Annotated in this window: 40 protein-coding genes, 1 tRNA gene and 7 pseudogenes (1 of these 48 cut by a window edge); 16 read left to right on the plus strand and 32 right to left on the minus strand. The window is 70.8% G+C overall.

Going from position 1 to position 45,035, the window contains the following annotated elements:
• Positions 1–883 carry the 5' portion of a 2-hydroxyacid dehydrogenase gene (locus PGN25_01380; GenBank protein MEH3116300.1) on the minus strand. Its footprint begins 104 nt before the window's first position, so the window shows 883 of its 987 coding nt (coding positions 1–883); the start codon lies at positions 881–883; the stop codon falls past the left edge of the window.
• A 424-nt stretch (positions 884–1,307) separates the two neighbouring features.
• Here PGN25_01380 and leuC point away from each other — a divergent pair, with 424 nt between their 5' ends.
• The 3 genes from leuC (at position 1,308) to PGN25_01395 (ending at position 3,621) form a co-directional block, all read left to right on the plus strand.
• A complete protein-coding gene (leuC, locus tag PGN25_01385; GenBank protein ID MEH3116301.1) occupies positions 1,308–2,717 on the plus strand; it encodes a 3-isopropylmalate dehydratase large subunit in 1,410 nt (469 codons plus the stop codon).
• Between the two features lie 151 nt (positions 2,718–2,868).
• Positions 2,869–2,953: transfer RNA gene (locus PGN25_01390), tRNA-Leu, on the plus strand.
• A gap of 542 nt (positions 2,954–3,495) precedes the next feature.
• The gene (locus PGN25_01395; protein MEH3116302.1) at positions 3,496–3,621 is read left to right on the plus strand and encodes a hypothetical protein; all 126 of its coding nucleotides are present in this window, start codon (positions 3,496–3,498) and stop codon (positions 3,619–3,621) included.
• A gap of 159 nt (positions 3,622–3,780) precedes the next feature.
• Here PGN25_01395 and PGN25_01400 read toward each other — a convergent pair whose 3' ends face one another.
• A complete protein-coding gene (locus PGN25_01400; protein ID MEH3116303.1) occupies positions 3,781–4,014 on the minus strand; it encodes a hypothetical protein in 234 nt (77 codons plus the stop codon).
• Between the two features lie 288 nt (positions 4,015–4,302).
• Between PGN25_01400 and PGN25_01405 the strand changes: the two genes are divergently transcribed.
• The gene (locus PGN25_01405; GenBank protein ID MEH3116304.1) at positions 4,303–4,608 is read left to right on the plus strand and encodes a hypothetical protein; all 306 of its coding nucleotides are present in this window, start codon (positions 4,303–4,305) and stop codon (positions 4,606–4,608) included.
• Here the strand turns inward: PGN25_01405 and PGN25_01410 are convergent.
• Positions 4,565–5,863: a glycosyltransferase family 61 protein gene (locus PGN25_01410; GenBank protein ID MEH3116305.1), complete on the minus strand. Its 1,299-nt coding sequence runs from the start codon at positions 5,861–5,863 to the stop codon at positions 4,565–4,567. The genes PGN25_01405 and PGN25_01410 overlap by 44 nt on opposite strands.
• A gap of 467 nt (positions 5,864–6,330) precedes the next feature.
• On the opposite strand from PGN25_01410, the gene PGN25_01415 reads away from it, so the two are divergent.
• A complete protein-coding gene (locus tag PGN25_01415) occupies positions 6,331–7,320 on the plus strand; it encodes a hypothetical protein (protein ID MEH3116306.1) in 990 nt (329 codons plus the stop codon).
• A gap of 119 nt (positions 7,321–7,439) precedes the next feature.
• Here the strand turns inward: PGN25_01415 and PGN25_01420 are convergent, their stop codons facing one another.
• Positions 7,440–8,177 carry an SOS response-associated peptidase gene (locus PGN25_01420; GenBank protein ID MEH3116307.1) on the minus strand — a complete coding sequence of 246 codons (738 nt, stop codon included), beginning with the start codon at positions 8,175–8,177 and terminating at the stop codon, positions 7,440–7,442.
• A gap of 127 nt (positions 8,178–8,304) precedes the next feature.
• Here PGN25_01420 and PGN25_01425 point away from each other — a divergent pair, with 127 nt between their 5' ends.
• The 4 genes from PGN25_01425 to PGN25_01440 all read left to right on the plus strand — a co-directional run bounded on the left by PGN25_01425 (position 8,305) and on the right by PGN25_01440 (position 11,759).
• Complete coding sequence (locus tag PGN25_01425; GenBank protein MEH3116308.1) at positions 8,305–8,802, plus strand: DUF4065 domain-containing protein; 498 nt, start codon at positions 8,305–8,307, stop codon at positions 8,800–8,802.
• Positions 8,780–9,253: a hypothetical protein gene (locus PGN25_01430; GenBank protein ID MEH3116309.1), complete on the plus strand. Its 474-nt coding sequence runs from the start codon at positions 8,780–8,782 to the stop codon at positions 9,251–9,253. The genes PGN25_01425 and PGN25_01430 overlap by 23 nt, the downstream gene beginning before the upstream one ends.
• A gap of 119 nt (positions 9,254–9,372) precedes the next feature.
• Positions 9,373–10,605 carry a GNAT family N-acetyltransferase gene (locus tag PGN25_01435; protein MEH3116310.1) on the plus strand — a complete coding sequence of 411 codons (1,233 nt, stop codon included), beginning with the start codon at positions 9,373–9,375 and terminating at the stop codon, positions 10,603–10,605.
• Positions 10,602–11,759 carry a M20 family metallopeptidase gene (locus PGN25_01440; protein ID MEH3116311.1) on the plus strand — a complete coding sequence of 386 codons (1,158 nt, stop codon included), beginning with the start codon at positions 10,602–10,604 and terminating at the stop codon, positions 11,757–11,759. Before PGN25_01435 ends, PGN25_01440 begins: the two co-directional genes overlap by 4 nt.
• A gap of 53 nt (positions 11,760–11,812) precedes the next feature.
• Here PGN25_01440 and PGN25_01445 read toward each other — a convergent pair whose 3' ends face one another.
• Positions 11,813–12,058 (minus strand): hypothetical protein, encoded by a 246-nt coding sequence (locus PGN25_01445; GenBank protein ID MEH3116312.1) that lies wholly within the window; start codon positions 12,056–12,058, stop codon positions 11,813–11,815.
• 28 nt (positions 12,059–12,086) lie between these two features.
• Between PGN25_01445 and ada the strand changes: the two genes are divergently transcribed.
• Complete coding sequence (ada, locus tag PGN25_01450) at positions 12,087–13,172, plus strand: bifunctional DNA-binding transcriptional regulator/O6-methylguanine-DNA methyltransferase Ada (GenBank protein ID MEH3116313.1); 1,086 nt, start codon at positions 12,087–12,089, stop codon at positions 13,170–13,172.
• 28 nt (positions 13,173–13,200) lie between these two features.
• Here ada and PGN25_01455 read toward each other — a convergent pair whose 3' ends face one another.
• Entirely contained in the window at positions 13,201–13,371 is a 171-nt protein-coding gene (locus PGN25_01455; protein ID MEH3116314.1) for a hypothetical protein, read from the minus strand.
• A gap of 127 nt (positions 13,372–13,498) precedes the next feature.
• Between PGN25_01455 and PGN25_01460 the strand changes: the two genes are divergently transcribed.
• The gene (locus PGN25_01460; protein ID MEH3116315.1) at positions 13,499–13,927 is read left to right on the plus strand and encodes an HIT family protein; all 429 of its coding nucleotides are present in this window, start codon (positions 13,499–13,501) and stop codon (positions 13,925–13,927) included.
• Positions 13,928–13,942: 15 nt separating this feature from the next.
• Here the strand turns inward: PGN25_01460 and PGN25_01465 are convergent, their stop codons facing one another.
• From PGN25_01465 to PGN25_01530, 14 genes are all read right to left on the minus strand, one after another.
• On the minus strand, positions 13,943–14,317 hold the full coding sequence (locus PGN25_01465) for a PilZ domain-containing protein (protein MEH3116316.1): 375 nt from the start codon (positions 14,315–14,317) through the stop codon (positions 13,943–13,945).
• A 77-nt stretch (positions 14,318–14,394) separates the two neighbouring features.
• Positions 14,395–14,643, minus strand: a complete 249-nt coding sequence (locus tag PGN25_01470; protein ID MEH3116317.1) for a hypothetical protein — start codon at positions 14,641–14,643, stop codon at positions 14,395–14,397.
• A 486-nt stretch (positions 14,644–15,129) separates the two neighbouring features.
• Positions 15,130–16,308, minus strand: a complete 1,179-nt coding sequence (gene nagA, locus PGN25_01475; protein MEH3116318.1) for an N-acetylglucosamine-6-phosphate deacetylase — start codon at positions 16,306–16,308, stop codon at positions 15,130–15,132.
• Positions 16,309–16,402: 94 nt separating this feature from the next.
• Complete coding sequence (locus PGN25_01480; protein MEH3116319.1) at positions 16,403–17,413, minus strand: SIS domain-containing protein; 1,011 nt, start codon at positions 17,411–17,413, stop codon at positions 16,403–16,405.
• Positions 17,414–17,418: 5 nt separating this feature from the next.
• Positions 17,419–18,303 carry an N-acetylmuramic acid 6-phosphate etherase gene (locus PGN25_01485; protein ID MEH3116320.1) on the minus strand — a complete coding sequence of 295 codons (885 nt, stop codon included), beginning with the start codon at positions 18,301–18,303 and terminating at the stop codon, positions 17,419–17,421.
• A 348-nt stretch (positions 18,304–18,651) separates the two neighbouring features.
• Positions 18,652–19,368 (minus strand): SURF1 family protein, encoded by a 717-nt coding sequence (locus PGN25_01490; GenBank protein MEH3116321.1) that lies wholly within the window; start codon positions 19,366–19,368, stop codon positions 18,652–18,654.
• Positions 19,369–19,432: 64 nt separating this feature from the next.
• Positions 19,433–19,831 (minus strand): cytochrome o ubiquinol oxidase subunit IV, encoded by a 399-nt coding sequence (cyoD, locus tag PGN25_01495; protein MEH3116322.1) that lies wholly within the window; start codon positions 19,829–19,831, stop codon positions 19,433–19,435.
• On the minus strand, positions 19,828–20,436 hold the full coding sequence (gene cyoC, locus PGN25_01500) for a cytochrome o ubiquinol oxidase subunit III (protein ID MEH3116323.1): 609 nt from the start codon (positions 20,434–20,436) through the stop codon (positions 19,828–19,830). Before cyoC ends, cyoD begins: the two co-directional genes overlap by 4 nt.
• Before the next feature lie 47 nt (positions 20,437–20,483).
• Positions 20,484–22,487 carry a cytochrome o ubiquinol oxidase subunit I gene (cyoB, locus tag PGN25_01505; protein ID MEH3116324.1) on the minus strand — a complete coding sequence of 668 codons (2,004 nt, stop codon included), beginning with the start codon at positions 22,485–22,487 and terminating at the stop codon, positions 20,484–20,486.
• A gap of 38 nt (positions 22,488–22,525) precedes the next feature.
• Positions 22,526–23,665: a ubiquinol oxidase subunit II gene (cyoA, locus tag PGN25_01510; GenBank protein MEH3116325.1), complete on the minus strand. Its 1,140-nt coding sequence runs from the start codon at positions 23,663–23,665 to the stop codon at positions 22,526–22,528.
• A gap of 117 nt (positions 23,666–23,782) precedes the next feature.
• A complete protein-coding gene (locus PGN25_01515) occupies positions 23,783–25,117 on the minus strand; it encodes an MFS transporter (protein ID MEH3116326.1) in 1,335 nt (444 codons plus the stop codon).
• Between the two features lie 300 nt (positions 25,118–25,417).
• The gene (locus tag PGN25_01520; GenBank protein MEH3116327.1) at positions 25,418–28,492 is read right to left on the minus strand and encodes an efflux RND transporter permease subunit; all 3,075 of its coding nucleotides are present in this window, start codon (positions 28,490–28,492) and stop codon (positions 25,418–25,420) included.
• A 21-nt stretch (positions 28,493–28,513) separates the two neighbouring features.
• The gene (locus PGN25_01525) at positions 28,514–29,641 is read right to left on the minus strand and encodes an efflux RND transporter periplasmic adaptor subunit (GenBank protein MEH3116328.1); all 1,128 of its coding nucleotides are present in this window, start codon (positions 29,639–29,641) and stop codon (positions 28,514–28,516) included.
• Positions 29,638–30,819 carry an efflux RND transporter periplasmic adaptor subunit gene (locus PGN25_01530; protein MEH3116329.1) on the minus strand — a complete coding sequence of 394 codons (1,182 nt, stop codon included), beginning with the start codon at positions 30,817–30,819 and terminating at the stop codon, positions 29,638–29,640. The genes PGN25_01525 and PGN25_01530 overlap by 4 nt, the downstream gene beginning before the upstream one ends.
• A 127-nt stretch (positions 30,820–30,946) precedes the next feature.
• Here PGN25_01530 and PGN25_01535 point away from each other — a divergent pair, with 127 nt between their 5' ends.
• A complete protein-coding gene (locus PGN25_01535; GenBank protein ID MEH3116330.1) occupies positions 30,947–31,507 on the plus strand; it encodes a TetR/AcrR family transcriptional regulator in 561 nt (186 codons plus the stop codon).
• 496 nt (positions 31,508–32,003) lie between these two features.
• Entirely contained in the window at positions 32,004–32,207 is a 204-nt protein-coding gene (locus PGN25_01540) for a hypothetical protein (protein ID MEH3116331.1), read from the plus strand.
• Between the two features lie 68 nt (positions 32,208–32,275).
• On the opposite strand, the gene PGN25_01545 is transcribed toward PGN25_01540, so the two are convergent.
• From PGN25_01545 to PGN25_01560, 4 genes and pseudogenes are all read right to left on the minus strand, one after another.
• Positions 32,276–32,506: a hypothetical protein gene (locus tag PGN25_01545; protein ID MEH3116332.1), complete on the minus strand. Its 231-nt coding sequence runs from the start codon at positions 32,504–32,506 to the stop codon at positions 32,276–32,278.
• A gap of 199 nt (positions 32,507–32,705) precedes the next feature.
• Positions 32,706–32,898 (minus strand): annotated as a pseudogene (locus PGN25_01550) (amino acid ABC transporter ATP-binding protein).
• Positions 32,898–33,134: pseudogene (locus PGN25_01555) on the minus strand (ABC transporter permease subunit). Before PGN25_01555 ends, PGN25_01550 begins: the two co-directional pseudogenes overlap by 1 nt.
• 31 nt (positions 33,135–33,165) lie before the next feature.
• Positions 33,166–33,552 (minus strand): annotated as a pseudogene (locus PGN25_01560) (transporter substrate-binding domain-containing protein).
• Between the two features lie 307 nt (positions 33,553–33,859).
• On the opposite strand from PGN25_01560, the pseudogene PGN25_01565 reads away from it, so the two are divergent.
• Both PGN25_01565 and PGN25_01570 read left to right on the plus strand, forming a co-directional pair.
• A pseudogene (locus tag PGN25_01565) lies at positions 33,860–35,390 on the plus strand (alginate export family protein).
• Positions 35,391–35,553: 163 nt separating this feature from the next.
• Positions 35,554–37,195: pseudogene (locus PGN25_01570) on the plus strand (aspartate ammonia-lyase).
• 117 nt (positions 37,196–37,312) lie between these two features.
• On the opposite strand, the gene PGN25_01575 reads toward PGN25_01570, so the two are convergent.
• The 4 genes and pseudogenes from PGN25_01575 to PGN25_01590 all read right to left on the minus strand — a co-directional run bounded on the left by PGN25_01575 (position 37,313) and on the right by PGN25_01590 (position 40,328).
• Entirely contained in the window at positions 37,313–38,704 is a 1,392-nt protein-coding gene (locus PGN25_01575; protein ID MEH3116333.1) for a GntP family permease, read from the minus strand.
• 244 nt (positions 38,705–38,948) lie between these two features.
• Positions 38,949–39,440, minus strand: a complete 492-nt coding sequence (locus PGN25_01580) for an N-acetyltransferase (GenBank protein ID MEH3116334.1) — start codon at positions 39,438–39,440, stop codon at positions 38,949–38,951.
• 343 nt (positions 39,441–39,783) lie between these two features.
• Positions 39,784–40,083: a hypothetical protein gene (locus PGN25_01585; protein ID MEH3116335.1), complete on the minus strand. Its 300-nt coding sequence runs from the start codon at positions 40,081–40,083 to the stop codon at positions 39,784–39,786.
• Positions 40,002–40,328, minus strand: a pseudogene (locus PGN25_01590) (DUF3750 domain-containing protein). The gene PGN25_01585 and the pseudogene PGN25_01590 overlap by 82 nt, the downstream one beginning before the upstream one ends.
• Positions 40,329–41,221: 893 nt before the next feature.
• Between PGN25_01590 and PGN25_01595 the strand changes: the two are divergent.
• Positions 41,222–42,088 (plus strand): TonB-dependent receptor plug domain-containing protein, encoded by an 867-nt coding sequence (locus PGN25_01595; GenBank protein MEH3116336.1) that lies wholly within the window; start codon positions 41,222–41,224, stop codon positions 42,086–42,088.
• A gap of 601 nt (positions 42,089–42,689) precedes the next feature.
• Here the strand turns inward: PGN25_01595 and PGN25_01600 are convergent.
• The 4 genes and pseudogenes from PGN25_01600 to PGN25_01615 form a co-directional block, all read right to left on the minus strand.
• Entirely contained in the window at positions 42,690–42,887 is a 198-nt protein-coding gene (locus PGN25_01600) for a hypothetical protein (protein MEH3116337.1), read from the minus strand.
• An 84-nt stretch (positions 42,888–42,971) separates the two neighbouring features.
• Positions 42,972–43,253 carry a hypothetical protein gene (locus PGN25_01605; GenBank protein MEH3116338.1) on the minus strand — a complete coding sequence of 94 codons (282 nt, stop codon included), beginning with the start codon at positions 43,251–43,253 and terminating at the stop codon, positions 42,972–42,974.
• Positions 43,250–43,399: a hypothetical protein gene (locus PGN25_01610; GenBank protein ID MEH3116339.1), complete on the minus strand. Its 150-nt coding sequence runs from the start codon at positions 43,397–43,399 to the stop codon at positions 43,250–43,252. The genes PGN25_01605 and PGN25_01610 overlap by 4 nt, the downstream gene beginning before the upstream one ends.
• 170 nt (positions 43,400–43,569) lie before the next feature.
• A pseudogene (locus PGN25_01615) lies at positions 43,570–44,065 on the minus strand (peptide deformylase).
• Positions 44,066–45,035 lie beyond the last annotated feature (970 nt).

Here is a 45,035-nt window from a genome sequence, read left to right on the forward strand (position 1 = left end):
TGTGGTGCGAGCCCGAGCCGACATGCGGCAGCAGCACGGTCTGATCGAGGGCGATGAGCTCCTGCGGCACGTGCGGCTCGTTCGCGAACACGTCGAGCCCGGCGCCGTGGATCGTTCCCGCCTTCAGGGCGGCGATCAGCGCCGCCTCGTCGATCACGCTGCCGCGGGCGATGTTGACGACGATGCCCTCGGGCCCGAGCGCCGCCAGCACCGCCGCATCGACGAGCCCGCGCGTGCCCGGCCCGCCGGGCGCCGCCACGATCAGCACGTCGACCGCCGCGGCGAGCCCGCGCGGGCTGTCGTGGTAGGCGTAAGGCACGTCGCCCTGCGGCGTGCGGCCGTGATAGGCGATTCTCACGCCGAAGCCTTCGAGCCGCCGGGCGATCGCCCGCCCGATCCGTCCGAGCCCGAGGAGGCCGACCCGGCGTTCCCGCAGGCTCGTGGTGAGCGGGAAGCTGCCCTTCGGCCAGTGCCCCGCCCGCAGGTAGCGATCGGCCTGCGGAATGCGGCGCAGGGTGGCGAGCAGCAGGCCGAGCGCGAGGTCGGCGACCTCGTCGGAGAGCACGTCCGGCGTGTTGGTGACGACGATGCCGCGGCGAGCGGCCTCCGCCGCGTCGATGGTGTCGTAGCCGACGCCGAAGCTCGCCACGAGTTCGAGCCGCGGCAGCCGGTCGAACAGGCGTGCATCGATCGGCGACATCGCCCCGACCGCGAGCGCCCGGACGCGCGGGCCCACGCCGTCGAGGAACGCCTCCCGGTCGGGCGCCTCCTCGAGCCGGTGCAGGCGGAAGCGCTCGGCGAGCCGTCCGGTCACGTCGGGGCGGGTCTGACGGATCAGCAGGATCTCGGGCGTCTCGATCTCGGGCGTCTCGGCTGGCGGCACCGGTTCACGGCCTCCGGGTGACGAACAATGGGCGACGAACAGTGGATGGAGGCCGGAGTAATGCCGCGCCGCGCCCCGGTCCAGCCGGCGGTCGCGGCCGGAGCGAGCGTGCGGCCAAAGTGTCATGTGCGCAGGGCGATCGCTCGAAGCCGCGTCCGTGGCTTCGCGGCGCGAGGAGCGCCGCGCGGAGCGAGAGCCTGAGCCCGCGGAGGCGGGCGCCGGCGACCGAGGCCTGCGAAGAAATCAGGGCGAACGTTTCAGGCGATCGCCCTGGTCATCTGCGCTGCCGCCCTTCCGAAATCGCCGGAGGCGCATTACACAAGGGCCTCTTCCGGATCATCCCCGCGATCCGGCCGCAGGCTTTCGCGGTCCGGCGGGGCCGTTTCCGTGACGGAGCCCTCGAATCCCTCAAGACAGCCGCACCATGCCCGCGCCGCGCACCCTCTACGACAAGATCTGGGACGACCACGTCGTCGATGTTCAGCCGGACGGCTCCGCCCTCCTCTACATCGACCGCCACCTCGTGCACGAGGTGACGAGCCCCCAGGCCTTCGAGGGGCTTCGGGTCGCCGGCCGCACGGTGCGCGCGCCGAACAAGACGCTGGCGGTGGTCGACCACAACGTCCAGACCTCGGACCGCTCCAAGGGCATCGAGGATCCCGAGAGCCGCACGCAGCTCGAAGCGCTGGCCGAGAACGTGCGCGACTTCGGCATCGAGTTCTACGACGCCCTCGACCGGCGCCAGGGCATCGTCCACATCATCGGGCCGGAGCAGGGCTTCACCCTGCCGGGCCAGACGATCGTGTGCGGCGACAGCCACACCTCGACCCACGGCGCCTTCGGCGCGCTCGCCCAAGGCATCGGCACCTCGGAGGTCGAGCACGTGCTCGCCACGCAGACGCTGATCCAGCGGAAAGCGCGGAACATGCGGGTGACCGTCGACGGCACCCTGCCGCCGGGGGTCAGCGCCAAGGACATCGTCCTGGCGATCATCGGCGAGATCGGCACCGCCGGCGGCACCGGCCACGTCATCGAATATGCCGGAGAGGCGATCCGCGCCCTCTCGATGGAGGGGCGGATGACGGTCTGCAACATGTCGATCGAGGGCGGCGCGCGCGCCGGCATGGTCGCCCCCGACGCGACGACCTACGCCTACGTCGCGGATCGGCCGAAGGCGCCGAAGGGTGCGGCCTTCGACGCCGCCCGGCGCTACTGGGAGAGTCTGGCCACCGACGAGGGCGCGCATTTCGACCGCGAGATCCGTCTCGACGCTGCCCATCTCCCGCCTCTCGTCTCCTGGGGCACCTCGCCGGAGGACATCGTCTCGATCCTCGGCACCGTGCCCGATCCGGCGCAGATCGCCGACGAGAACAAGCGCCAGTCGAAGGAGAAGGCCCTGGCCTATATGGGCCTGACGCCGGGCACGCGGATGACCGACATCACCCTCGACCGGGTGTTCATCGGCTCCTGCACCAACGGCCGCATCGAGGATCTGCGGATCGTCGCCAGGATGGTCGAGGGCCGCAAGGTCCATGACGGCGTCTCGGCGATGGTGGTGCCGGGCTCGGGCCTGGTGAAGGCGCAGGCCGAGGCCGAGGGCATCGACCGCATCCTGAAGGCGGCCGGCTTCGACTGGCGCGAGCCCGGCTGCTCGATGTGCCTCGGCATGAACCCGGACAAGCTGCGCCCGGGCGAGCGCTGCGCCTCGACCTCGAACCGCAACTTCGAGGGCCGCCAGGGTCCGCGCGGGCGCACCCACCTCGTCTCCCCGGCGATGGCGGCGGCGGCGGCGGTGGCCGGCCGCTTCGTCGATATCCGCGAGTGGCGCAACTGAGCGAGACCCTCTTCCCGGTGCGCGGGTGTTGCCCGCGCAGCGCGGGCCGGGCAGCCCCGTGATTTTTTGCTGGCCGGCGATCGAAACAGCGATTGACGCCTTCGCCGCCGCCCCCTAAACGGACCCCATCGCCGACCGGACACGGCCCGGCGCCCAGGTGGCGGAATTGGTAGACGCGCTGGTTTCAGGTACCAGTCTCGCAAGAGGTGAAGGTTCGAGTCCTTTCCTGGGCACCATCAGCCGGCTAAGCCGCTGATCCGCAACGAGCATCTGATTTTGAAGGGTGATTCGGAGCCTACCTGTTCAACAGGTATGTTCAACACGCCCCTTCGGATACCGCGTCCGATGAAGCGCCAGTGCTGTAGCCATCTTGCGGAGTGGAGTTGGTGTGGCGATTGTCCTGTCGGTTGAGGGCAGGAGGCTGCCATGCACAAACGCTATCGAGTGACGCTCACGGTTGAGGAGCGGTCCGCTCTGGATCGTCTGATCTCGCGGGGCAAAGCCGCGGCACGCAGACTGGGCCATGCGCGGATTTCTGCTGACGGATGCCGCGGAGACCCGGCTGGACCGACGCGCAGGTGGCGGACGCCGTGCGGGTGAGCGTGCGAAACGTGGAGCGGGTGCGGCGGCGCTTCGTCGAGGAAGGGCTTGAGGCGGCCTTGCATCCCAAGCCGTCGAGCCGCTCTACGAACGCAAGCTGGACGGGGCGGGCAAGGCGCGGCTGGTTGCGCTGGCCTGCTCGACCCCGCCGCAAGTGCGCGGGCGCTGGAGCCTGCGATTGCTCGTCGACGAGGTGGTCGCGCTGGAAGAGCGGCCCCGCCTGAGCCGCGAGACGATCCGGCGGACCTTGGGGAAAAAACCAGCTCAAGCCGCATCTGCGCAAGATGTGGTGCATCCCGCCTGAGCAGTCGGCGGCGTTCGTGAGCCACATGGAAGACGTTCTGAACGTCTACCAGCGTCCCGTCGAGCCGCGCCGCCCGCTGGTGTGCCTGGACGAGACCAGCCTGCAATTGATCGGTGAGGTGCGTCAGCCCCGGCCCGTCCGGCGCGGGCGGCCGGCGCGCTACGACAGCGATATATCCGCCGCGGCACCGCCAACCTGTTCATCGCCTTCGATCCGCTGGCCGGGCAACGGGTGGTCAAGGTCACCGAGCGGCGCTGCCGGGGCGACTTCGCCCACTTCGTGCGCGATCTCGTCGATGGCCCCTATGCCCGACCGCTCTGAGTCGGTCGGGGTTCCTGGCGAGACGTGATCTGCTTCCCTGTCGGCCTTCGACAGGAGGATCAATGGCGTCACCGTTGTCATCGGATCGCGCCCTGGATGGCCACGGCTTCGCCTCGCAATGACACAGGACAGGCCGAACTCATCAATCTGAGGTTGTGTCAGAGACTTGGCGCATCGTTTCGAAAGCCGGAGGCCGCCCTCGGAGCGATGCATTATATTGCGCCGCACAACGATGTGCCCCTGCGCACTTCGCGGCGCACCATGACAACCCATGTCTCCTGCAGCCGGAGAGCGGGGCCCGCACGCGGCGGGCTCCCGCCTCCGACATCCCGCTGACGCCTGCCAGGAGGCACACCCCCCATGACCTCTCGTCTTTCCCGCTCCGCCGTCTTCGCTGCCACCTTCGCGACCCTCGGCCTCGCCGCCGGCGGCGCGCTGACCCAAAGCGCCCTGGCCCAGGCGGCCCTCCCGGCGCCGATGTCGCCGCCGGCCGCGGCGAGCCTCGGTTACACCGCGAGTCCGCTCGACGGGCAGGGCTACGCCGTCGCCCCGCGCGAGCCGCTCACGGTGATGGGCACGACCGGCGGCATCGAGCCGAAGCAGCCCGAGGCCACCGGCTCGATCAGCCGGCACCCGATCCGGGCGCCGCGGGCCCGGGCGCACTGACCCGCCTCAGGCCGGCCCCCGCGAGCGCCGCCGCCAGATCGGCGGGCTCGACGGAGAAGTCGTGCAGGTGCACGGGCCAATCCGAGGCCGTGCGCGGGCCGAACACCGCGCGGTAATCCCCGCCGCGGGCCGCCGCGAGTTCGGCGTAGAACGGGTCCTCCCAGCCCTCGGGCACGAGGTGGAGGATCGGGGTGCCGGGCGCGCAGAACACCGTGTTGGCCATGCCCGCCCCGGCGATGCCGACCACGAACTCGGCCCGCGCGAACCGCACCGCCTGCTGCCGCACGCTGGCGAGTTCCGGGTCGAACGCCTCGAAGCCGAGGCCGCGCAGCAGGGCGAGCACCGCCTCGCGGTTGGCGAGCGCCCGGCCCCGCCCCGGATGCCGGTCGACGAACAGGCGCCGCCCCGCGCCGCCCCGCGCGAGGGCCTTCACCCCGGCGAGCCAGCGCGGCAGGCGCGTTTGCGCCCGCACCCGGTCGGCGAGGAAGCGCAGCGCCTCCGGCGATTTTCCCGTGCTCGGCAGGCTGCAGGGCGTGACGTGGTGCAGGCGCGCGAAGCGGTAGCTCCTGTCCCGGTCGAGGAAGCGGACCGAGACGCCGGACCCGTTGCCGAGGAGCAGCGCGATCGAACGCCGCCGGGCCGCGTCGAGATGCGGGAAATAGCCGACCAGCGCCACCGTGACCGGCACGCCCGGATGATGCCGGCGCAGCAGCGCCAGCGCGCGCAGGCGAGGCAGGTCGTCGATCAGCCAGTGCCCGTAATTGAACGAGCCCGCCGAGTTGAGGAGGAAGACGAGCCCGCCCTCCTCCCCGACCGTCTCGTCGGCATGCGAAAAGTCGGGGCCGGGCCCGGCCACCACGTGCCGCTCCTGCGGCCGGTAGGTCTCGAACAGCACCTGCGGCCGGCCGTCCTCGATCGCGTAGAGCGCGTTGCCCGAAAGCCGGACGTCGCGCGTCTCGCACAGCAGCGCCGGCGGCCCCGGCGGGCGCGGGGCGGCGAGCGCCGCGCCCTGCTTCGCCCGGAAGGCGGCATCGCCGCCGAAGAGCTGCGGCGGCTTCGGCACGAAGCCGGGACATCCGGAAAACACCGTGCCGAGCACCCGCGTGGTCGGGCTCACCCGCCGCCGCAGCCGGTCGAGCAGCGCGGGCTCGCCCGCGAAACCGCCATCGCGATAGAGCCGGTCCGCGTCGCAGGTGAGGACGAGGTTGTCCTCGATCAGCCGGGCGAGCGCCGCGGCTTCGTCCGTCTCCTGCAAACCCGTCGTCCGCAAGCCCATCGTCCGCAAGCCCTTGGCCCTCTTGCACTGCCGTCCCGGCGCAGCCCTCGGGATCGGGGAAGCGGGTAGCACATCGCCGCGGCCGGGGCCTGCCTTCTCCGCACCGGCCCCAGGGCCATCGCTTCAAGCGATGGCCCTGGGGTTTTTTGCAAGCCTCGGACGCCGGCGCCCGCGTCCGCGGGCTCAGGCTTTCGCTCTGCTCGACGCTTTTCAGGACGAACGTCCTGAAAAGCCCGCTCCGCGCGGCGCTCTTGGTCGTGTCCCTTGGCGCCGCGAAACCGCTCACGCGGCTTCGAGCGATGGCCCTGGCACCGGCCCCTTCGGCCGCCGGTTGCTTTGAACCGCTCCGGACCTGTAGGGGAGCCACGGGCCGTCGGCGGTGGGTGCGCCGAGGCACGGCACCGTGTTCACGACCGCTCGGGACGCCCGAGGAAGGATCGAATCTGGTGTCGGACGCGGCGACCGATCACATCCATGTCGGCAAGGACGGCTGGCTGTTCGTCGTCGCCGGCAGCAACAACGTCATCGCCCAGTTCAACGAATCGGGCTTCATGGCCCACCAGACCGAGCTGTGGCGCCGGCTCGTCGTCGCCCGTGCGGAAAAGGCGCGCGGGCTCGGCATCGCCTACCGCCACGTCGTCGTCCCGGAAAAGCTCTGCATCTACGAGACCTTCGTCGACGGGATCGCGCTCGACCACCGCCTCTCGCCCGCCCGCCGCCTGGTCCACGGCCTGCCGCGCCGCCGCCCGCTCGCGTGGATCGGGGCGCGGATCGGGGATCGGCGCACCACGCGCGCCCTGCGGCGGGTCTGCGTCGATCTCGTCGAACCGATGCGGCGCGCGCGCGACCGCGAAAACCTGTTCTACCGCACCGACAGCCACTGGACCTTCGCCGGCTGCCACCTCGCCTATCGCGAGATCTGCCGCAGCGTGCGCGCCGCGCCCTGCCCCGACCTCGCCGGGCGCGGCGCCCGCGAGACCGAGATGTCCGGCGATCTCGGCGGCCGGTTCGACCCGCCCCGGACCGAACAGGCGCTCATCCACGACATCCAGCGCGACGCGGTGCGCGCCTATGCCAGCCCCGTCGTGGCGGCGCGGGAGGCGGCGGGCCGGGCCGACACGCTCCATGTCGGCTCGCACGTGATCTACCGCAACGGGACGGCGCGGGACCGGCGGCGCCTCGTCCTGTTCGGCGATTCCTATTCGCACTTCGCGCCGCTGATGCTGACGATCATGCTCGCCGAGACGTTTGCCGAGGTGCACTTCGTCTGGAGCGCGTCGATCGACTGGACCTACGTGGAACGGGTCCGGCCCGACATCGTGCTGACCGAGATCGCCGAGCGCTTCATGTTCCGCGTGCCCGACGACCGGTTCGACCTCGAGGATTACGCCGCCGAACGGTTCGGGGAGGCGGCGGTGGGCGGCACGGCGGACTGACGACGACGGGAGGCCTCAAGCCGGTCTCGCCTCTCCGTCAGCGCCGCGATCCAGCGGCGCGACCTCTCCGGATCGGGCGGTGCCCCGGATGGTTTGGCCTCGCCATGACGGAAACGGTCTCAGAACAGCTCGCCCTGCACGGCCTCCGCCTTCGCCGGAGCCTCTTGCTCGGCAGGTCGCGCCGGCGCCACCGGCTCGGGCAGGCCGGCGTCGTCGTTGCGCACGCTGTTGACCCGGTCGCCGACGGGATCGAGCCGCAGCCAGTCGTCGGGGCAGGGCCGGCAGAGGCGGGCCGCCTCGGGCGCGTCCACCGACGCGTCGAGCCACGGCTCGATCGCCTCCGGCGCCAGGATCGCCGGCATGCGCTCGTGGATCGCGCTCAGGCTGCCGTTGGCCGAGCAGGTGACGATGGAAGCGGTGTCGACCTCCGCGCCGTCCGCCCCCATCCAGGGCTCCCACAGGCCGGCGAGCGCCATCGGCGCCCCGTCCGCCCGGCGCACGGCGAACGGCGTCTTCGTCGCGGCCTTGCCCGTCCCGTCGCGGCGCCACTCGTAGAAACCGTCGGCGAGGAAGACGCAGCGGCGGCGGCGCAGCGCCCCGCGAAAGGCCGGCTTCCCGGCCGCCGTCTCGATCCGGGCGTTGAACAGGACGGGAAAGCCCGACGGGTCCTTGAGCCAAGCCGGCCACAGGCCCCAGCGCATCAGCCGGAAACGCCGCTCGCCGCCCTCGCGCACCACCACGGGCACCGGCTGGGTCGGCGCCACGTTGAAGCGGCCGGGAAAGTTCGGCTGCTCGGGGTAGCCGTAGAAGGCGCGGTAGACCTCCGGCGGCCGGCCGATGAAGAAGCGCCCGCACATGGGTGCGATATGGGCGCGGCGGCAGAGCGGGATCAAGCGGCGCGGAGTCTTGGCCTTAGGTCAACTCGAAATTTTGATTGGGTGTTCGCAGCCCGTTCCTATATACGGCTGATCGGAGGATGGACCCATGTCAGCGCCCTACCAAGCAACCGACATCGCGGCTTGGTTTCTCGGCAACATCGACCGGGATGCCGGCGACTCGATCACGCACCTGAAGCTTCAAAAGCTTGTCTATTATGCACAGGCTTGGTCGCTTGCCCTTCGTGATGAGCCATTGTTCGATGAGGAGTTGCAGGCCTGGGCGCATGGTCCCGTGGCCGAGTCCGTTTATCAGACATATCGCGGAGCAGGCTGGGATGCTTTGCCTCCCCCCAAAGTCATGCCCGTGATGGACAGAGAGATGGATGACTTTCTTTCCTCCATTCTGGCAACTTATGGCGATTTTTCGGCGAAGCATCTCGAAAGCATGACTCATGCCGAACAGCCCTGGATTGAGGCTCGCAAGGGCTTGCCGCCAGAGGCTAGATCAAACAAGCCGATTCGCAAGAACGTAATGTCAATTTATTATAGAGATTTGTATAATCAGGCTGAGAAGAATGAGAATGTCACGGCGGAAACTGCTTGATAAAGTTGCAAAACAGCAGTCAAAAAACAGCGAAGACAAAAATGTAAATCTAAAAATCCGAGAAGCTGCGCTGCTGAGCCTATCAGAAAATTCGGATGACGACACGGCCTACATCAATCTAAAATACTATCGCCATGAGCATCAGTGTCTATCGGAATGGGATGCCGATCAGCTCAGAGCATTTAGCGCATTTTGTCGCAAAATAACTCAATTTAGATGGATCGAAATATACAAAACAGGAGGCAAGGTCGGCAGCAAGACAGGCCTCGGCTACACAGTTCATAAGGACAGGGCTGTTTTGCCGGCTGCTCCCGAACTGGATAACATCAGCCCTGACCTGACGTGGTTCGAGCTACGGGTTACCAACGAAGCGCGAGTGCATGGCTTTCGATGCAAGAGCGCCTTCTTTCTTGTGTTTTTGGATCGGCTGCATCAGGTGTATCCGGGCTGAGCCTGACCGGGTTCCATTTTGCAGCAGAGCTCCCCAGCGCCCCGGCTCCCGTTTTGTCGCAACCCGCATGCGCCGAACCGGTATCCACATCCGCGCCCGAGCGCCCTACCTTGGCGCCCATGACCACCCCCGCGACGGCGACCGCTCCCGAGCCCGTCCTGCAGGTGCGCGCCGTGCCGGGCATGGCCCGGTTCGACGCGGCCGAGTGGGACGCGCTCGCCACCTCCCCCGAGACGCTGAGCGCCGGCGACGAGACCTTCAACCCGTTCACCTGCCACGCCTTCCTCTCGGCGCTGGAGGAATCGGCGTGCGTCTCCCGCCGCACCGGCTGGCTGCCGCTGCACGTGCGCGTCGAGCGCGCGGGAAAACTCGTCGGGGCCGCGCCCTGCTATCTCAAGTCCCACAGCCAGGGCGAGTACGTGTTCGACCACGGCTGGGCCGACGCCTACGAGCGGGCCGGGGGCAGCTACTACCCGAAGCTCCAGGTCAGCGTGCCCTTCACGCCCGTGACGGGCCCCCGCTTCCTGATCGCCCCGGGGGAAGATCCCGACACCGCCGCGGCCGCGATCGTCGCCGGGCTTCGCGCCCTGCGGGGCCAGACGGAGGCTTCCTCGATCCACGTCACCTTCATGCGCGGGCGCGAGGCCGAGCAGGCGGAAGCGCTGGGAATGCTGCCGCGGATGGACCAGCAGTTCCACTGGGAGAACCGGGGCTACGCCACCTTCGACGACTTCCTGGGGGCGCTCGCCTCGCGCAAGCGCAAGGCGATCAAGCGGGAGCGGCGCGAGGCCCTGAGCGCAGGCATCACGGTCGCGCGCAAGACCGGCGCCGACATCACCGAAGCCGATTGGGACGCGTTCTACGCGTTCTATCAGGACACCGGCGCCCGCAAATGGGGCCGGCCCTACCTCAACCGAAAGTTCTTCTCGCTGATCGGCGAGCGGATGGCGGATCGCATCCTGCTCGTCATCGCCCGGAACGGGGCCGAAAACCGGGAGACGCCGATCGCCGGCGCCATCAACTTCATCGGCGACGTCGCGCTCTACGGGCGCAACTGGGGCTGCATCGAGGATCACCCCTTCCTGCATTTCGAGGTGTGCTACTATCAGGCCATCGATTTTGCGATTCACCGCAGGCTGAAGCGGGTCGAGGCGGGCGCGCAGGGCGAGCACAAGATCGCCCGCGGCTACCGCCCGGTGCCGATGCACTCGGCCCACGACATCGCCGATCCGGCGCTGGCCCGCGCGGTGTCGGAATACCTGGGGCGGGAGCGCGGCCATGTCCACGCGGCGATCGCCGCGTACGAGCGGATGTCGCCGTTCCGCCAGAGCTGCGAGGAGCCCGAAGCATGAGCCCGATCGACCGTATCCGCGCTTTCGCGGACGAATTGACCGCCCTGCGGCGGGATCTCCACGCCCATCCCGAGCTCGGCTTCGAGGAGACCCGCACCTCGGGCGTCGTCGCCGAGCACCTGGAGAGGTTCGGCATCGAGGTGCACCGGGGCCTGGGCAAGACCGGCGTGGTCGGCGTGCTCCGGGGCCGCCCGGGCCAGCGCCGGATCGGGCTTCGCGCCGACATGGACGCCCTGCCGATCACCGAGGAGACCAACCTCCCCTACCGCTCGACCGTGCCCGGCAAGATGCACGCCTGCGGGCATGACGGGCACACCACCATGCTGCTCGGCGCCGCCCGCTACCTCGCCGAGACCCGCGACTTCGACGGCACCGCCGTGTTCGTGTTCCAGCCGGCGGAGGAGGGCTTGGGGGGAGCCCGCGCCATGATCGCCGACGGCCTGTTCGAAAGGTTCCCCGTCGACGAGATCTACGCGCTCCACAACGCGCCGCACGGGCCGCACGGCGTGCTTCAGGTGCGACCCGGCCCGATCATGGCGGCGGCCGATTTCTTCGACATCCGCATCACCGGCCGCGGCGCGCACGCGGCGATGCCGCACCAGGGCATCGACCCGATCGTGGTCGCCACGGGGCTGGCGCAGGCGATGCAGTCGATCGTCAGCCGCAACAGCGATCCGCTGAAATCCGCGGTCGTCTCGATCACGCAGATCCATGCGGGCGCGGCCTACAACGTCATTCCCGAGGGCGCCCATCTGACCGGCACCGTGCGCACCTTCGACGCGGATCTGCGCCGGCTGATCGCCACCCGCATCCGCGAACTGGCGGCGGGCTTCGCCGCGGCCTACGGCGCCGCCATCGAGGTGGACCTGCGCGACGTGTTCTCGGTGCTCGACAATCACCCCGAGCAGGCGGCGGCCGCGGTCGAGGTCGCGACCGAGCTGTTCGGCTCCGAAAAGGTCGAGGCGAACACCGTGCCGCGCATGGGCAGCGAGGATTTCGCCGACATGGTCGCGGCGGTGCCCGGCGCCTATGCCTGGCTCGGCGCCACGCCGGGGCCGGGCCTGCACAATGCCGGCTTCGACTTCGACGACAGCCTGATCCCGCTGGGCGCCGCCTATCTGGCGCGGATGGTGGAGCGGCGCGCGGCGGCGTGACGCGACGACCCCGGCATGCGAGGAGAGGGGCCCCGGGCGGATCGGACGCCTTTTCATACGGTTTGCTGTCGATCGCTTCGGACTTTGCCGGACTCCGTCATCGCGAGCGTCAGCGAAGCGGTCCAGCGGCGCGACCTTTCCGGAGAGGTCGCGGACTGGATGGCTTCGGCTTCGCCTCGCCATGACGAGGAGAGACCGAAGCCATCCAGTGGACGCCTTTTCACACGATCGACACGGCGTCGTTCGGTTTCGGCAGCAAGGAACGGGATGCGCGCCCCGCGCCATCCGGTCAGGGTCACCGCATCCCCTTTCCCCCGGAGGAGCCCCATGCTCGCCGAACCCGAGACCGTCCCGTCCCATGAATCCCCGCTCACCGAGGCACGAATGCGCGCGGCGGTCGCGGCGCGCGACGCCGGCTTCGACGGGCGCTTCGTCTATGCCGTGCGCTCCACGGGCGTCTATTGCCGGCCGAGCTGCCCGTCGCGGGCGGCGCGGCCGGAGAACCTCAGCTTCCACGCCGGCATCGCCGAGGCGGAACGGGCCGGCTTCCGGCCCTGCCGCCGCTGCCGGCCGGACGAGGCCGCGGCCTCCGAACGCCACGCCGAGGCCGTGACCCGCGCCTGCCGGCTGATCGCGGCGGCCGAGACGCCGCCCTCCCTCGACGCGCTCGCCCGCGCGGCGTCCTTGAGCCCGTTCCACTTCCACCGGATCTTCAAGGCGGTCACCGGCGTGACGCCCCGGGCCTATGCGCAGGCCCACCGGGCGGGGCGGGCCGCCGACAGCCTCGCGCAGGGCCGCACCGTGACGGAGAGCGTCTACGCCGCCGGCTACGGCGCGCCGAGCCGGTTCTACGCCGGCGCCGCCGAGCGGCTCGGCATGAGCCCGTCGGCCTACCGCCGGGGCGGCGCGGGCGAGCGGATCGTCTTCGCGACGAGCCCCTGCGCGCTCGGCCTCGTGCTGGTGGCCGCGACCGCGCGGGGCCTCTGCGCGATCCTGCTCGGCGACGCGGCGGACGCGCTCCGGGGCGAACTCGGGGCGCGCTTCCCGCGGGCGGAGATCGTGGCCGGAGAAGCGGATTTCGCGGCGACGGTGGCGCAGGTCGTGCGCCTCGTCGAGGCGCCGGGGGCCGCCTTCGACCTGCCGCTCGACATCGGCGGCACCGCCTTCCAGCAACGGGTCTGGCAGGCCCTGCGCCGCATCCCGGCGGGCGCCACCGCGACCTATGCCGAGATCGCCCGCGCCATCGGCGAGCCGGCGGCGGTGCGTGCGGTGGCCATGGCCTGCGGCGCCAACCGGATCGCGGTGGCGATCCCCTGCCACCGGGTGGTGCGCTCGGACGGGGCGCTCTCCGGCTACCGCTGGGGCACGGCGCGCAAGGCGGAACTGCTCGCCCGCGAGGGGGTGAAGCGGTAGCGCCTCGTCCGGGACGATGCGCGGCGCGTCAGGCCGGCACGGCCGAACCGGGCGGGGCCGGGCCGAGCCCGGCGGCGGCGTGCGCGCCCTCGGCCAGCATCGCGGTGGAGCCGGTGAGAGAGGCCCCGACGAACTTCGCCGCCGCGATGGCGAGGTTGGCGCCCGCCGCCGTGTAGATCGCCCCCGCGGTCTCGGCCATGTCCCGTTCCCTGCGGCGGCGGCAAGCTTCGCCGTCTTCGCGGGGTCGTCAACGCGCCGCAACCGTCGCGGTTGCCGGGGCGAGGCCGCCCGTGCAACCTGCCGCACGAAACGGGAGCCGCCGCGCGATGACGCCTTACGATCCGGACAACGTCTTCGGAAAGATTCTGCGCGGGGAGATTCCCGCGCACAGGGTCTACGAGGACGAGCACAGCCTCGCCTTCATGGACGTGATGCCCCAGGGCGAGGGCCACACCCTGGTGATCCCCAAGGCCCCCTCGCGCGGGCTGCTCGATGCGGAGCCGAAGACGCTCGCCGCCCTGATCGACACGGTGCAGCGGGTCGGCCGCGCGGTGAAGGCGGCCTTCGCGGCGGATGGGCTGACGCTGTTCCAGTACAACGAGCCGGCCGGCGGGCAGACGGTGTTCCACCTGCACTTCCACCTCGTGCCGCGCCATGACGGCGTGCCGCTGAAGCGCCACGAGGGCGGCATGGCCGACAACGCCGTGCTCGCCGAGCACGCCGCGCGCATCCGGGCGGCGCTGGACGACGCCTGAACGGGGTGGGTGCGATCAGACCGTCGGCGCCGCGCCCATCGCGGCGACGGCCGAGCGCAGGGCCGCGTTCTCGGCTTCCAGCTCGGCGATCCGGCGCAGCAGGGCGGCGACCGGCGGTTCGGGCGCGGCGGGCTGCTGCTGCGCCTCGAAGGCGACGCCCACGGCGTCGTCCCGGCGCCAGCGCAGGTTCGAGCGGAGCGTCGCCTCCTTCTGCGGGATGTAGAGGTCGAACGCGTCCGGCAGGGCGTTGGTCTGGCTGAGTTCCAGCCGGGCGCCCGCCTCCGAGAAGTCGCGCACGAGGCAGTCCATGCTGGACGCACCCTTGTTGAAGAGGATCCGCCCCTTGAGGAAGGTCCGCTTGCGGACCTCCTGGCGCCTCTCGCTGATCATGATCGGTGCTCCGGCCCGCCTGACATCGTCCCCGTATGCCATGGCGGCCGTTAAGGAATGCTCGACGGAGAACCCGCTCAGGCGCCTCCGGCCGGGCGCTCCGCCCCGCGCTCGTCGAGGCACTGGAACAGGTAGAAGCCGTTGAAGCGCACGGCGGTGGCCGCGGCGCGGTCGTCGAAGCCGGGCGGAGGGCTGGCGCTGCCGTCGATCCGGCCGCCGAAGGTCCAGCGGCGGCCGCCGACGAAGCGCGGCACGGCGCAACTCTCCGGAACGGCGCAGAAGAGCGCCTCCCTGCCCCGTCGGCGGAACAGGTTGTAGCTTCGCATCGGACATCCTCCGCATCGCCGCACCCTCGGACGACGGGTTAGCCCGACAATCGGTCGGGTTTGTGTCTGTCCGCCCGCCCGCAGGTCATGGCGGGTGGCGTTTCGCGGGTGGGGGTCCGGCGGTCCCGGTCAGACCGTTTCCGATCGATCGCTTCAGGGTTTCGCCCCACGCCGTCATCGCGAGCGGCCGCGAAGCGATCCAGGGCGCGACATGTCCGGAAAGGTCGCGCCCTGGATGGCCACGGCTTCGCCTCGCAATGACACAGGAGAGGCCGAGGTCATCAACCGGATGTCGTATCAGACCGGCAGGGGCGACGCGTCCGCCCGGCAATCGGGCTCCTCGGTCGGGGTGTTACGGATCGCGGCGGCGAGGCGGACGGCGTGATCGATGAGCGCCATGGGGGTGAAGCCCTGCGGCCCGTTCCCGCGCGGCTCGCCGCTTCCCGCGTCGATCTCCCCGGACGCCGTGAGGGGGCGGCCCGCGGCTCAGGGGGCTTGTTCCCCGCCGATCCGAGCGCCCGTCCAGGTGGCGAGCACCGTCAGATCGGCGGACAGCGCGACGAGGTCGGCGGCGTGGCCGGGGGCGATCCGGCCGAGCCGTGCGTCGAGCCCGAGGAAGCGGGCCGGCGTCAGGGAGGCCATCGCCAGGGCCTCCTCGACGGAGGCGCCGCCGCGCGTGCGCATGTGGCGCACGGCCTGCGCCATGGTGATCGCCGCGCCGGCCAGCGTGCCGTCCGCGCCGGTGAGGCGGTCGCCCTGGCGGACGATCCGTCGGCCGAACAGGGTGAAGGCGGCGTCCGGGCGCGGGTCGCCGACCGGGGGCATCGCGTCGGTGACGAGCATCAGCCGGTCGCGCCCCTTGAGCCGCAGGGCCAGCCGGAGCTGGTCGTCGCCGACATGGTGGCCGTCGGCGATGAGGCCGGCGAAGGCTTCCGGCTCGCACAGCGCCACGCCGACGGCGCCGGGCTCGCGCGGGCCGATCTGCGACATCGCGTTGAACAGGTGGGTGAAGCCGGTGAGTCCCTCGGCCATCGCCCGGCGGATCGCCGGGCCGGGGTCGGCGGTGTGCCCGGCGCAGATCCGGGCGCCGCGGGCGACGAGATCGGCCACCGCGCCGGGCGGCACCCGCTCGGGGGCGAGCGTCACCAGGGTGAGGCCGCGCGGGCCCAGTCCGGTCAGCAGCTCGGCATCGCCGGGGCCGAAATCGGCGAGCCGGGCGGGGTCGTGGATGCCGATCCGCTGCGGGCTCAGGAAGGGCCCTTCGAGGTGGATGCCGAGGATGCCGGGCACGCCCGCGCGAATCGCCGCCGCGACGCCCTCGATCGCCGCCCGGATCGCGGGGCGCGTGTCGGTGACGAGGGTCGGCAGCAGGGCGGTGGTGCCGCCGCGCCGATGCGCCGCCGCGATCCGGGCGATGGCGTCCACGCTCGGATCGTCGTTGAGCAGCACCCCGCCGCCGCCGTTGACCTGAAGGTCGACGAAGCCCGGCGCCAGGATCGCACCCGCCGGCAGGCGGGTGACCGGCAGGTCCGCGGGCGGATCGGCGGTGAGATCGGCGATCCGGCGATCGCGCAGCACGACGGTCCGGTCGCGCCAGAGGCGCTCCCCGTCGAAGACCCACTCGGCCGCGAGCGCCTGATGATCCCGGGATCCCAAAGGGATCATCCCTTTGGCGGGGTATCGGGGCAGAGCCCCGATGTCCTCCCAGGGCTCCGCCCTGGACCCGCGAAAGGGCTCGCCCTTTCGAAACCCTTCGGCATCACAGCGTCTCCGTGACCTTGGTGAGGCCGGCCGGCTTGTCCGGGTCGAGACCGCGGCGGCGCGCCTCCGCCTCGATGGCGCGGTAGGCCGGCACCAGCATGGCGACGGGATCGCAGGCCGGGTGGCCGTCGCCGATCCAGGGCAGGCGGCCGAGCGGCCCGCCGCAGGCATGGACCCGCATGCCGTCGCCGGAGAGGTCGCGCAACAGGGCATCGACGCCCTCGGCGAGCGGGTCGGCCTGGCGCAGGGCCAGGACCGGCGTGGCGGCGGAGACCGAGGCGCGCGGGCCGTGGCGCAATTCCGCTGCGGAGAAGCCGAGGGCGGGCAGGCGCAGGGTCTCGCCGAGCTTGAGCGCGATCTCCCGCACCGGCCCGAGCCCGTGGCCGCGCCCGGTGACGAAGGCCGCCGGCGCGTCCGCCAGATCCGCGCTCCAGGCGGCCCAGTCGAGGGCGAGCGCCCGGCCGAGGCGCTCGGGCAGAGCGGCGAGGCCGTCGCCGAGGGCCCGGTCGCCGGCCCAGGCCGCCACGAGCGCCGCGCCGGCCACCAGCGAGTTCGTCACGGTCTTGGTCGCGGCGACCGCCCGCTCCGGCCCGGCCAGGATCGGCAGGACGAGATCGCTCGCCCCCGCGGCGGGGGAATCGGGATCGTTGACGAGGGCGAGGGTGAGCGCGCCGCCGGCCCGGGCGGCCTGCGTCGCCGCCACGAGGTCGGGCGAGCGGCCCGATTGCGAGACGACGATGAAGAGCGCCCCCGCCACCCGCGGCGGCCGCTCGTAGCCCGTGACCACGGAGGGCGCGGCGGCCGAGACGGGCAGGCCGAGGCGCGTCTCGATCAGGTAGCGCAGGTGGACCCCGGCATGGCCGGAACTGCCCCGCCCGCACACCACCACGAACGGAAACTTTTCGGCAGTCAGCGTTGCGGCGATCCGCGCTGCCTCCCCTGCCTTCAGGAGGCGTTCCGCGGCGGCGGGGATCTCGGCGATCTCGCTCGCCATCGAAGTGGTCGTCATGCGGCTCACGGCCCCGTCTCGTCGAGCGCCCGGCGCAGGCTGCCGTCGTGGCGCAGGAGGAGGTCGTCGGCCCGGGCCGGGCTCGTGCCGCCCGCGATCAGCACCGCGCGCTTGATGTCGCCGTCGGCCCGCGCCAGCGCCGCCTCGGCGGTCTCGGCGTCGCAGGCGGCGAGTTCGCCGACCATGGCCACGCCCCGGGCGCGCAGCTTCCGGTTCGTCGCGCGCATCGCCACCATCCGCCCGCGATAGACCCGGCCCAGCCGGATCATCAGAAGCGTCGAGAACAGGTTGAGGATCACCTTCTGCGCGGTGCCCGCCTTCAGGCGGGTGGAGCCGGCCAGCACCTCCGCCCCCGTGGCGGCGAGGATGCCGTGGGCGGCCTCGCGCAGGATCGGCGCCTCGGGGTTGTTGCTGACGCCGACGGTGACGGCGCCGCGGTCGCGGGCGGCCTTCAGCGCCTGGACCGTGAACGGCGTGGTGCCGCTGGCGGCCAGCCCCACCACGACGTCGCGGCAACCGATGTCCGCGCGGGCGATCCAGGCGGCGCCGTCGGCGCCGGAATCCTCGGCATCCTCCACGGCGCGCAAGAGGGCGCCCTCCCCGCCGGCGATGGCGAATCCGAGCCGCTCCTCCGGCCAGTCGAAGGTCGGCGGCAGTTCCGCCCCGTCCTGCACGCCGATCCGGGCCGAGGTGCCCGCCCCGGCATAGACCAGCCGCCCGCCCTCGCGCAGGCCCGGCTCGGCGGCCCGCGCCGCCGCGTCGATCGCCGGCAGGGACGGCCCCACCGCGGCGACGGCCGCGAGCTGGCCCTCCCACAGGGCCTGGAGGATGTCGGGCCCGCCCCAGGCGTCGAGATCGACGTAGCGGGCGCTGGCGTCCTCGGTTCTCATGCCCTCGGTTCTCATGCCTCCCGCCTCATGCCGCGCGCGTCCCTGTCCGTTTCCGCGAGGCGCGATGCAGCGGCCCCGCATCTTCGAAAGAGCGCATCCCCGGCCCGGTTCCGCCGGCTCCCGCAAACCGCGGCCCGCGGACCCCGCGATGGATCGGATCGGGCCAAAGCGTCTCGCCGGTGGCGCGGCGCCAGCGCTCGCGGGCCAGCTCCGCCAGCGCCCCGGCGGCGGGACCGTCGACCAGCCTCATCACGTCGTGGCGCGGCGGGTAACCACCGGGACCGTTCCGTCGCAGCGCGCGCGGAAAAGCCTCTTTCAGACAAACCGGAAGCAGCCCGGACGCGCCGCTCAGAGGGCGGGACGTGGGCGCCGCAGGGCGTAGACGAGGGCGCCCGTCGTCATCAGCGCGAGCGCGTACCACGTCAGGGCGTAGACGAGGTGGTTGTTGCGGAAGGCCACCACGGTGAGGCCGCCGACCGGCAGGCCGCCGGGATTGGGCGTGGCGTCGGCATCGACGAAGTAGGGCGCGACCGCGGCGGGCGCCCGGTCGAGGCCGCGGGCGGCGGCGATGGCGGCGACGTCGCGGGAGTACCAGCGCCCGGCGGCCGGGTCGTTGCGGCGCAGGAAGCCGCCGCCGGGCTCGGTCGGGCGCAGCAGGCCGGTGACGGTGACCGTCCCCTCCGGCTCGCCCGCGGCGCGGTCGGCGCGCTCGCGCGCCTCCGTCGGCACGAAGCCGCGATTGACCAGGACGGTGAAGCCGCGGTCGGTGGCGAGGGGCACCAGCACCCAGAACCCGGCGCCGCGCTCGCTCAGGGCCTGGACCAGGGTGGCGCGGTCGTAGGCGAAGCGGCCGGCGAGCCGGACCCGGCGGTACCCGGCGGAAGGCCCGGTCAGGCCGGCCCAGTCCTCCGGTCCCGGCGCCGGGACGGGCTCGGCGTGGATGCGCGTCTCGACGCGGTCGATCAGGTCGCGCTTCCAGGCGCGGCGCTCGACCTGCCACGTGCCGAGACCGAGGAAGAGGCCGGTCAGGGCGAGCCCCGCCGCCGCCAGGAGGATCCGGCGCATCGTCGCGGCGAGGCGCGGGCGCCGCCGCCCGGCCGCCGGAGCGGCGGACGGGCGGGAGGGCGCGTCAGGGGGCGTGACGCATCTCCTCGGCCGAGACCGGCATCATGTTGGTGTTGAGGTGGTGCATGACCCAGATCGACCCGCACAGGGTGATGACCACGAGGGTGACCGTGAAGATCAGCGCCATGAAGGTCCAGCCGCCCTCGGACTTCGTGTTCATGTGCAGGAAGTAGATCATGTGGACCACGATCTGCACGAAGGCCAGCCCGAGGACGACGACGCCGGTGGCGAGCTTGTCGTCGAGGACATTGCCCATCACCAGCCAGAACGGGATCGCCGTCAGGATGACCGAGAGCACGAAGCCCGTGACGTAATCCTTGAACGAGCCGTGGCCGTGGGCGTCCCGCCCGTGACCATGGTCATGTCCGTGCCCGTGATCGTCGGCGTGCGCTGCCCCGCTCATTGCAGGACTCCCATCAGGTACACGAAGGTGAAGACGCCGATCCAGATGACGTCGAGGAAGTGCCAGAACATCGACAGGCACATCAGCCGGCGCCTGTTCTCGGGGCCGAGGCCGCGCAGGCGGGTCTGGACCATCAGCGTGACGAGCCAGATCAGGCCGAAGGTGACGTGCAGGCCGTGGGTTCCGACCAGGGTGAAGAACGCGGACAGGAAGCCGCTGCGCTGGGGCGTGGCGCCCTCGTGGATCAGGTGGGAGAACTCCCACAGTTCGAGCCCGACGAAGGCCGCGCCGAACAGGCCGGTGACCGCGAGCCAGAGTTGGGTCCTGGCGAGGTCGTCCTTCTCCATCGCCAGCATGGCGAAGCCGTAGGTGATGGAGGAGAACAGCAGCATCGACGTGTTCACCGCCACGATCGGCAGATCGAACAGGTCCTTGGGCGAGGGCCCGGCCGCGTAGCTGCGGCCGAGCACGGCGTAGGTGGCGAACAGGACCGCGAAGATGAGGCAGTCGCTCATCAGGTAGATCCAGAAGCCGAGCATCGTGCTCCCTTCCGGGTGATGCTCGCCTTCGAGATCGAGGAAGTCCGGCGCGTCGGCACCGGACATCCGGACGCCGACGAGGGTGTGGGACGCGTGCGTTGCCATGATGCTGCTCAGACCCGCGCCGCCAGCGCCTCGGTCCGCCGCGTCTCGGTGCGGGTGACCGTGTCGGCGGGGATGTAGAAGTCGCGGTCGTAGTTGAAGGTATGGCCGATCGCGACGGCCAGCGTCGCCGCGAAGGTGAGGGCCGCGAGCCACCAGATGTACCAGATCATCGCGAACGAGAAGGCGATGCTGATCACGCCGAGGATCACGCCGGTGGCGGTGTTCCTGGGCATGTGGATCGGCTTGTAGCCCTCGAGCGGACGCTTGAAGCCGCGGGCCTTCATCTCCCACCACGCGTCGAGGTTATGCACCACGGGCGTGAAGGCGAAGTTGTAGTCCGGCGGCGGCGAGGAGGTGGACCATTCGAGCGTCCGGCCTTCCCACGGATCGCCGGTGACGTCGCGCAAAGCCTCGCGGTTTTTGATCGAGACCGCGAACTGGACGATCATCGCGCCGATGCCGAGCGCGATCAGGCCGGCGCCGATGGCGGCGGCGACGAACCAGATCTGGAGCGAGGGGTCGTCGAAATGCTGGGCGCGGCGGGTCACGCCCATCAGCCCCAGCACGTAGAGCGGCATGAAGGCGACGTAGAAGCCGACGGTCCAGAACCAGAAGCTGACCTTGCCCCAGAACGGGTCGAGCTTGAAGCCGAAGGCCTTCGGGAACCAGTAGTTCACGCCGGCGAACATGCCGAACAGCACGCCGCCGATGATCACGTTGTGGAAATGCGCGATCAGGAACAGCGAGTTGTGGAGCACGAAGTCGGCCGGGGGCACGGCGAGCAGCACGCCGGTCATGCCGCCGATGACGAAGGTGACCATGAAGCTGACCGTCCACAGCATCGGCACGTCGAAACGGATCCGGCCGCGATACATCGTGAACAGCCAGTTGAAGATCTTCGCACCCGTCGGGATCGAGATGATCATCGTCGTGATGCCGAAGAACGAGTTCACGCTGGCGCCCGAGCCCATCGTGAAGAAGTGGTGCAGCCACACGAGGTAGGACAGTATCGTGATGACGACGGTGGCGTAGACCATCGAGGTGTAGCCGAACAGGCGCTTGCCGCAGAAGGCCGAGGTCACCTCGGAGAACACGCCGAAGGCCGGCAGGATGAGGATGTAGACCTCCGGGTGGCCCCAGATCCAGATGAGGTTGAAGTACATCATCGGATTGCCGCCGAGGTCGTTCGTGAAGAAGTGCGTGCCGACGTAGCGGTCGAGGGTCAGCAGCGCGAGGACCGCGCCCAGGATCGGGAAGGCGGCCACGATGAGCACGTTGGTGCACAGCGAGGTCCAGGTGAAGACCGGCAGCTTCATCATCGACATGCCGGGCGCGCGCATCTTCACGATGGTCGCGACCAGGTTGATGCCTGAGAGCGTCGTGCCGATCCCCGCGATCTGAAGGCCCCAGATGTAGTAGTCGACGCCGACGCCCGGGCTCATGTCCGCGCCCGACAGCGGCGGGTAGGCGAGCCAGCCGGTGCGGGCGAACTCGCCGACGAACAGCGAGATCATCACGGTGACCGCGCCCGAGACCGTCATCCAGAGCGAGAAGTTGTTCAGGAACGGGAAGGCGACGTCGCGGGCGCCGATCTGCAGCGGCACGACGTAGTTCATCAGGCCGGTGACGAAGGGCATCGCCACGAAGAAGATCATGATCACGCCGTGGGCGGTGAAGATCTGGTCGTAGTGGTGCGGCGGCAGGTAGCCCTCGTTGGCGCCGAAGGCGATCGCCTGCTGCGTGCGCATCAGCAGCGCGTCGGCGAAGCCCCGCAGGAGCATCACGAGCGCCAGGACGACGTACATGATGCCGATCTTCTTGTGATCGACCGAGGTCAGCCAGTCGCGCCAGAGCGGGCCCCAGAAGCGGAAATAGGTGATCGCGGCGAGCACCGCGATTCCCGCCGCCGCCACCCCTGCGAAGGTCACTTGCAGGATCGGCTCGTGGTACGGGATGTCCTCCAGGGAGAGGCGCCCGAACAGCAGGTGCTGCAGGTCCGTGTTTGCGAACATGGGTCGAACTCGTCCGTGAATCCTGATGCGGCGACGGATCAGTCGTTGGTCTGGTCGGGAGCGACGTGGTCCTGGCCGCTCCCCTCGTGGTCCTTGGCGTCGGGCGACTCGCTCTTGGGCGCGCGGTGCGAGGCCGGCGTCGTCGCCCCCGGTGCCTCGTCGCCGCGCTGCGTGTGGCGGTTGTCGTAACTGAGCCGCTCGGCGTTCTCCCGGCTCTCCTTGCCGGCGCCGCCCTTGGCGTCGATGGCCATCATCTCGTGCATGCACATCTTGCCGGGAACGACGCACATGCCGACGATCCTGCCGAAGAGCCCGTCGCTGAACGAGGAATAGTAGGTCACCGGCACCCGCTCGCTCGGGCGCTCGAGCTCGAGATAGGCATCGCGGCTCAGGTCCGAACCCTGCTGCTTCGCTTTGGCGATCCACCGGTCGAAGCCGTCGCCGTCGAGCCCGTGGAACTTGAACGTCATGCGCGAGAAGCCGCTGCCGCTGTAGTGCGAGGACAGGCCGTCGTACTCGCCCGCCCGGTTGATCACCGCGTGGAGCTGCGTCTGCATGCCGGGCATGGCGTAGATCATGCCGGCGAGCGCGGGGACGTAGAAGGCGTTCATCACCGAGGAGGCGGTGATCTTGAAGTTGATCGGCCGGTTCACCGGCGCGGCCAGCTCGTTGACGGTCGCGACGTTGTACTCGGGATAGAAGAACAGCCACTTCCAATCGAGGGCGACGACCTGCACCTCCAGCGGCTTCACCTCCGCCGCCACCGGCTTGCCGGGCTCGATGCGCGCGAGCGGCCGGAACGGGTCGAGGGTGTGGGTGCTGATCCAGGTGAGCGCGCCGAGCGCGATGATGATCAGCAGCGGCGCGGTCCAGATCACCACTTCGAGCGCGGTCGAGTGGTCCCAGTCGGGGTCGTGGCGGGCGGCCGTGTTCGAGGCGCGGTAGCGCCACGCGAACAGGAGGGTCAGCACGATCACCGGCACGATGATCAGCAGCATCAGGCCCGTGGACGCCACGACGAGGTTGCGCTGCTGCACGGCGATGTCGCCGGAGGGCTGCATCACCACGAGGTTGCAGCCGGCGAGCAGGCCGAACAGGGGCAGCAGGACGAGACCCCGCAGGATCCGGCGCGCGGAGCCGGCCCCGGAACGGGCGCTCGGTGAACGGTCGGCGGTCATGGCCACGAATCTTCGTTCCATCGCAAGGGCCGCGCGGGACTCTTCCCGCACGGCGACGGTTCGGTTCTCTCAGGGGCCCGCGCGGACGGACGATCCGCCCGCGGGGGCCTCAGGCAATCACATCTGGCGCATCTCGGAGCGGTCGAGGGCGAGCGCGAGCAGCGTCGCCAGCGCACCCGAGAGCAGATACACGCCGACCATGGCGAGGCCGTACTCGGTGGAGAGGTACAGCACCACGAGGGGCGCGAACCCCGCGCCGAACAGCCAAGCGAGGTCGGAGGTGAGCGCCGCGCCGGTGTAGCGGTAGCGCGCGCCGAGCCGCGAGGTCACGGCGCCGGCGGTCTGACCGTAGGACAGGCCGAGCAGCATGAAGCCGATATTGACGTAGATGGTCTGGCCGATGGCGTTCTCGCCGAAGATCAGCGGCGCCAGGATGCTGCCGCAGGCGAACACGGCGATCAGCCCGGCGCTGACGAGCAGCACGTTGCGCCGTCCGATCCGGTCGGCGATCAGGCCCGAGGCGGCCACCGCGCCGGCGCAGACCATGGCGCCGGAGAACTGCACCATCAGGAAGTCGCCCGCCGAGCGGTCGCTCGACAGGGCGAGCCAGGCGATCGGGAAGATCGTCACGAGGTGGAACAGGGCGAAGCTCGCCAGCGGCACGAAGGCGCCGATCCACACGTCGAGCGCGTGATGGCGGGCGAGGTCGACGATGCCGACGGGCTCCAGGCGGCCCTTGTCGAGGAGCCGGGTGAATTCCGGCGTCGCGACGAGCCGGAGACGGGCGAACAGGGCCACGACGTTGATGGTGAAGGCGCAGAAGAAGGGGAAGCGCCAGCCCCAATCGGTGAAGTCGGCCTCGGTGAGGTTGACGACGAAAAAGGCGAACAGGGCGCTCGCCACCATGAAGCCGATCGGCGCGCCGAGCTGCGGGATCATCGCGTACCAGCCGCGGCGCTCCCGGGGGGCGTTGAGGGCCAGCAGCGAGGCCATCCCGTCCCAGGCGCCGCCGAGCGCGAAGCCCTGCGCCACGCGCAGCACCGCGAGCAGCTCGATGGCGACGGCGCCGATCGAGTCGTAGCTCGGCAGGAAGCTGATCGCGGCGGTCGAGCCGCCGAGCAGGAACAGGGCGAGGGTGAGCTTCACCCCGCGCCCGTGCCGCTTGTGGATCCACATGAAGAAGATCGACCCGAGCGGGCGGGCGACGAAGGCGAGCGCGAAGATGGCGAAGGCGTACAGCGTGCCCGTGAGCGGCTCGGCGAAGGGGAAGAACACCTTCGGGAACACCAGCACCGAGGCGATGCCGAACACGAAGAAGTCGAAATATTCCGACGCCCGGCCGATCACCACGCCGAGCGCGATGTCGTTCGGGTGGACGTCGTGATGACTCATCGCCGCCTGCGCATCGCGCTCCAGCGGATGGGAATGGGCCGTGGCGTGGTCGGTGGTCATCGCGGGCAGCCGGCTCGCCTGAAGGTGCATCGAAGCCGCCGCCTTGCCGCGGCGTTCGGCACGTGCCTAGCGGATGGGTTGACAGACGAAAAGGGATTTTGGCGTCGCAACAGGCCGCACAGGCCGGCCATGCGATCAGGGCAGGGATGGTACGTTTACGCGCGCATGACGCGGGCCGATGCGCGTGAACGGCATGATGGATCCGGCCCCAGCCCGGTCGGCGGAATGAATCCTCTCTGCCGAGAGACCGAATCCGCCGAATCCCATGAGGAGCCGGACCCGTAGATTCGGCGGGCGCCGTCAGTGGCCCGCGGCGCGGCTTTCGACCGCCGCGCCCCGCGGCGGCGCCTCGATCCGGTACCAGCCGACATAGAGGGCGGGCAGGAACAGGAGCGTCAGCCCCGTCGCCGCCAGGATGCCGCCGATCATCGCGTAGGCCATCGGCCCCCAGAACACCTCGCGGGCGATCGGGATCAGGCCGAGGCTGGCGGCCGCCGCCGTCAGCAGGATCGGCCGCATGCGGTGGCGGGTGGCCTCGACCACGGCGTCCCAGGGCCCGAGCCCTTCCGCCTCGCATTCCTCGATCTGGCTCACCAGGATCACGGCGTTGCGCACGATGATGCCGATCAGCGCCAGGATGCCGAGGATCGCCACGAAGCCCATCGGCTTGTCGAACAGCAGGAGCGCCGGGACCACGCCGATCAGGCCGAGGGGGGCGACGGAAAACACCAGAAAAAGCTTCTGGAAGCTCTGGAGCTGGATCATCAGGAACAGCGCCATGACGAGCAGCATCACCGGCACCACCGCGGCGATCGGCCCCTGGCCCTTGCCGGCCTCCTCGACCGCGCCGCCGGTCGCCAGCGTGTAGCCCTCCGGCAGCGCCTTCGCGTAGGCGTCGATGGCGGGCTTCAGGGCGGCGACGATCGTGGGAGGCTGGGTCGCGTCGATGATGGTGGTGCGCACCGTCACCGTCGGCACCCGGTTGCGGCGCCAGACGATCGGCTGTTCGAGGTCGTAGTCGATCCTGGCAAACGCCAGGATCGGCACGACCGAGCCGTTGGAGAGGGCGACCTGAAGGCTCTGGAGCGTGTCGAGCGAGGTGCGCTCGACGGTGCGGGCCCGGCCGACCACGTTCACGAGGTAGATCGAATCGCGCACCTGCGTGATCGCCTGACCGCCGACGACGCCGTTGAGGATGCCGGCGATGTCCTGGCTGGTGACGCCGAGCTGGCGCGCCTTGTCCTGAAGGATCTCGACGCGCAGCACCTTGCCGGGCTCGTTCCAGTCGAAGGTCGGCACGGCGAGGCGCTTGTCGCCCGCGACCACGTCGGCGAGCTTGAGCGCGAGGCGGCGCACCTCCTGCACGTCGGGCCCGGACAGGCGGTACTGGATCGGGCGCCCCACGGGGGGGCCGAGATTGAGCGGCTGCACCAGCACGTCGGTGCCGACGAAGTCGTGCCGGCCGATGTTCAGCAGCCGCCGGATCACCTGATCGCGGACCTCCAGCGACTTCGTGACGATCACGATCTGCCCGAAGAAGGCGTTGGCGAGCTGCTGGTCCAGCGGCAGGTAGAAGCGCACCGCGCCCTGGCCGACGTAGGAACTCCAGCGCTCGATGTCGGGGTCGCCCTTCAGATGCGCCTCGAAGCGGTCCATCTGCGCCCGCGTCTCGGTGATGGTGGCGTTCTGCGGCAGCGTCAGGTCGACCAGCACCTCGGAGCGGTCGGAGGACGGGAAGAACTGCTGCTGCACGTGCCCCATCCCGACCACCGCCAGACCCATCAGGACCACGCAGGACGCAACCGTGATCCAGCGCAGCCGCATCGCGACGCGCAGCACCGCCATGAAGGCACGGGTGAACAGGCCCTGCCGCTCGGCATGGTGCTTCATGGCCTTGGGCAGGATGGTCACGCCGATGAGCGGCGCGAACAGCACCGCGACCACCCAGGAGATCAGGAGCGAGGCGGCGATCACCACGAACAGCGAGTAGGTGTACTCGCCGGCGGAAGAGCCGTTGAAGCCGATCGGCAGGAAGCCCGCCACCGTCACCAGCGTGCCGGTGAGCATCGGGAAGGCGGTGGAGGTGTAGGCGAAGGTCGCCGCCTTCTTGAGGCTGTCGCCGAGTTCGAGCCGGGCCACCATCATCTCGACGGTGATCATCGCGTCGTCCACGAGGAGCCCCAGCGCGATGATGAGGGCGCCGAGCGAGATGCGCTGGAGGGTGACGCCCATCACCTGCATGACCACGAAGACGATGGCGAGCACCAGCGGGATCGAGACCGCGACGACGAGGCCGGCGCGAAGCCCGAGGCTGACGAAGCTCACCGCCAGCACGATGACGACCGCCTCGACCAGCGCCTTGGTGAAGCCGCCGACCGCTTCCTCCACGATCTTGGGCTGGTCGGAGACGAGGTGGATGCCGACGCCGATGGGCAGCTTGCCCTCGACGACGTGCATGCGCGCCTTCAGATCCTCGCCGAACTTGAGGAGGTTGGCGTTGGGGCGCATGGCGATGGCGAGCCCGATCGCCGGCTTGCCGCCGACGCGGAACATCGCCGCGGGCGGATCCTCGTAGCCGCGGGAGATCTCGGCGACGTCGGCGAGGCGGAAGAAGCGGTCGTTGAAGCGCAGGTTGACGTCGCGCAGCGACGCTTCCGAGGTGAACTGGCCGCTCACCCGCAGGGAGACGCGCTCGGGGCCGGCCTGGACCACGCCGGAGGCGGCCACCGCGTTCTGCGATTGCAGCGCCTTGATCAGCGCCTGGATGTCGATGCCGTAGCCCGCGAGCTTGCGGGTCGAGAAATCGAGATCGATCGTCTCGCCCTGCACGCCCATCAGCAGGGTCTTGCCGATGTTGGGCACCTTGAGGATCTCGGTGCGCACGCCCTCGACGTAGTCGCGCAACTGCCGGTGGGTCAGGCCGTCGGCGGTGAAGGCGTAGACGTTGCCGTAGACGTCGCCGAACTCGTCGTTGAAGGCCGGCCCCTGCACCCCTTGCGGGAAGGTGTGCTGGATGTCGCCCAGCCGCTTCCTCACTTGGTAGAAGGCGGGCTGGATCTCCTCCTTGCGCGTCGTGTCGCGGAACTGCACGAACACCGTCGCCTGTCCGGGCGTGGTGTAGCTCCTGACGTAGTCGAGGGCGTTGATCTGCTGCAACTCCTTCTCGATCCGGTCGGTGACCTGATCGAGGGTGTCCTTGATCGTGGCGCCGGGCCAGCTCGCCTGGACCACCATGGTCTTGATGGCGAAGGGCGGGTCCTCCTCGCGGCCGAGCCGCGAATAGGCCATCACGCCGGCGACCAGGCAGACGAGCATCAGGAACCAGACCAGCGAACGGTGGCCGAGCGCCCAGTCGGAGAGGTTGAAGTCCTTCACGGGCGTAACCCTTCTGCCGGCTCAGTTCCGCTCGTCGGCCAGGCGCACGGTCTGGCCGTCGCGCAGGGAGTGCACGCCCGCCGTCACGACCCGCTCGCCGGGCTCCAGCCCCGCGCGCACGGCGATGCGCCCGTGTCCGTCCGGCCCGTCCCCGTCGAGGGTCACGTCGCGGCGCGCGACGTGCAGGTCCCCGCCCCCGGGCATGGCCCCCGGCGTGCCCTTCGGCCGGCCCGCTCCCGGCACGATCCAGACCGAGCGGCGCCCGTCCGCGTCGAGCAGCGCGGTGGCGGGCAGGACGATGCGGCGCTCGGTGCGGCGCTCCAGCGAGACGGTGATGGTGGCGCCGAGCCGGAAGGCGGGGCCCGGATCCTCCAGCGTCAGGCGGACGCGCCGGGTGCGGGTGCCGGATTCGGCGAAGGGCGCGACCTCGCGCACCCGCCCCCGCGCGGTGATCTCCGGCGCGCTCTGGAGCACCACCGTGAACAGGCCGTCCTTGGGCATGGCGCCGGCGAGCGTCTCGGGGATGTCGACCACCGCCTCGCGGGTCTCGGGCCGGGCGAGCGTCACGATCCCCTGCCCCGGGCTCACCACCTGCCCGACCTCGGCCAGCCGCTGGGTGACGACGCCGTCGAAATCGGCGTGCAGTTCGGTGTAGCCGATCTGGTCGCGGGCCTTCTGCAGGCTGGCCCCGGCCTGGGCGAGGCGGGCCTGGGCGGTGTCGCGCCGGGCCACCGCCGCATCGAGCTGGGCCTGGGTGACGTTGCCGCCCTCCGTCAGGCGCCGGGTGCGCGCCTCGGTGGCGGTCGCGTTCTCGGCCTGCGCCCTGGCGTCGGCGAGATCCGCCTCGGCGCGGCTGAGGTCGAACCGCGACACGATCGGATCGAGGGCGGCGAGCCGCTGCCCCTTCTTCACGACGTCGCCGACGGTGACGTCGCGCGCCACCACCCGCCCGCCGATCTGGAAGCCGAGCTGCGACTGGTAGCGCGGCTCGACCGTGCCGGCGAAGGGGCCGAAGATCTCGCTGTCGGTCGGCTGCGCCAGGACCGTGAGGACCGGCCGCACGGGGGGCGGAGGCACCTCCTGCGACGGCTGGCAGGCGGCGAGCGAGACGGCGCAGAGAAGGGCGCAGGGAAGCCGCGCACGCCTCATCGTCCGGCCTCCCCCATCGCGGCCTTCGTGGTGTCCTGCGCGTCCCCCTGCGCGTCCCCTTGCCCGGCCAGCGCGACGTGCTGGCCGGGACGCAGGAACTGGATGCCGGCGACCACCACCGTCTCGCCGGGCTCGACGCCGCCCTTCAGCACGATGCCGTCGAAGCCGTAGCGGTCGATCTCGATGGCCCGGACCGAGACCGTGCCCGCGGCGGAATCGTAGATCCACACCGCCGGGCGGTCGTCGGAGCGGTAGAGCGCGGACCAGGGCAGCACCACCGCCTCGCGCGAGGCGAAGCGGCCCCGGCCGATCACCACGGCGCCGAGCGACATCGCGGGCGGCGTCGTCTCCAGCCCGACCTTGACCCGCACCGTGCCGCTCGCCGCATCCACCGTCGGCGAGATCTCGCGCACATGGCCCGTCACCCCCACGGCCGGGTCGGACTGGAGCGTGACGTGGATCGTCTTGTCGCCGGGCGGCTTGGCGGTCAGCGCCTCGTAGACGTTGAACACCGCGTCGCGCGGGCCGTCCTGGGCCAGCACCATCACCGCCTGGCCCGCCTGCACCACCTGCCCCACCTCGAAGGTCCGGCTCATGACGATGCCGGGCACGCCGGCGCGCAGCTCCGTGTAGGAGAGCTGCTCCTCGGCGGTGCCGAGCGCCGCCCTGGCCGAATCGACCGCGGCCTGGGCGGTGCGCAGTTGCTGCTCGGCGTTGTCGTAGGCCGGCCGCGTGGTGTAGCCGCCGCCGATGAGCTGCTTCTGGCGCTCGAAGGTCACCTTGGCCTGGGTGAGCTGCGCCTCCGCCGAGACCAGGGCGGCACGGGCGTTGTCGAGATTGGCCCGCTGCACCAGCGGCTCCAGCACCGCGAGCACTTGGTCGGCGCCGACATGGTCGCCGACCTCGACCCGGCGCTCGGCGACCTTGCCGTTGGTGCGGAAGGCCACGTTGGTCTGGGCCTGGGCCTGGATGTCGCCGGTCAGCACCACGTCCGAGGCGACGGCGCTCCGTTTCGCCGGCAGAACCCGCACCAGCACCACGGAGCGGTCCTCCGCCTCCGGGACGGCGGCGGGTGTCTCGGCGGGTATCTCGGCATGCGTCTCGGCGCGCGCGGCCGGCGGGACCGCGGCGGACAGGACGGCGATCAGGGCGACGACGGGACGGAGCCGTGGGGACATCGGCCGAATTTCCGGACAGCGGGGGGGGAGGAGCGGCTTTGCTGCGACGGCGGCTTTCGCGGCGCAGACCTATCGCGTATCTTACCGACCGTCCAGACGGTTTTTATTCGAGGCTTCGGGAGCGCTCATGTCGCAGAGGACGCGCAGCCGGCGCGACGACCGTGCGGGGGTGATCCTCGACGCGGCGGGCGCGGTGCTGCGCCGGAGCGGCTCGCGGGCGCTGACCATCGACGCCGTGGCGGCGCAGGCGGGCCTGAGCAAGGGCGGCGTGCTGCACCACTACGCCTCGAAGGACGCGCTGATCCTCGCCCTCCTCGCCCGCAAGCTGGAGGAACTGCGCGCGGGCATCGCCGCCTGCGAGGCCGAGCACCCGCCGGGTCCCGCGGGGCTGGCGCTCGGGATGATCGACCACCTGCGCCGCAGCTATCGCGAGGAGGACGAGTTCACCCGCGCCCTGCTGCTCGCCTCCGCCGAGACCCCGGAGGCGCTCGCGGGCTACCGCGCCTTCGTCGCCGAGCGGCTGGCCCGGTTCGAGGCCGCGGACGGGCCGCCGGGGGTCGGGGCGGCGCTGTTCTTCGCGCTGCTCGGCATCGTGATGGGCCGCACCCTCGGCTTCCACGATCTGAGCGCGGCGCAGATCGAGCCCCTCCTGAGCGCGCTCGAAGGCGCGGCGCAGGAACTCGGCTGAGCCGCGGCCGGGAGCGGTCACCGCTTCGCCGCCGCGGCCCACGAGGAACGGCTTCGGGCGCGGTGCGGTTATGGGGAGACGATCAGAGGGGCGGGCCCAAGGCGCCTCGGGGCGGGCCCAAGGCGCCTCAAGGTGCCTTCTTGGCCTTCAGCCCGTGGATGCGGCCGATGGACTTGCGGCGACGTACGGCGCTGTCCCCTTGCCCGGGCCTTCCGGCGCCGCGCATGCGGAGGGGGACGGATGCGCCTTGACCTTCCGTCGGCGGCATGGCCTCCCGGTGCCGAAGGACCGCCGAAGCCCGAACGCGTCGAACCTCTCTCGAGGCGCACTATCGCCGCCGATGCGATGATGGACGGCGCCCCTTCGACCGATCGATGCCGGTCCATCGAATGTGCCCCTCGCGGAAATCTTCCCGCTGCGGCGCTTCGTTGAACGGACCGTTGCCACCGCGTGAGCCTCCTTGCCGCGATCATCGCTCTCCGAACCGGGAAGGACAATGCCGACGCATGACGCCGATGCCATCGTCGCGGTCGCCGCGCTCTGCGAGGCCGCCCGCGCGAAACTTCCGGTCTCGGGCTTTCACCGGCTCCGCGTCCTGCTCGACATGATCCGGATCGATCTCGCCCGTGAGAGCGTGCCCGCGACGGAAGGCAGGGTCCCGGGGCGACCGGCCGCACCCGGCCCGCGGGACCGGATCTGACACGCCGGCCGAGGCCCGGCCTCCCACGACACCCGATGTCCCGTGGGAACGGCGGATGCCTCCGTCGTTCAGCCGTCGTCGATCTGGCAGACGAGGCGGATCGTCATGACGCCGTCCCCGTTCTCGTTGCGCACGGTCAGGACCAGCGTGCAGTCCTGGCTGTCCTCGGCCTCGGCAGCCATCAGCGCGGTCATGACCCGCAGGGCCTCCCGGCGCAGGGCGAGCGGATCCCGGATCTCGCGACCCACCTCGTCCTTCAGGTCCACGCCGTCGTTGATGTCGAAGAAGTAACGCGGCATCGGGGGAGCGCTGTTTTCGAAAAAACCATTCTGCTCCGGCCGTAGGCCGGATAGTGCCGGGGCGGCCTGTTCCGCCCGAAGCGGGTCGGAAACCCGCGCCATGGCTCAACGCACGGAAAAAGGGCCGGTTCAGCCGCGGAACGAGTCGGCGTACAGCCGCAAGGCCATTTCCGGGAGAGCGAAGCGGCACGCCCCGCCGTCAATGCGCGAGGATCTTCGACAAAAACCGCTGAGCCCGCGCGCTGCGGAGGCAGGTCGAAGAAGGCGGCCTTGCCGGCATCCTCGACGATCTCGCCGCGATCCATGAACACCACCCGGTCGGCCACCTTGCGGCGAGCTCGACCATACAGCATCACGACCGGGTCCATGGCGAGGGCCCGGGCGATGGCCACACCAGCAGCGGCACGTTGCGGAACGTCTCGACATAGGCTGCGCCGACCGCGTTGGCCGCGCGCGAGGGCAGCGTGCGCATCACGCCGACCACCGAGCCGAGGCCGAAGGCGATGACCCAGGAGCACAGGGCCGTCAGCACCGTCCAGGCGAGCCCCGAGAGCAGCATGCCGGCATAGCTGCCGGTGCCCTCCGCCGAGGGTTCGAGGAAGATGCCCCAGTTCCAGGTGTAGGTCATCGAGGTAGGTCATCGGTTCGCCCCGACGCCGTCAGTAGGCGGCCGGGTCGGCGCTGTCGCTGGGGCTGGCGAAGGTTCTGGCCATCGCCTCGCTCATCGGGAGCTTCAGGTCGATGCCCCGCGGCGGAATGGGTTGGGTGAACCACTTGTCGTAGAGCGCCCGGCCCTCCGGGCTCCGGTAGAGCGCGGCGGTGGCGGCATCGACCACGGCCTTGAAGGCCGCGTCGCCCTTGCGCAGCATGATGCCGTAGGGTTCGGGCCGCGACTGCGCCTCCGACGAGATCGCGTAGGCCTCCGGCGTCTTCGAGCCGGCCACCAGGGCGGCGAGCAGCACGTCGTCCATCACGAAGGCGTCGGCGCGCCCCGTCTCGACCATCGGGAAGGCTTCCGCATGGTCCTTGGCCGGCACGTCCGATATCCTCGAAGGCAGATTCGAAATTAATCCCGAGAAATCCAAGCCATCGCGGGATTTCGGCCAAGCCGTTGCCGCGAGGAAACAAAGGATATTCGCAGAATCAAGGCACGGATTTCAGATCAAATCCCTGATTTCGTTTCGTTTTGAGCCTGGAACGCCATGTGGGAAACTGGTCGGAGCCAGCATCGAGCCGCTCCGGCCCGCCAATAAAATGACTGGATGATGTACGCAGTCCTTGCGCTGGTATACCAGATTAGGTGATGTCTGACCGACCTCGAACGAACTCTGCGGAAGAACAGGAGGAGGTGTCGTGAAGCGTTCGGTTCTGTATGCGTCGTTGCTGGCCGGCGCCTTCGCCCCTCTCCTCTCCGGCCCCGCCCGCGCTCAGAGCGGGCCTTTCGCCGGGCCGCCCCCCAGGGCCGCAGATCCCGAGACCGCCCCGGGACCGGCCGGGACGGCCAAGGCGCGCAAGGCGCAGGACGGCCCCTACTTCGCGGCCGTGCCGGCCAAGCTGCCGAATTTCCTCTACAAGGCGCTCGGCGAGCCGGAGAACTGGCGCATCAGCGGCTCGTTCCGGCCGCGGTTGGAGGGCATCGCCAACCAGTTCCGCCCGGTGCCGACCTTCGCCGCCAACGACATCCTGAACTCGTATCTCACCACCCTGCACGTGGAATACGGGGTCCAGGGCCCGGTGCGCCTCGGGGTGGAGCTGTTCGACAGCCGCGGCTATTTCCAGCAGCGCAATTCCTCGGCCTTCACCACGGAGGTGAACGCCCTCGAACCGGGCCAGGCCTATCTCAACGTCGACCTGGGGGATTTCGGCGGCGACGGCTCGAAGAGCAGCCTGACGGTCGGCCGCTTCACCAAGAACATCGGCTCGCGCCGCCTCGTCTCGCGCCAGCAGTTCCGCAACACCATCAACGCCTATACCGGCGTGGTGTTCGACTGGCAGGGCGCGGACAAGGACAAGCTCACGCTGCTGTGGTCGATGCCGCACACAAGGCTGCCCGACGACGTCGACGGCATCCTCGACAACGGCATCGCGTTCGACCGCGAGAGCCTGGACCTGCAGCTCTTCGGCGCCTCCTACACCTTCGCGAACATCTTCGGCGGCACGTTCGAACTCTACGGCTACGGCCTCTACGAGCAGGATTCGGGCACCGGCCTGCGCTCGGTGCAGACCCGCGACCGGCGCCTGTTCACACCCCGGGATGCGGCTCGCCCGCCTGCCGCGGGTGGGCGCGTTCGACTACGATGTCGAGGCGATCTACCAGACCGGCCTCGCCCGCGAGACCGCCGCCGCCAGCGACCTGCGCGACCTCACCGTCTCGGCCTACTTCGTCCATGCCGAGGTCGGCTACACCCTCGACCACGCGTGGAAGCCCCGGTTCTCGCTGCATTACGACCACGCCAGCGGCGACCGGAACGACGACGGCAAATTCAGCCGCTTCGACACCCTGTTCGGCGCCCGGCGCTTCGAGTACGGCCCGACCGGCCTCTACGGCCCGGTGCAGCGCGCCAACCTGATCTCGCCCTCGATCCGCGCCGAGATCACCCCGAGCCCGGTCTGGGACGTCTTCGTCGCCTACCGTCCGCTCTGGCTGGAGAGCGCCACCGACACCTTCGCCGCGACCCTGATCCGCGACCGCACCGGCCGCTCCGGCACCTTCGCCGGCCACCAGATCGAGGGCCGCCTGCGCTACTGGATCATCCCCGACACGATGCTCCTCGATACCGGCCTCGCCTACCTCGCCAAGGGCGACGTCCTGCGCAACGCCCCCAACGCGCCGGACACGGGCGACACCTTCTACGGCTACCTCAACACGACGCTGTTCTTCTGATCTTCTGAAAGCGCGCGGATGACGATCCGCCGTTCCTGACAGGAAACCCCGGCCGCGGACGATTGACAGAGCCGCACGCAAGGATCTCAAGACCGTCCCGACGGCAACCGGCCGCAAGGACCCGACGACCCGGCCGGCCCGACCCTCGATCGGAGAGGCTTGCGTGGCGAAGACGACGGCGGACACCGAGACCAAGCGGTTGGCCAAGCGCGCAGGCAAGGACGCGGCCAAGCGCGCAAGTAAGCGCACGGGCAGGAAGGAAGCCCGGAAGGCCGTGAAGGACGCGGCCGGTGCGGCGGGATCGGCCGCCGCCGAGGCGGAGTCTCTCCATCACGAGGAGGATCTCGCCGTCGCCACCGTGCGCAAGGTGGCGCTGGACGGTCGAAGAACCCGCCCGGAGCACGACCTGCTCGGCGACGGCGAGGTGCCGGCGGACGCCCTGTGGGGCCTCCACACCAAGCGGGCGGTGGCGAACTTTCCCCATCACCGGCGTGCCGGTGGGCCATTACCCGGACCTCGTGCGGGCGCTCGCCCTGGTGAAGCAGGCCGCGGCGCGGGCCAACCACCGGCTCGGCTACCTGCCGAAGGCGAAGGCGCGGATCATCGACGAGGCCTGCACCCTCGTCGCGAGCGACCCCCTTTACGCCGAAGCCTTCGTGGTCGACGTGATCCAGGGCGGGGCCGGCACCTCGACCAACATGAACGCCAACGAGGTGATCGCCAATGTGGGCCTGAGGCTGATGGGGCGGGCGCCCGGCGACTATGCCGCGCTGCACCCCAACGACGACGTCAACATGGCCCAATCCACCAACGACGCCTACCCGACCGCCCTGCGGCTCGCGGTGATCTTCGCCACGCGACCCCTGGTGAAGGCGCTCGACGACCTCGCCTACGCCTTCAAGAGCAAGGCGGTGGAGTTCGCCGACGTGCTGAAGATGGGCCGCACCCAGCTTCAGGACGCGGTGCCGATGACGCTGGGCCAGGAATTCGACGGCTTCCACGCCACGATCAAGGAGGACGTGGCGCGGCTCACCGAGATCGTCGGCCTCTTTCGCGAGGTGAATCTCGGGGCGACCGCGATCGGCACCGGCATCAACGCCGACCCGCGCTACGCCGCGCTCGCGGTGGAGGAGCTGTCGCGGCTCTCCGGCCAGCCGATGGTGCTGGCCTCGAACCTGATCGAGGCGACCTCGGATCTCGGCGCCTTCGTTCTGTTCTCCGGCACCCTGAAGCGGGTCGCCGTGAAACTCTCCAAGATCTGCAACGACCTGCGCCTGCTCTCGTCCGGCCCCCGCACGGGCCTCGGCGAGATTCGGCTGCCCGCGGTGCAGGCCGGCTCCTCGATCATGCCGGGCAAGGTCAACCCGGTGATCCCGGAGGTGGTCAATCAGGTGGCCTACATGGTGATCGGCCACGACCTCACGGTGACGCTCTGCGCCGAGGGCGGCCAGCTCCAGCTCAACGCCTTCGAGCCGACCCTCGGCTACTGCGTGCTGAGCTCTTTGCGGATGCTCACGGCCGCCATCGACACCCTGACCAAGCGCTGCATCGAGGGGATCGAGGCCGACCGCGAGCGCTGCCGCAGCCTGGTCCAGGGCTCGGTCGGCCTCGTCACGGCGCTCGCGCCGACGCTGGGTTACGAGGCGAGTTCCCGCGTCGCCCGCCGGGCCCTGAAGGAGAACCGGCCGGTGGCCGAACTGGTGCTGGAGGAGGGCCTGCTGACGGAAGCCCAGCTCAATCAGCTTCTGGAACTCGAAGCCATGACCCACCCGACCCGGCGGCAGAAGGCCGGGACGGCGGGGTGAGGACGGGCCCGGTCGCGATCCGGCCGGCGAGCGCTATCGGATGACGGGCTACGCCTGGAGCCGCGCCAATGCCGACGGCCTCGGCGCCCGGCCGACCTCCCGGCGCCGGGCGGGCGCTCAGACCAAGCCGGTCAGGTAATAGACCCCGATCACGAAGAACACGGCCACGGTCTTGATGATCGTGATGGCGAAGATGTCGCCGTAGGACTGGCGGTGGGTCAGGCCGGTGACGGCGAGCAGCGTGATCACCGCGCCGTTGTGGGGCAGCGTGTCCATGCCGCCGCTCGCCATGGCGGCGACCCGGTGCATCACCTCCAGGGGGATGCCGGCCGCCTGCGCCGCCTCGACGAAGCGGCCCGACAGGGCGCCCAGCGCGATGGAGAGCCCGCCCGAGGCCGAGCCGGTGACGCCGGCCAGCACGTTGACCGTCACCGCCTCGTTGATCAGCGGGTTGGGGATCGCCGAGAGCGCGTCCGCGATCACCTTGAAGCCGGGCAGCGCGGCGATGACCGCGCCGAAGCCGTACTCGGTGGCGGTGTTCATGCCGGCCAGGAGCGAACCCGCCACCGCCGCCTTCGAGCCGTCGGAGAAGCGATCGGCGAGGTTGCGGTAGCCGAGGATCACGGTGGCGAGGATGCCGAGAAGCAGCGCGCCCTCCACCGCCCAGATCGCCGCCACCGTCCTGACCGGCACGGTGACGGGGTGGGCGGCCATCTCCGGGGTGAGCGCCGCGCTCGCCTGCTCGCCGTAGGCGCCGGTGATCCAGGCGAGCAGCAGCCGGTTGCCGATCCCGACGACGAGGAGCGGCAGCAGCGCGACCGCCGGGTGGATGACGACCCGGTCCTCGGCCGCCTGCGGCTCGTTGGCGTGGCCCTCGCCGTAGCCCTCGTCGCCGGCCCGGCGGCGGCGCCATTCGAGATAGGCGACGCCGACCGCGAACACGAACAGCGCGCCGACGATGCCGAGCCAGGGGGCGGCGTAGGCGTCGGTCTTGAAGAAGGAGGCCGGGATGATGTTCTGGATCTGCGGCGTGCCCGGCAGGGTGTCCATGGTGAAGGTGAAGGCGCCGAGCGCGATCGTGCCGGGAATCAGGCGCTTGGGGATGCGGCTGCGGCGGAACAGCTCGGCGGCGAAGGGATAGACCGCGAACACCGCCACGAACAGCGAGACGCCGCCGTAGGTGAGGATCGCGCCGACCAGCACGATGGCGACGATCGCCCGTCCCTCCCCCAGCAGCCCGGTGACGGCACCGACGATGGAGCGGGCGAAGCCCGAAATCTCCACGAGCTTGCCGAACACGGCGCCGAGCAGGAAGACGGGAAAATAGAGCTTCAGGAAGCCGACCAGCTTCTCCATGAACAGCCCGGAGAACAGGATCGGCACGGCGGCCGGATCGGTCAGCAGCACCGCGCCCATGGCGGCGACGGGCGCGAACAGGATCACCGAGAAGCCGCGATAGGCGATTCCCATCAGGAAGACGAGCGCCGCGAGGCAGATCAGGAAGCTCAAGGATGCGCCCTCCGGCGCACCGATTCTCTCTTCGCGTGCGCGACGGTCAGTCTGCCCGAAGCGCGGCCGTGTTCAATGGAGGGAGTCGTACGCCATCCGGTCGATGCGTTCGGCCTGTCCTGCGTCCTTGCGGGGCGAAGCCGTGGCCATCCAGGGCGCGGACATGCCCGCGCCCTGGATCGCTTCGCGGCCGCTCGCGATGACGGAGGGGGGCCAGACCCGAGGCGATCGATCGGAAACGGTATTACAGGCCCCGGTGCATCACCAGCGCGTCGACGGCCCCCCGCGCGGGATGGCGGAACACGCCGGGCAGGCGGCCGACCTCCTTGAGGCCGAGGCTCGTCCACAGGGCGACCGCGTGGGTGTTGGTGGCGACGACCAGATTGAACTGCATCGCCGTGAAGCCCAGCGTCCGGGCGGCCCCGAAGGAGTGCAGGCCCATGGCGCGGGCCACGCCCCGGCCCCGTGCCCGCGGATGCGTGGCGTAGGTGCCGTTGGCGACGTGGTCGCCGGGGCCGAGCTGGTTGGCGCGGACGTAGTAGCTGCCGAGGATGGCGCCCGCGCTTTCCGCGACGAAGACATGGTGGGCCGGCGAGAACCAGTAGGCGAGCGCCCGCTCCCGGTCCCAGTCCCGCGGCAGGGCGTAGGTCTCGCCCTCGCGCAGGATCGGCTCCAGGATCGACCAGATCGCGTCGTGGTCGCGGCTTTGCGCCGGGCGGATGGCAAGGTCGGTCATCGTGTTCGTGGTGTTCATTGGGAGCGCGCCGGTCTCGGAAGTCCGATCCGCGCGCTCGTATCACGGATCGGGCCCTGCGACCGCCCTTCGCCCGCGGCGCCCACCTGGGGCAAGGGGACCTTCTCGGTCGCCGACAGCCCGAAGCTGGATTGTGCCGGCCGGCGGCAGGGCGACGTGGCCCATTCCGGACCGGACGCACGTCGCGGCGCCGAGCCTCGTTCCGGGGGCCGGCTCAACCGGAGACGGGACCGGGTGCCGGGCGGCGCTCCGGACCCGTCGTCGGGGCCGCCCTTGTCCGCGTCGCCGCCGGGGATCAGGGTGATCCGGCCCCAGCCCGGCAGCTTCAGGGCCGGGCGGCGCCAGTCGAGGCCCGCCACCCGCGCCGAGCAGGTTGATCTCGAACCCGTCCACCCAGCCCAGCGTCAGGCCGACATAGCCGCGCCAGGACAGGCGCAGGCCGGTGCCGCTCGGGGTGCGCTCGGCATAGCGGCCCGGGGGCGTCCAGTCCTTGCCGAGCGCGGTCGGCGGCAGCGGCACGTCGTTGCCGGGGATGCGCGCGACCACGTGGGCGGCGAAGGTGTTTCGAGTTCGGGCCCGGCCACGCCCGGTAGGAGCCGAGGCTGCGGTAGGGATAGTCGGCCACCGCCGAGCGGATCTCGGGAATCGCCCGCGCCGCCGCGGCGAGCCGTCGAGCGCCAGCACGATCTCCGGCGCGTTGCCGAACCAGCGCCCGTCCGGCGCGTAGGCGTCGGTGCGCACCGGCCGGCCCCAGCCGACCACGTCGTAGCGGGTGTAGCGCGGGGCGTTCGCTTCCTTGACCACCACCCAACTGTGATGGGCGAAGATGCCCCGCCAGCGCCCGACCCGGGCGGCGTAGACCCGCACCATCGCCCCCGGCACGGGCGGCGGCCGGCGGCAGCAGGCCCGCGCTCGACCAGTCCGCGCTCGACCAGTTCTCCGCGCGTCCGCCCTTCGCGGTCCACCACAGGGCGTGGGTCGCGAGCGGAACCAGGAAGAGAAGGACGAGGAGAGCGAGACCGAGGAGGAGGAAGCGGAGGGGCGGGAAGAAGCACGTCGGCAGACATCGGGGTTCCGGGAGATGTCGAGGCCCCGGCAGGCGGCACCTGCCCTCCGGGAGACTCGATGTGGGCCTCCGGCCCCCGCTCGGCACAAGCGCCTGCGGTGCCGCGAACCGGCCTGATGCAGGGCCGGGCCACACACCGGGCCCGGATCGTCCCTGCCCGGGCAAGCGGAGCGGACAGGGCCTTGCAACATTGTAACACCTCGGTAATGAAACATTGGTGAACGTAGCCAGGCTGGATCGACGGGAATGCGGCGCGGACGCTCGGGACGGATGACTGCTGGGCGGCGGGGGCGGTGTCTGACGGTCGCGGCCCGGCACGGGTTTCCACGGCGCGGGGGCAGGAAGCCGCCACGCTGGAGGAGATCGGCGTGACCTCGGTGAGCCCGATCCAGGCCGAACCGGCCGCCACGGCGGTCCCGCCGGCCACCCCTCGCCGCGCGGGCGGCCGAGCTGCTGCCGGTGGTGACGAACACCTTCTCGCCGGTCACGGTGGTGCCGCAGGAGCGGATCGCCCGCGACCAGCCGCGCACAGCTCGGCGACGCGCTGTTCGACCGGCCCCGGCATCTCCGCCTCGACCTACGCGCCGGGGGCGGCCTCGCGGCCGATCATCCGCGGCCTCGACAACGCCCGGGTGGCGCATCCAGGAGAACGGCATCGTCAACGGCGGCGTGTCGGATCTCGGCGAGGACCACAGCGGTGCCGGTCAACCCGCTCAACGCCGGCCGGATCGAGGTGATCCGCGGCCCGGCGACGCTGCGCTACGGCTCGGGCGCGATCGGCGGCGTGGTCTCGGCCGAGAACAACCAGGTGCCGACCTTCATCCCCCGCCCGCGGGATCACGGGGCAGGTCACGAACCGGCACCACAAGCGTCGACAACGGCCGGACCCGGGGCGGCCCAGCGTCGATGCGGGGGGCGAACGGCATCGCGGTCCACGCCGACGGGTTCAGGACCGCCACCGATTCCTACGCGATCCCCGGCGGCATCCAGCGCAACTCGGCCACCGCAATCGCAGGGCGGCTCGGTCGGCATCTCGGCGATCGGCGAGCGCGGCTTCGTCGGCCTCGCGTTCAGCCACTACGACGCGCTCTACACAGATCCCCGGGCGGCGAGGCCGAGGGCGGCGCGCACACCGGCTGACCCCGAACCAGGACCGCCTGCTCGCCCGCGGCGAATATCGGCCGCTGAACGGGCCGTTCGAGGTGCTGCGTGTCTGGGCCGGCGGATCGTCTACCGCCACGCGGAGATCGGCATCGGCGAGGACGGAGTCGAGGGGGTCCAGGCGATCTTCAAGAACCGCGAGGTCGAGGCCCGCTTCGAGGCGCAGCACGTCCCGGTCTTCACGGCGCTGGGCACGCTCACCCGGCGCGGGTCGGCGTGCAGGCGGGCCGGCGCGTGCTCAACTCGCAGGCTCGAGAGCTTCCTGCCGAAGACCGAGTCGCGGATGCTCGCCGCCTACCTGTTCGAGGAACTGGCGGTGGGCGGAGGCCTGCGCTTCCAGGCGGCGGCCCGGATCGAGGGGCGACCGGCTCAACAGCATCGCGACACTGTTTCCCGGCGATGACCTGCCCGACGGCACCGATCCGGCGAGCTTTGCCCTGACCCGCCGCTTCGCCCCCGAAGAGCGCCAGCTTCGGCGCCCTGCAGGATCTGCCCTACGGCTTCGTGGCGAGCGTCAACGGCTCCTACGTCGAGCGCGCGCCGACCGGCTACGAGCTGTTCTCGCAAGGCCCGCACGACGCCACCGCGACCTTCGAGATCGGCGACCCGACCCTGCGGCTGGAGCGCGCCCGCACGGTCGAGATGTCCCTTACGCCGGGCGGAAGGCCCCTTGCCGCCTCGACGCCACCGGCTACGTCACGCGCTACACCGGCTTCGTCTACAAGCGCGACAACCGGCAACCGCTGCGACGACGACTTCGCCTCCTGCGGCAGCGGCGACGAAACTGCGCCAGGTCGTCTACTCGCAGGCCAACGCCACCTTCACCGGCGCCGAGATCGGCGCGCAGCTCGACCTGTTCGCCGTCGGCGACGGCTGGGCGGGGATCGAGGCGCAGTACGATTTCGTCCGGGCCCAGTTCGACGACGGAAGCTACGTGCCGCGCATCCCGCCGCACCGGCTCGGCGGCGGCGCCTTCGTGCGGGCGGGCGGCTGGTTCGCGCGGATCAACCTCCTGCACGCCCTTCGACCACGTCGAGATCGCCCCGTTCGAGACGACGACCCCGGGCTGGAACGACCTGCGGGCCGAACTCGCCTACACCCAGGCCCTCGACCCGGCGATCTACGGCGCCACCGAGGTGACGCTCGGCCTCCAGGGCCGCAACCTGCTCGACGACGACATCCGCAACGCGGCCCTCGTTCAAGAAGGACGAGATCCTGCTGCCGGGCCGCAACGTCCGCCTGTTCCTGACCGCGCGGTTCTAAAGGCCGCGCCCCTCCCCCCGCCCCTACTTGCCGCGGGCCGGCTTCACCGCCGGCCGCTCGGGCGGCGTGACGGCGCCGGCCGCCGTCCAGTGGCACACCGCCGTGCCCTTGAGCGCGAGGCAGTCGTAGGCGCGGCCGTTGAGGGCGACGTGGTCGGCGAGCCCCGTGACCCGCCGCGCGGTCCCACGGGGCTGCAGCCGAGATCGGATTTCGGATCGTCGGCGAGCGCGAGCGCGGCGGCCCGGTCCTCCCCCCGTGCTGCGCAGGAGGCTGCGCAGATTGGCCAGCGAGGTGCAGCCGATCACGGGCGGCGGGCCGGGCCGGCGCCTTCGGATCGCTCGTCCTCGCCCCCACTCCCTCCCTGCGCGGCGGCGCACGAGGCGGACAGCATCAGGGCGATGACGGCCGGGGCGGCCAGAGTCCGGAGGACGGAGAGCGGCAGGCGGGACATGGATCGGTCTCGGACGGCGGAAGCCTCGCCCCGAACGGCGGCTGCCGGCCCTCGGAACGGTGTGCTCACGCCCGGCATACCATGCCCGGCGCCCCGGACCGAGCGCCGCTCGCCCGTGGCCCCGTCCCCCTCTCACGAGGCCTCACGATCCCGCACGCGTCCCCCTGCGCCCGCAGCTTGGCGTAGCGCTTGAGGGCCCGGTCGCGGCGCAGCCGGGTCAGCCGGTCGATCCAGAAGATACCAGTCGAGCTGATCGATCTCGTGTTGCAGGCCAGGCGGCGCGCAGGCCCTCGGCCTCCTCCTCGCGCCCGGCGCCGTCGAGGTCGCGGTAGCGCACCCGGATCCGGGCCGGCCGCTCCACCGGCTCGACCACGCCCGGCATCGAGACGCTCCCCCTCCGGATGCGAGGCCCGCTCCCGGCGAGGCCCAGACGACGGCGGGATCGACGTAGACCGCGTGCGGCTCGTCCGGCTGGAGGCGGATCACCACCACCCCCGCTCCGGACGCCCGACATGGATCGCGGTCAGCCCCATCGCCGAGACGGCTCCGAGAGTGTCGAGCACGTCCGCCGCGAGCGCGCGCAGGGCCTCGTCCGACACGGTGAGGGGACCGGCCGGGCGGTGCAGGGCGCGCATCGGGATAGAGGATCAGCGGCAGGGCGGGCATGGGCACGGCTTCCGGGACACGAACGGCGCGGGGATGGGCGATGTCCGCGGCGGGACACGCTTCGATCCCCCCCCCATACCAGACGGTGAAAGGGTCCGATGCGCCGTCTCCGCCCCCGGGTCGGGCCTCCGTGATCGGCCGCGATGCCGGCCGCGGCAAGACCGGCCGCGGCAAGACCGGACACGTCCGGCCCGCAAACGAAAGATCGAAGAAACCCCGCTTTGGCCGAGAGGACCGCGATCGAGATCGATCTATCCGCGCCGATCCGGGAGGATCGGGCACATGTCGGAACCGCGGCGGCACCGATGCATTGGTTTCCCAAGCCCAGAGGGAGCACGACATCATGATGAAGACCGTGACGAGCCTGCTCGCCGGCACCATCGTTGCCGCGACCATGACCGCCGCGCTGCCGGCCTCCGCGCAGGTCGATCATCATCGGCCCGGACGGACGGCCGGGGATCGATCTGCGGTCCCGGGCGCAGCGCGAACGCGATTTCCAGCGCGAGATGCGCATGCGCGACCGGGACGACTACTACCGCGAGCAGCGCTTCCGGGATCGCGACCGTCACGACCGCCGTTACGACCGGCGCGGCTACGATTACTGACCGGAGGCGGGACGGGTTCCGCACCCTCGGGGAGCGGTGCCTCGATCCACGGCGATCGGGCACGGCTTCCGCAGCGGAACGACGGGACGCGGCCGGGAGACCGGCCCCTTTTTCGGGCCCTGCACCGGCGCAGCCCCTTCCCGCATTCCGGACAACGGGTACGCGGCCCATTTGCCCAGCCCGCAACAAATGATGTCATAAGGCCGGCACTCGGTCGAAATTCGCACCATTTCAGCGTACTCGCCCCGAATGGCCAAGGTTCCGCCACGGATTTCCGTCCTGAACGCAGGGCCGCGTCGGCGGGAAACCTTTGCGCCGCTTGCACGGTTGTCTCATCGAACATAGCTTTGACTCGTCGATCGGTG

This window comes from Methylorubrum populi (assembly GCA_036946625.1).
Classification (GTDB): domain Bacteria; phylum Pseudomonadota; class Alphaproteobacteria; order Rhizobiales; family Beijerinckiaceae; genus Methylobacterium; species Methylobacterium populi_C.

What these genes read in the sequence shown, in the direction of transcription:
- PGN25_01515 (MEH3116326.1), bottom strand. Translation starts at nt 25,117, where the DNA reads ATGACCACCGACCACGCCACGGCCCATTCCCATCCGCTGGAGCGCGAT.
- PGN25_01545 (MEH3116332.1), bottom strand. Translation starts at nt 32,506, where the DNA reads ATGCCGCGTTACTTCTTCGACATCAACGACGGCGTGGACCTGAAGGAC.
- PGN25_01535 (MEH3116330.1), top strand. Translation starts at nt 30,947, where the DNA reads ATGTCGCAGAGGACGCGCAGCCGGCGCGACGACCGTGCGGGGGTGATC.
- PGN25_01440 (MEH3116311.1), top strand. Translation starts at nt 10,602, where the DNA reads ATGAGCCCGATCGACCGTATCCGCGCTTTCGCGGACGAATTGACCGCC.
- PGN25_01485 (MEH3116320.1), bottom strand. Translation starts at nt 18,303, where the DNA reads ATGAGAACCGAGGACGCCAGCGCCCGCTACGTCGATCTCGACGCCTGG.
- PGN25_01470 (MEH3116317.1), bottom strand. Translation starts at nt 14,643, where the DNA reads ATGCGAAGCTACAACCTGTTCCGCCGACGGGGCAGGGAGGCGCTCTTC.
- cyoD (MEH3116322.1), bottom strand. Translation starts at nt 19,831, where the DNA reads ATGAGCGGGGCAGCGCACGCCGACGATCACGGGCACGGACATGACCAT.
- PGN25_01530 (MEH3116329.1), bottom strand. Translation starts at nt 30,819, where the DNA reads ATGTCCCCACGGCTCCGTCCCGTCGTCGCCCTGATCGCCGTCCTGTCC.
- ada (MEH3116313.1), top strand. Translation starts at nt 12,087, where the DNA reads ATGCTCGCCGAACCCGAGACCGTCCCGTCCCATGAATCCCCGCTCACC.
- PGN25_01430 (MEH3116309.1), top strand. Translation starts at nt 8,780, where the DNA reads ATGTCACGGCGGAAACTGCTTGATAAAGTTGCAAAACAGCAGTCAAAA.
- PGN25_01420 (MEH3116307.1), bottom strand. Translation starts at nt 8,177, where the DNA reads ATGTGCGGGCGCTTCTTCATCGGCCGGCCGCCGGAGGTCTACCGCGCC.
- PGN25_01460 (MEH3116315.1), top strand. Translation starts at nt 13,499, where the DNA reads ATGACGCCTTACGATCCGGACAACGTCTTCGGAAAGATTCTGCGCGGG.
- PGN25_01465 (MEH3116316.1), bottom strand. Translation starts at nt 14,317, where the DNA reads ATGATCAGCGAGAGGCGCCAGGAGGTCCGCAAGCGGACCTTCCTCAAG.
- cyoC (MEH3116323.1), bottom strand. Translation starts at nt 20,436, where the DNA reads ATGTCCGGTGCCGACGCGCCGGACTTCCTCGATCTCGAAGGCGAGCAT.
- cyoA (MEH3116325.1), bottom strand. Translation starts at nt 23,665, where the DNA reads ATGACCGCCGACCGTTCACCGAGCGCCCGTTCCGGGGCCGGCTCCGCG.
- PGN25_01610 (MEH3116339.1), bottom strand. Translation starts at nt 43,399, where the DNA reads ATGTCCCGCCTGCCGCTCTCCGTCCTCCGGACTCTGGCCGCCCCGGCC.
- cyoB (MEH3116324.1), bottom strand. Translation starts at nt 22,487, where the DNA reads ATGTTCGCAAACACGGACCTGCAGCACCTGCTGTTCGGGCGCCTCTCC.
- PGN25_01525 (MEH3116328.1), bottom strand. Translation starts at nt 29,641, where the DNA reads ATGAGGCGTGCGCGGCTTCCCTGCGCCCTTCTCTGCGCCGTCTCGCTC.
- nagA (MEH3116318.1), bottom strand. Translation starts at nt 16,308, where the DNA reads ATGATCCCTTTGGGATCCCGGGATCATCAGGCGCTCGCGGCCGAGTGG.
- PGN25_01540 (MEH3116331.1), top strand. Translation starts at nt 32,004, where the DNA reads ATGCCGACGCATGACGCCGATGCCATCGTCGCGGTCGCCGCGCTCTGC.
- PGN25_01435 (MEH3116310.1), top strand. Translation starts at nt 9,373, where the DNA reads ATGACCACCCCCGCGACGGCGACCGCTCCCGAGCCCGTCCTGCAGGTG.
- PGN25_01480 (MEH3116319.1), bottom strand. Translation starts at nt 17,413, where the DNA reads ATGACGACCACTTCGATGGCGAGCGAGATCGCCGAGATCCCCGCCGCC.
- PGN25_01455 (MEH3116314.1), bottom strand. Translation starts at nt 13,371, where the DNA reads ATGGCCGAGACCGCGGGGGCGATCTACACGGCGGCGGGCGCCAACCTC.
- PGN25_01425 (MEH3116308.1), top strand. Translation starts at nt 8,305, where the DNA reads ATGTCAGCGCCCTACCAAGCAACCGACATCGCGGCTTGGTTTCTCGGC.
- PGN25_01580 (MEH3116334.1), bottom strand. Translation starts at nt 39,440, where the DNA reads ATGACCGACCTTGCCATCCGCCCGGCGCAAAGCCGCGACCACGACGCG.
- PGN25_01405 (MEH3116304.1), top strand. Translation starts at nt 4,303, where the DNA reads ATGACCTCTCGTCTTTCCCGCTCCGCCGTCTTCGCTGCCACCTTCGCG.
- leuC (MEH3116301.1), top strand. Translation starts at nt 1,308, where the DNA reads ATGCCCGCGCCGCGCACCCTCTACGACAAGATCTGGGACGACCACGTC.
- PGN25_01490 (MEH3116321.1), bottom strand. Translation starts at nt 19,368, where the DNA reads ATGCGCCGGATCCTCCTGGCGGCGGCGGGGCTCGCCCTGACCGGCCTC.